At 66.6% G+C, this 56,820-nt stretch carries 53 protein-coding genes (1 of these 53 only partly in view); 29 read left to right on the top strand and 24 right to left on the bottom strand.

Annotation, left to right across the window (positions count from 1 at the left end; genetic code table 11):
* Nucleotides 1-1,857 carry the 3' portion of a penicillin-binding protein 1C gene (pbpC, locus tag TSH20_RS09450; RefSeq protein WP_247871289.1) on the top strand. Its footprint begins 228 nt before the window's first position, so only the last 1,857 of its 2,085 coding nucleotides appear in the window; the start codon falls outside the window, past its left edge; the stop codon is at nt 1,855-1,857.
* A 3-nt stretch (nt 1,858-1,860) separates the two neighbouring features.
* Here pbpC and TSH20_RS09445 read toward each other — a convergent pair whose 3' ends face one another.
* The gene (locus TSH20_RS09445) at nt 1,861-2,133 is read right to left on the bottom strand and encodes a hypothetical protein (protein ID WP_247871290.1); all 273 of its coding nucleotides are present in this window, start codon (nt 2,131-2,133) and stop codon (nt 1,861-1,863) included.
* Between the two features lie 150 nt (nt 2,134-2,283).
* On the opposite strand from TSH20_RS09445, the gene TSH20_RS09440 reads away from it, so the two are divergent.
* Together TSH20_RS09440 and TSH20_RS09435 are read left to right on the top strand one after the other, a co-directional pair.
* Nucleotides 2,284-2,646 carry a hypothetical protein gene (locus TSH20_RS09440; protein WP_146205377.1) on the top strand — a complete coding sequence of 121 codons (363 nt, stop codon included), beginning with the start codon at nt 2,284-2,286 and terminating at the stop codon, nt 2,644-2,646.
* A gap of 70 nt (nt 2,647-2,716) precedes the next feature.
* Complete coding sequence (locus TSH20_RS09435; RefSeq protein ID WP_109074482.1) at nt 2,717-4,315, top strand: multicopper oxidase domain-containing protein; 1,599 nt, start codon at nt 2,717-2,719, stop codon at nt 4,313-4,315.
* 84 nt (nt 4,316-4,399) lie between these two features.
* On the opposite strand, the gene TSH20_RS09430 is transcribed toward TSH20_RS09435, so the two are convergent.
* From TSH20_RS09430 to map, 4 genes are read right to left on the bottom strand one after another with little or no spacing between them, the layout of a single operon-like run.
* Nucleotides 4,400-4,852, bottom strand: coding sequence for a cupin domain-containing protein (locus TSH20_RS09430; RefSeq protein ID WP_109074481.1), 453 nt, complete (start codon nt 4,850-4,852; stop codon nt 4,400-4,402).
* On the bottom strand, nt 4,845-5,438 hold the full coding sequence (locus TSH20_RS09425; RefSeq protein ID WP_109074480.1) for a Uma2 family endonuclease: 594 nt from the start codon (nt 5,436-5,438) through the stop codon (nt 4,845-4,847). Before TSH20_RS09425 ends, TSH20_RS09430 begins: the two co-directional genes overlap by 8 nt.
* 38 nt (nt 5,439-5,476) lie before the next feature.
* Nucleotides 5,477-6,079, bottom strand: a complete 603-nt coding sequence (locus TSH20_RS09420) for an NUDIX hydrolase (protein WP_109074479.1) — start codon at nt 6,077-6,079, stop codon at nt 5,477-5,479.
* Nucleotides 6,076-6,885 carry a type I methionyl aminopeptidase gene (map, locus tag TSH20_RS09415; protein WP_109074478.1) on the bottom strand — a complete coding sequence of 270 codons (810 nt, stop codon included), beginning with the start codon at nt 6,883-6,885 and terminating at the stop codon, nt 6,076-6,078. Before map ends, TSH20_RS09420 begins: the two co-directional genes overlap by 4 nt.
* 187 nt (nt 6,886-7,072) lie before the next feature.
* Between map and radA the strand changes: the two genes are divergently transcribed.
* The 4 genes from radA (at nt 7,073) to TSH20_RS09395 (ending at nt 11,593) form a co-directional block, all read left to right on the top strand.
* Nucleotides 7,073-8,521: a DNA repair protein RadA gene (gene radA, locus TSH20_RS09410; RefSeq protein ID WP_109074477.1), complete on the top strand. Its 1,449-nt coding sequence runs from the start codon at nt 7,073-7,075 to the stop codon at nt 8,519-8,521.
* A gap of 44 nt (nt 8,522-8,565) precedes the next feature.
* Nucleotides 8,566-9,255 carry a CvpA family protein gene (locus TSH20_RS09405; RefSeq protein ID WP_109074476.1) on the top strand — a complete coding sequence of 230 codons (690 nt, stop codon included), beginning with the start codon at nt 8,566-8,568 and terminating at the stop codon, nt 9,253-9,255.
* A 103-nt stretch (nt 9,256-9,358) separates the two neighbouring features.
* The gene (purF, locus tag TSH20_RS09400) at nt 9,359-10,807 is read left to right on the top strand and encodes an amidophosphoribosyltransferase (protein ID WP_136705443.1); all 1,449 of its coding nucleotides are present in this window, start codon (nt 9,359-9,361) and stop codon (nt 10,805-10,807) included.
* Nucleotides 10,808-10,885: 78 nt separating this feature from the next.
* The gene (locus TSH20_RS09395) at nt 10,886-11,593 is read left to right on the top strand and encodes an SDR family NAD(P)-dependent oxidoreductase (RefSeq protein WP_109074474.1); all 708 of its coding nucleotides are present in this window, start codon (nt 10,886-10,888) and stop codon (nt 11,591-11,593) included.
* A 173-nt stretch (nt 11,594-11,766) separates the two neighbouring features.
* Here TSH20_RS09395 and mutS read toward each other — a convergent pair whose 3' ends face one another.
* Complete coding sequence (mutS, locus tag TSH20_RS09390; protein WP_109074599.1) at nt 11,767-14,415, bottom strand: DNA mismatch repair protein MutS; 2,649 nt, start codon at nt 14,413-14,415, stop codon at nt 11,767-11,769.
* 246 nt (nt 14,416-14,661) lie between these two features.
* On the opposite strand from mutS, the gene TSH20_RS09385 reads away from it, so the two are divergent.
* Nucleotides 14,662-15,168: a hypothetical protein gene (locus tag TSH20_RS09385; RefSeq protein ID WP_109074473.1), complete on the top strand. Its 507-nt coding sequence runs from the start codon at nt 14,662-14,664 to the stop codon at nt 15,166-15,168.
* A 184-nt stretch (nt 15,169-15,352) separates the two neighbouring features.
* Here TSH20_RS09385 and TSH20_RS09375 read toward each other — a convergent pair whose 3' ends face one another.
* Nucleotides 15,353-15,703, bottom strand: a complete 351-nt coding sequence (locus tag TSH20_RS09375) for a hypothetical protein (RefSeq protein ID WP_109074472.1) — start codon at nt 15,701-15,703, stop codon at nt 15,353-15,355.
* Between the two features lie 230 nt (nt 15,704-15,933).
* Here TSH20_RS09375 and TSH20_RS09370 point away from each other — a divergent pair, with 230 nt between their 5' ends.
* Entirely contained in the window at nt 15,934-18,774 is a 2,841-nt protein-coding gene (locus tag TSH20_RS09370) for a [protein-PII] uridylyltransferase (RefSeq protein ID WP_109074471.1), read from the top strand.
* A gap of 171 nt (nt 18,775-18,945) precedes the next feature.
* On the opposite strand, the gene ccoG is transcribed toward TSH20_RS09370, so the two are convergent.
* Entirely contained in the window at nt 18,946-20,478 is a 1,533-nt protein-coding gene (gene ccoG, locus TSH20_RS09365; protein WP_109074470.1) for a cytochrome c oxidase accessory protein CcoG, read from the bottom strand.
* A gap of 149 nt (nt 20,479-20,627) precedes the next feature.
* Entirely contained in the window at nt 20,628-21,206 is a 579-nt protein-coding gene (locus TSH20_RS09360; protein WP_109074469.1) for an HD domain-containing protein, read from the bottom strand.
* Between the two features lie 70 nt (nt 21,207-21,276).
* Here TSH20_RS09360 and TSH20_RS09355 point away from each other — a divergent pair, with 70 nt between their 5' ends.
* The 8 genes from TSH20_RS09355 (at nt 21,277) to TSH20_RS09320 (ending at nt 31,470) form a co-directional block, all read left to right on the top strand.
* Nucleotides 21,277-22,467 carry a VWA domain-containing protein gene (locus TSH20_RS09355; protein WP_109074468.1) on the top strand — a complete coding sequence of 397 codons (1,191 nt, stop codon included), beginning with the start codon at nt 21,277-21,279 and terminating at the stop codon, nt 22,465-22,467.
* A 328-nt stretch (nt 22,468-22,795) separates the two neighbouring features.
* Nucleotides 22,796-24,496 (top strand): sensor histidine kinase, encoded by a 1,701-nt coding sequence (locus TSH20_RS09350; RefSeq protein WP_158281975.1) that lies wholly within the window; start codon nt 22,796-22,798, stop codon nt 24,494-24,496.
* 418 nt (nt 24,497-24,914) lie between these two features.
* Nucleotides 24,915-25,655 (top strand): hypothetical protein, encoded by a 741-nt coding sequence (locus TSH20_RS09345; protein ID WP_109074466.1) that lies wholly within the window; start codon nt 24,915-24,917, stop codon nt 25,653-25,655.
* Between the two features lie 184 nt (nt 25,656-25,839).
* Nucleotides 25,840-27,948, top strand: a complete 2,109-nt coding sequence (locus TSH20_RS09340; RefSeq protein ID WP_109074465.1) for a multicopper oxidase family protein — start codon at nt 25,840-25,842, stop codon at nt 27,946-27,948.
* Between the two features lie 139 nt (nt 27,949-28,087).
* On the top strand, nt 28,088-29,533 hold the full coding sequence (locus tag TSH20_RS09335) for an NADP-dependent isocitrate dehydrogenase (RefSeq protein WP_109074464.1): 1,446 nt from the start codon (nt 28,088-28,090) through the stop codon (nt 29,531-29,533).
* A 42-nt stretch (nt 29,534-29,575) separates the two neighbouring features.
* A complete protein-coding gene (locus TSH20_RS09330) occupies nt 29,576-30,127 on the top strand; it encodes an RNA polymerase sigma factor (protein ID WP_109074463.1) in 552 nt (183 codons plus the stop codon).
* Nucleotides 30,127-30,927, top strand: coding sequence for an anti-sigma factor (locus TSH20_RS09325; protein WP_109074462.1), 801 nt, complete (start codon nt 30,127-30,129; stop codon nt 30,925-30,927). Before TSH20_RS09330 ends, TSH20_RS09325 begins: the two co-directional genes overlap by 1 nt.
* A gap of 174 nt (nt 30,928-31,101) precedes the next feature.
* Entirely contained in the window at nt 31,102-31,470 is a 369-nt protein-coding gene (locus TSH20_RS09320; protein WP_109074461.1) for a GcrA family cell cycle regulator, read from the top strand.
* Between the two features lie 93 nt (nt 31,471-31,563).
* On the opposite strand, the gene TSH20_RS09315 is transcribed toward TSH20_RS09320, so the two are convergent.
* From TSH20_RS09315 to rpsF, 9 genes are all read right to left on the bottom strand, one after another.
* Entirely contained in the window at nt 31,564-32,007 is a 444-nt protein-coding gene (locus TSH20_RS09315; protein ID WP_247871594.1) for an NfeD family protein, read from the bottom strand.
* Nucleotides 32,008-32,011: 4 nt separating this feature from the next.
* Nucleotides 32,012-32,968, bottom strand: coding sequence for an SPFH domain-containing protein (locus TSH20_RS09310; protein ID WP_109074459.1), 957 nt, complete (start codon nt 32,966-32,968; stop codon nt 32,012-32,014).
* A gap of 105 nt (nt 32,969-33,073) precedes the next feature.
* Nucleotides 33,074-33,454 (bottom strand): oxidoreductase, encoded by a 381-nt coding sequence (locus TSH20_RS09305; RefSeq protein ID WP_109074458.1) that lies wholly within the window; start codon nt 33,452-33,454, stop codon nt 33,074-33,076.
* Between the two features lie 148 nt (nt 33,455-33,602).
* The gene (locus TSH20_RS09300) at nt 33,603-34,826 is read right to left on the bottom strand and encodes an NADP-dependent isocitrate dehydrogenase (protein WP_109074457.1); all 1,224 of its coding nucleotides are present in this window, start codon (nt 34,824-34,826) and stop codon (nt 33,603-33,605) included.
* 325 nt (nt 34,827-35,151) lie between these two features.
* The gene (locus TSH20_RS09295; RefSeq protein WP_247871595.1) at nt 35,152-36,420 is read right to left on the bottom strand and encodes a cyclopropane-fatty-acyl-phospholipid synthase family protein; all 1,269 of its coding nucleotides are present in this window, start codon (nt 36,418-36,420) and stop codon (nt 35,152-35,154) included.
* 254 nt (nt 36,421-36,674) lie between these two features.
* A complete protein-coding gene (rplI, locus tag TSH20_RS09290) occupies nt 36,675-37,238 on the bottom strand; it encodes a 50S ribosomal protein L9 (protein WP_109074456.1) in 564 nt (187 codons plus the stop codon).
* Complete coding sequence (locus TSH20_RS09285) at nt 37,238-38,197, bottom strand: DUF2232 domain-containing protein (protein WP_109074455.1); 960 nt, start codon at nt 38,195-38,197, stop codon at nt 37,238-37,240. The genes rplI and TSH20_RS09285 overlap by 1 nt, the downstream gene beginning before the upstream one ends.
* Before the next feature lie 49 nt (nt 38,198-38,246).
* Nucleotides 38,247-38,516 carry a 30S ribosomal protein S18 gene (gene rpsR, locus TSH20_RS09280; RefSeq protein WP_012974291.1) on the bottom strand — a complete coding sequence of 90 codons (270 nt, stop codon included), beginning with the start codon at nt 38,514-38,516 and terminating at the stop codon, nt 38,247-38,249.
* Nucleotides 38,517-38,957 (bottom strand): 30S ribosomal protein S6, encoded by a 441-nt coding sequence (gene rpsF / locus TSH20_RS09275; protein ID WP_085089177.1) that lies wholly within the window; start codon nt 38,955-38,957, stop codon nt 38,517-38,519.
* Between the two features lie 418 nt (nt 38,958-39,375).
* On the opposite strand from rpsF, the gene TSH20_RS09270 reads away from it, so the two are divergent.
* From TSH20_RS09270 to TSH20_RS09240, 7 genes are all read left to right on the top strand, one after another.
* A complete protein-coding gene (locus TSH20_RS09270; protein WP_247871596.1) occupies nt 39,376-40,362 on the top strand; it encodes an acyltransferase in 987 nt (328 codons plus the stop codon).
* Nucleotides 40,363-40,628: 266 nt separating this feature from the next.
* Nucleotides 40,629-41,570 carry an ACP S-malonyltransferase gene (gene fabD / locus TSH20_RS09265; RefSeq protein ID WP_109074454.1) on the top strand — a complete coding sequence of 314 codons (942 nt, stop codon included), beginning with the start codon at nt 40,629-40,631 and terminating at the stop codon, nt 41,568-41,570.
* A gap of 41 nt (nt 41,571-41,611) precedes the next feature.
* A complete protein-coding gene (gene fabG / locus TSH20_RS09260; protein ID WP_109074453.1) occupies nt 41,612-42,349 on the top strand; it encodes a 3-oxoacyl-[acyl-carrier-protein] reductase in 738 nt (245 codons plus the stop codon).
* Between the two features lie 188 nt (nt 42,350-42,537).
* Nucleotides 42,538-42,777 carry an acyl carrier protein gene (locus TSH20_RS09255; RefSeq protein WP_014247969.1) on the top strand — a complete coding sequence of 80 codons (240 nt, stop codon included), beginning with the start codon at nt 42,538-42,540 and terminating at the stop codon, nt 42,775-42,777.
* Between the two features lie 127 nt (nt 42,778-42,904).
* Nucleotides 42,905-44,167, top strand: coding sequence for a beta-ketoacyl-ACP synthase II (gene fabF, locus TSH20_RS09250; protein WP_109074452.1), 1,263 nt, complete (start codon nt 42,905-42,907; stop codon nt 44,165-44,167).
* Between the two features lie 48 nt (nt 44,168-44,215).
* Nucleotides 44,216-45,223 carry an endolytic transglycosylase MltG gene (mltG, locus tag TSH20_RS09245; protein WP_109074451.1) on the top strand — a complete coding sequence of 336 codons (1,008 nt, stop codon included), beginning with the start codon at nt 44,216-44,218 and terminating at the stop codon, nt 45,221-45,223.
* Between the two features lie 123 nt (nt 45,224-45,346).
* Nucleotides 45,347-45,637: a DUF2934 domain-containing protein gene (locus TSH20_RS09240; protein ID WP_109074450.1), complete on the top strand. Its 291-nt coding sequence runs from the start codon at nt 45,347-45,349 to the stop codon at nt 45,635-45,637.
* A 26-nt stretch (nt 45,638-45,663) separates the two neighbouring features.
* Here TSH20_RS09240 and TSH20_RS09235 read toward each other — a convergent pair whose 3' ends face one another.
* Nucleotides 45,664-45,903, bottom strand: a complete 240-nt coding sequence (locus TSH20_RS09235) for a hypothetical protein (RefSeq protein WP_109074449.1) — start codon at nt 45,901-45,903, stop codon at nt 45,664-45,666.
* Nucleotides 45,904-46,602: 699 nt separating this feature from the next.
* On the opposite strand from TSH20_RS09235, the gene recG reads away from it, so the two are divergent.
* A complete protein-coding gene (gene recG, locus TSH20_RS09230; protein ID WP_109074448.1) occupies nt 46,603-48,684 on the top strand; it encodes an ATP-dependent DNA helicase RecG in 2,082 nt (693 codons plus the stop codon).
* Here recG and TSH20_RS09225 read toward each other — a convergent pair.
* Together TSH20_RS09225 and TSH20_RS09220 are read right to left on the bottom strand one after the other, a co-directional pair.
* Nucleotides 48,636-49,472: a DUF502 domain-containing protein gene (locus tag TSH20_RS09225; protein WP_247871597.1), complete on the bottom strand. Its 837-nt coding sequence runs from the start codon at nt 49,470-49,472 to the stop codon at nt 48,636-48,638. The two genes, recG and TSH20_RS09225, sit on opposite strands and share 49 nt — an antisense overlap.
* A gap of 82 nt (nt 49,473-49,554) precedes the next feature.
* Nucleotides 49,555-49,956 (bottom strand): hypothetical protein, encoded by a 402-nt coding sequence (locus tag TSH20_RS09220; protein ID WP_109074447.1) that lies wholly within the window; start codon nt 49,954-49,956, stop codon nt 49,555-49,557.
* A gap of 188 nt (nt 49,957-50,144) precedes the next feature.
* On the opposite strand from TSH20_RS09220, the gene TSH20_RS09215 reads away from it, so the two are divergent.
* Nucleotides 50,145-50,906, top strand: a complete 762-nt coding sequence (locus tag TSH20_RS09215) for a Crp/Fnr family transcriptional regulator (RefSeq protein WP_247871598.1) — start codon at nt 50,145-50,147, stop codon at nt 50,904-50,906.
* Nucleotides 50,907-51,017: 111 nt separating this feature from the next.
* On the opposite strand, the gene TSH20_RS09210 is transcribed toward TSH20_RS09215, so the two are convergent.
* Nucleotides 51,018-51,215, bottom strand: coding sequence for a hypothetical protein (locus TSH20_RS09210; RefSeq protein ID WP_109074445.1), 198 nt, complete (start codon nt 51,213-51,215; stop codon nt 51,018-51,020).
* A 42-nt stretch (nt 51,216-51,257) separates the two neighbouring features.
* On the bottom strand, nt 51,258-51,452 hold the full coding sequence (locus TSH20_RS09205; protein WP_247871599.1) for a hypothetical protein: 195 nt from the start codon (nt 51,450-51,452) through the stop codon (nt 51,258-51,260).
* Between the two features lie 239 nt (nt 51,453-51,691).
* On the opposite strand from TSH20_RS09205, the gene hisE reads away from it, so the two are divergent.
* Nucleotides 51,692-52,153, top strand: coding sequence for a phosphoribosyl-ATP diphosphatase (hisE, locus tag TSH20_RS09200; RefSeq protein ID WP_247871600.1), 462 nt, complete (start codon nt 51,692-51,694; stop codon nt 52,151-52,153).
* Here the strand turns inward: hisE and TSH20_RS09195 are convergent.
* Complete coding sequence (locus tag TSH20_RS09195; protein ID WP_109074443.1) at nt 52,150-53,844, bottom strand: histidine kinase dimerization/phosphoacceptor domain -containing protein; 1,695 nt, start codon at nt 53,842-53,844, stop codon at nt 52,150-52,152. The two genes, hisE and TSH20_RS09195, sit on opposite strands and share 4 nt — an antisense overlap.
* 481 nt (nt 53,845-54,325) lie before the next feature.
* On the opposite strand from TSH20_RS09195, the gene TSH20_RS09190 reads away from it, so the two are divergent.
* Together TSH20_RS09190 and TSH20_RS09185 are read left to right on the top strand one after the other, a co-directional pair.
* Nucleotides 54,326-56,086 (top strand): DUF3369 domain-containing protein, encoded by a 1,761-nt coding sequence (locus tag TSH20_RS09190; RefSeq protein ID WP_247871601.1) that lies wholly within the window; start codon nt 54,326-54,328, stop codon nt 56,084-56,086.
* 102 nt (nt 56,087-56,188) lie between these two features.
* On the top strand, nt 56,189-56,740 hold the full coding sequence (locus tag TSH20_RS09185; RefSeq protein ID WP_109074441.1) for a SiaB family protein kinase: 552 nt from the start codon (nt 56,189-56,191) through the stop codon (nt 56,738-56,740).
* The last annotated feature ends 80 nt before the right edge of the window (nt 56,741-56,820 follow it).

Below are 56,820 nucleotides of genomic sequence, written 5' to 3'. Positions count from 1 at the left end.
TCGCCCCTGTTCGTCGAGCTTCTGCTGGCCTATGAGGACCGGCGCTTCGAAAGCCATGCAGGCGTCGATCCGCTGGCGGTGCTGCGGGCGGCGGCGCAGAATCTGGGAGCGGGGCGGGTGGTCTCCGGCGCCTCCACCCTCACCATGCAGGTCGCCCGCCTGCTGGAGCCGCGCCCGCGCACCTTCGGCGCCAAGCTGATCGAGGCGGCACGGGCGGCGCAGCTGGAATGGCGCTACAGCAAGCGCGACATCCTCGGCATGTACCTGACGCTCGCCCCCTATGGCGGCAACATCGAGGGGATCCGTGCCGCCTCGCTGATGCTGCTGGGCAAGGCGCCGGTGGAACTGGACGCGGCGGAGGCGGCGCTGCTGGTCTCACTGCCGCAATCGCCCTCCCGCCTGCGGCCCGACCGCTATCCGGAACGGGCGCAGGCGGCGCGCGACAAAGTGCTGGACCGGGTGGCGGAGGCCGGCGCGCTGCCGCCCAAGGCGGTGGCGGAGGCGAAGACCCTGCCGGTACCCTCGGCCCGCCTGTCGCTGCCGGCGTCCGCCCCGCATCTGGCCGACCGGCTGCGCAGTGCCAATCCCGGCCATCCGGTGATCGCCACCACCATCGACGGCACGCTGCAGCACGCAATCGAGGCGATGGCCCGCCGGGCGGCGGAGACGCTGAACCCGCAGGCCGGGCTGGCGGTACTGGTGGTGGACAACCGCGACCGCTCGGTCCTGGCCTATCTCGGCAGTCCCGACGCGCTGGACGAGACGCGGCAGGGACCGATCGACATGGTGCGGGCGGTGCGCTCGCCGGGGTCGGCGCTGAAGCCCTTCATCTATGGGCTGGGCTTCGACGACGGCATCATCCACCCGCTGACCCAGATCGCCGACGTCTCCACCCGCTTCGGCGACTGGGCGCCGCGCAATTTCGACCGCAGCTTCACCGGCGACCTGACGGTGATGGAGGCGTTGCAGCGCTCGCTGAACGTGCCGGCGGTGCTGGTGCTCGACCGCGTCGGGCCGCTGCGCTTCGCCGAGGCGCTGCGCAAGGCCGGCGTCCGGCTGGTGCTGCCCCGCGGCACGGCGCTGCCCGGACTGCCGGTTGCGCTCGGCGGGGCATCGATCAGCCTGTGGGATATGACGACCCTTTACAGCGGGCTGGCGCGCGACGGGTTGGTGGCCCCGCTGCGCACCACGGCGGAGCAGCAGGACGGGTCGGAGCAGCGGCTGCTGTCGGCCACCGCGGCGCAGCAGGTGCGGGCGATTCTGGAAGGCTCCCCGCCGCCGCCGGGGGTGGTGCAGGCGCAGGAGTTGCGCGGCAGCGGGCCGGTGGCGCTGAAGACCGGCACCAGCTATGGCTTCCGCGACGCCTGGGCCTTCGGCGTCACCGGGCGCTACACGGTGGGGGTGTGGGTCGGCCGGCCGGACGGCACGCCCAGCCCCGACCATTACGGCCGAAACACCGCCGCCCCGCTGCTGTTCGAGGTGTTCGACCGGCTGCCGGCCGAGCGCGGCCGTCCCGCCGGGCCGGTGCGCAACGATGCGCCGCCGGAACTGCTGCGGCGCCTGCGGCCGGGCGAGGTGGAGTTGGCCGGCTCACGCCAGACCGACCGGCTGCGCCTGACCTTCCCGGTCAGCGACATGGTGCTGGAGGCGCTGGGGCCGGACGGCAGGGGCGAGCCGATGACCCTGACCGCCAGCGGTGGGCGGCGCCCGCTGTCCTGGCTGATCGACGGCCGGCGCATCGCCCAGTCGCCCATCGCGCGCGAGGTGCTGTGGCGGCCGGCGGGGCCGGGGGTGGTGCGGGTGACCGTGCTGGACGCCGACGGCCGCAGCGACAGCGCGACCGTCGAGATTCGCTGAACGCTAAGAGGCGCGGCGCAGGCCGAACGGCGCGTCGTCGCGCTGGCTCCACACCCGCGTGCGGACCCGCATCTGCTTCTGGCAATCCACCGAGCAATAGAGCGGCGCCGGTCCCCGCGTGGACGGACGGACGAAGGGGCGGCCGCAGCAGGCGCAATGCAGTTGGCGGGTCGCGGATTGTGGGAAATTGGCCGGACGGGCGGAGGCGGACATCTGGAAGGGTTCGGGCTGGTTTCGGGTGACCGCCAATATAGGGGTGGTGTGTTGCAGTTCCATGCTCGGGAAAACGCCTAAGACCGAATGGGTAGAGGGCTTGTCCTGCGGTGGGAGGTGGTTGACCGGTTCGGCCCTCGGGCCTATCTGAAAAGGCTGACAACAAGCGGGAGCGGTGCGGTGCCGATGCGCGTCGCCGACTGGATGCGAAGGTTGAGCGGTGTCGCGGGGGCGATGGTCCTCGTGATGTTCGGCCTGCTGCTGTGGTCGGGTGCCGCCGCCGCCGCGTGCCCGCATGAGCGGCCGGGTTCACCCGCCACTGTCGCGTCGCGCACTATGTCCCACGCGATGGACGCGACCAGGGTGGACCATGGCCGGCAGGCACCAGGCCGACCGCACCATGCGGTGCAGCCCTGCTGCGCCGGAATGGCCTGCGCCGCCGTGCCGGTCGGATTGCCGGGTGCCGAGCTGGCGTCGCCGTGCCGGTCGGCGGGGCCCAAGTTGGGCTGGGCCGCCGGGCCGTTGCGCGAGGGGCTGGGCCTGCGCCCCGATCTGCCGCCACCCCGGCTGGGATGATGGTCTTGCGCCGCAGGTCCTGAACGGCGCCGTCATCCGTCCCATCTCCCCCGATCATCCGGAGTCCGTCATGGCTCTCGCGCTTTCCCGCCGCCGTCTGCTGTCCACGGCGGTGGCCGGCGGCTGTGCCGCCCTGTTGCCGTCCTTTTCCCGCTCCGTCCTGGCAGCCGCTCCCATTCCCGGCCCGGCTTCCGGCGATGCCGTCCGCCTGACCGTCGAGCGCCGCACCCTGGAGGTGAACGGCAAGGCCGCCAGCATGTTCGGCATCCGCCAGCCCGACGGCACGCATGGGCTGACCCTCGATCCCGGCCGGCGCTTTCTGGTCGACCTCACGAACAGGGCCGGGGAGGACGCCGTCATCCACTGGCATGGCCAGACGCCGCCCTATGTCCAGGACGGCGTCGCCGACGTGAACCGGCCGACGATCCGCGACGGCCTGACGGTGCGCTACGACTTCGCGCCGCGCACCGGCACCCACTGGATGCACTCCCACCATGGGATGCAGGAGCAACGGCTGATGGCCGCCCCCCTGGTGGTCCGCAGCGACGAGGATCTCCGCGCCGACGAGCAGGAGGTGGTCATCCTGCTGCACGACTTCACCTTCCGCGACCCGGCCGAGATTCTGGCGTCGCTGGGCGGGCCGTCCGGCGGGATGGGGCATGGCGGGCATGGTGCCACGAGCATGGGGCAGGGGGCCATGAACCACGGCTCCATGAATCATGGCCAAATGAACCACAATCAGATGAACCAGGGCCAGATGAGCCAGGGCCAGATGAACCACGGTGCCATGGGGCACGCGTCCACGCCTCAGGCCAACGGGCATGACATGATCGGCATGTCCGGCGGCATGGCGATGGACCTGAACGACATCGATTACGACGCCTATCTCGCCAACGACCGCACCCTTGCCGATCCGCAGGTGGTGCGGGTGGAACGCGGCGGGCGGGTGCGGCTGCGCGTCATCAACGGCGCCACCTCCACCGCCTTCCATCTAGACCTCGGGCGGCTGACCGGGCAGGTGATCGCCGCCGACGGCAACCCGGTGCAACCGGTGGAGGGCAGCCGTTTCGGCCTGTCGATGGGGCAGCGGCTCGACATCCGCATGACCTTGCCCGCCGACGGCGGCGCCTTCCCGATCCTGGCTCTGCGCGAAGGGGCGGTGCAGCGCACCGGCATCATCCTCGCCACCCCCGGCGCGGCGGTGGAGAAGGTCGCGGAGACGGGGCAGGCGGAGACCGACGCGCTGGACCTGTCGCTGGAGCGCCAGTTGGTCGCGATGACGCCACTGGCGGCGCGGACGGCCGACCAGACGCGGCGGATGCAGCTGACCGGGTCGATGATGCCCTATGTCTGGAGCCTGGACGGCAGGACCTTCGGCCAGCACCGTCCGCTGCTGGTCCGCCAGGGCCAGCGGGTGGAGCTGACCTTTGAAAACGCCTCGATGATGGCGCATCCCATGCACCTGCACGGCCACCATTTCCAGGTGGTGGCGATCGACGGCCGGCCGGTGGCGGGGGCGGTGCGCGACACCGTTCTGGTGCCGATGATGGCCAGCGTGACCATCGCCTTCGACGCCGACAACCCCGGCCGTTGGCCGCTGCACTGCCACAACCTGCTGCACATGACGACGGGGATGATGACTGAGGTGGTCTATGAGGGGTTCGTTTGAGGAGGGCTGACGTACCGCATTGAACCGCGAGCGCAACCCTCTCCCGGTCTGAAAGCCGGGGGAGGGCGGGCGGTCAGCAGCCCCTCACAGCTCCTCCGCCGGCTCCCACCCGTCCGGCGCCATCCTGAACCCGGCGAACTCAAAGGCCGGCGCCACGGTGCAGCTCACCAGCGACCAGCCGTCCGGTCCGTCTGCCAGGCTCCGCGCCGCCTGCCACGCCCCGACCGGCACCACCGCCTGCGGCCGTTCGCCAGCGGCGATGTCCATCCCCAGCCGTCGGCGCTCGACCGTCCCGCCTTCTTCGAAAATCGAAAGCTCCAGCGGCGCCCCGCCATGCCAGAGCCAGATCTCCACGGCATCCACGGTATGCCAGTGCGACCGCTCCCCCGCCCGCAGCAGGAAATAGATCGCCGTCACCGCCCCGCGCTCGCCATCCGCCGGCGCCCGATAGGTCTCGACGTAACAGCCCCCTTCCGGATGCGGCTGCAACCCCAGCAATTCGATCAGCCGCTCGGCGGACAAGGCGTGTTCAGGCATCGTCGGTGTCGCCCAAATGGATGGTCAGGTCGAAGGTCACCCGCGTGTCCTCATAGATCGTGGACAGCGGCAACGTCATCTCCAGCGCGGCGATCGTAAGCACGCCCTCCCGCCCGGAGATCAACTCATGGGTCCAGCCGTCGTCCGCCCGGCGGAAGCTTTCCACCACAGCCACGCGCTGATGGACCAGCACATATTGGGTCAGGGAGGGCAGGGTGCGGTAAGCTGCGCTTTTGGTTGTGTGGTCGTAGCTCGACGTGCTGTCCGACAGCACCTCGACGATCACCGTCGGCTCGGTTGCCAGCCGGTCGCGGTCGTCCAGCGCAGTACAGGTGACGAAGACGTCCGGATAGAACACCGACTCGTCGGCCAGGATCCGCATCGTCTCCTGGAACACCCGGCAGGTTGAGCCGCGCAGCGCCGCGCGCAGGGCGGCGTAGATGTTGCCGGAGATCTGGTTGTGGGCGACCGTCCCACCGACCATGGCGACGATCTCGCCCTGGAGGAATTCGTGGCGGCTTTCCTGCCGCTCCTCCCAGGCGAGAAACTCGTCCAGCGTCATCCGGCGCTGTTTGCGCAGGGCCATGGCCGCCCTCCCGGTCAGTAATAGGTTGCCCTGTCTTTCTACACCGACCGCATCCGCGCCGCCATGCCCAGCCCCTCGCGCAGTTCCGGCATCAGCATCGCCCCCAGCATGGCGATCACCGGCAGCACCGCATAATCGCCGCGCGCCGCCGCGTCGATCAGCTCGCGCGCGCTGTGCAGCTCGATCCGCATGTCCTCCAGGTCGCCTCCAGAAATACTGGCTTCGGGCTCCGCCACCTTGCGGGCGCCCTTGGCGTGGAACATGTGGCAGGTGCTGCCCTTGGAGTTGGCCCCGACGACGAAGCCGCCCAGCGCCGTCCAGTCGTCGGCGGCATAGCCGGTCTCTTCCAGCAGTTCGCGCTTGGCGGCCTCCAGCGGCTCCTCGCCTGGGTCGATGGCGCCGGCCGGGAAAGTCAGGCTGACCCGCCGCGCCCCGTGCTTGTAGGTGCGCAGCATCACGACCTTGCCGTCCTCGGTCTCGACATACATCAAGGCGAAGTCGGGCTGGTCCAGCTGATAGAAATTCTCCACCGTCCGCCCGTCCGGCAGCCGCACCGTCTCCGCCCGCACCTTCAGGTACGGGCTGGCGTCCAGCAGCTCGCGGCTGCCCACCACCTCCCACGGCTTCAGTTCGTCGCTCATGCGGCGTTTCCATAGGGAGGCTGGGTGAAGCCGGCGGGGGAGAGGGTGAAGATCTCGCAGCCGTCCTCCGTGATGCCGATCTGGTGCTCGAACTGCGCTGACAGCGAGCGGTCGCGGGTGACCGTGGTCCAGCCGTCGGAGAGGATCTTCACCTCCGGCCGGCCGGCGTTGATCATCGGCTCCACCGTGAAGATCATGCCGGGGCGCAGTTCCACGCCGGTGCCGGGCTTGCCGAAATGATCGACATGCGGGGCGCCGTGGAAGACCTGCCCGATGCCGTGCCCGCCGAAATCGCGCACGACGGAGCAGCGCGCCGCCTCCGCCATCGTCTGGATGGCATGGCCGATGTCGCCCAGATGATTGCCCGGCTTGGCCTGGGCGATGCCGGCCATCATGCAGCGGTACGTCAGATCGACCAGCTTGCGCGCCTTCACGCCAATCTTCTCGCCGACGAAGAACATGCGGCTGCTGTCGCCGTACCAGCCATCGAGGATCACGGTGACGTCGATGTTGACGATGTCGCCCTCGACCAGCGTCTTGTCGTCGCTGGGGATGCCGTGGTTGACGATGTGGTTGGGCGAGATGCAGCTGCTGGCCGGATAGCCCTGATAGCCCAGCGTCGCCGGAATCCCGCCGCGGTCACGCTGGAACTCCTCGATCAGCTTGTCGAGTCGCCCGGTGCTGACGCCCGGCACCACGAAGGGTACGATGTAGTCCAGTGTCTCGGCAGCCAGCCGGCAGGCCTTGCGCACCGCCTCGAACCCTTCCGGACCGTGCAGCACGATCCGCCGTCCATCCTTGTCCATCAAACCGTCATCCGTCACGTAATTCCTCGGACATCTTTCAACCGCTGCGCTCATCCGCAGACGGCGCAACAAGCTATCACGCCGGGGGTCTGAAAAAAGCCCCTGCATTCCACCCCTGCAAACGTAGGATTCGGCGGAACGGCTTGCTATATGTGGCGGGCCCTATCCCCATCGGACTACCAGACCTTTGGCGAAGCCCACCACCCGATATGTCTGTCAGGCCTGCGGCGCCTCCTTCCCGAAATGGGCAGGCAAGTGCGACGCCTGCGGCGAATGGAACAGCCTCGTCGAGGAGGCGGCGCCCGACAGCGCGCCCAAGGGGCTGGGCACCGCGCGCGGCCGCCGCATCGACTTCGTCGGCCTGCATGGCTCCAGCGAGGCGCCGCCGCGCCGCATGACCGGCATCGCCGAGTTCGACCGCGTCTGCGGCGGCGGGCTGGTTCCCGGCTCGGCCATCCTGATCGGCGGCGACCCCGGCATCGGCAAATCGACCCTTCTGCTCCAGGCGATGGCCCGGCTGTCGCAGGATCACCGCTGCGCCTATGTCTCGGGCGAGGAGGCGGTCGATCAGGTCCGCCTGCGCGCCCAGCGCCTCGGCTGCGCCACCGCCCCCGTCGATCTGGCCTCGGCCACCAGCGTGCGCGACATCGTCGCCTCGCTGGACGACGCCAAGGGTCCGGAGGTGATCGTCATCGATTCGATCCAGACCATGTATATGGACAATCTGGACAGCGCCCCCGGCACCGTCGCCCAGGTCCGCGCCAGCGCGCAGGAGCTGATCCGCGTCGCCAAGCGGCGCGGAGTCGTGCTGCTTCTGGTCGGCCATGTCACCAAGGAAGGCATGATCGCCGGTCCCCGCGTGCTGGAGCACATGGTCGACACCGTCCTCTATTTCGAAGGCGAACGCGGCCACCAGTTCCGCATCCTGCGCGCTGTGAAGAACCGCTTCGGCCCGACCGACGAGATCGGCGTGTTCGAGATGGGCGACGCCGGTCTCGGCGAGGTCGCCAACCCGTCCGCCCTGTTCCTGGCCGAACGCCGGGGCGACGTGTCCGGCGCCGCCGTCTTCGCCGGGATGGAGGGCACCCGCCCCGTCCTGGTGGAGGTGCAGGCGCTGGTCGCCCCGTCGCCGCTCGGCACGCCGCGCCGCGCCGTGGTCGGCTGGGACTCGGCCCGTCTCGCCATGGTGCTGGCGGTGCTGGAGGCGCGCTGCGGCGTGCAGATCGGCGCCAACGACGTCTATCTGAACGTCGCCGGCGGCCTGCGCATCACCGAACCCGCCGCCGACCTCGCCGTCGCCGCCGCGCTGGTCTCCTCTCTGACCGGGGAGCCGGTTCCCGCCGACGCCGTGGTGTTCGGCGAGATCGGCTTGTCGGGCGAGGTCCGCGCCGTCGGCCAGAGCGACACGCGCCTGAAGGAGGCGGCGAAGCTCGGCTTCTCCTCCGCCATCTTCCCGGCGCGGCGCACCGGCAAGAAGGGCAGCCGCGGCGACAACGGCCTGAAGACCATCGAACTCCAGCAGTTGGGCGAGCTGATGCCGCTGTTCCAGCCGCAGGGCTCCTCCGGCCGGCCGCCTTCGCGTCGCCCTCACGACGACAACGACACGCGCCGCTGGCGCGATGACGAATACATCTGACCGCACCCCCGTCATCAATCGGTACAGGCAATCGGCACAGGGACATGGACAATCTTCCCGTCAATCCGGTCGACATCGTCGTCATCGCCGTCGTGCTTCTGGCCGCGCTTCTGGCCTTCAGCCGGGGTCTGGTGGCCGAGGTGGTGTCGGTCGCCGCCTGGGCCGGCGCCGCGATCGTCACGCTCTACGCGCTGCCCCATGTCCTTCCCTACGCGCAGATCTATATCCGGTTCGAGATGCTGGCCTACGCCGCCTCGGCGGTGGCGGTGTTCATCGTCGCGCTGATCGTGCTGTCGCTGCTGGGGCGCAGCCTGTCGCGTGGGGTGCAGGCCTCGGCCCTGTCGGCGCTCGACCGCACGCTGGGTTTTGCCTTTGGGCTGGTGAAGGGCGGGGTGCTGGTGTCCATCGCCTACCTGTTCTTCGTCTGGCTGGTGCCGAATCAGGCCGAACAGCCGGTGTGGCTGCAGCAGGCGAAGACCCGCCCCTTCCTGGCCGCGGGCGCCGAGACCCTCTATGCCTTCGTGCCGGAGACTCTGCGCCGGGAAGGTCTCGGCCAGATGGACATGGCGCGCGACCGTGCGCGTCAGGCGATTGAGGCCAAGCAGGCGCTCGACCGCCTGTCGACACCGGTGCCCAGCCCCGCGAAGACCGGGGGTGCGCAGGCGCCCGATACCGGTTATAAGGACCGCGACCGCGCCGACCTTGAAAGGCTGATGCAGAACAACGCCCGCTGAGCTTGACCGCTCGGTTTCGGCGCTATCGACGTTTGTGGACCGTTTTTTCGTTGCATGTGCTGACGCGCGCCCTCGGCGCCTCTTGGACGAAGGACTTCTGGTGATGCTGACGACGCATCCGTTCGACGACGACAAGCTGCGCGAAGAGTGCGGCGTGTTCGGCATCTACGGCAACCCGCAGGCGGGCGCCATCACGGCGCTGGGCCTGCACGCCCTGCAGCACCGCGGGCAGGAGGCGGCGGGCATCGTCAGCTTCGACGGCGGGCGCTTCCATCTCCAGCACACGCTGGGCCTTGTCGGCGACCATTTCAGCTCCGAGGCGATCATCGCCAAGCTGAAGGGCGGCAGCGCCATCGGCCATGTGCGCTACGCCACCACCGGCGACACCTCGATCCGCAACGTCCAGCCGCTCTATGCCGATTTCGAGTTCGGCGGCTTCGCGCTGGCCCACAACGGCAACCTGACCAACGCGCAGGCCCTGCGCCGCCAGCTGGTCCGCCGCGGCTGCCTGTTCCAGTCCTCCACCGACACCGAGGTGATCGTCCACCTGATGGCGACCGCCCGCGGCGGCTCGCCGGTCGATCGCCTGATCGAGGCGGTGCGGCAGGTCGAGGGCGCCTTCTCCCTGGTGGCGCTGACCTCCAAGGAGGTGATCGGCGTGCGTGACGCGCTCGGCGTCCGTCCGCTGGTGCTGGGCAAGCTGGGCGACACCCATCTGCTGGCGAGCGAGACCTGCGCCTTCGACATCGTCGGCGCCGAATATGTCCGCGACGTCGAGCCGGGCGAGATGATCGTCATCGACGGCAGCGGCGTCCACAGCCTGCGCCCGTTCCAGCCGCAGCAGCGCCGCCTGTGCATCTTCGAATACATCTACTTCGCCCGTCCCGACAGCGTGATGGAGGGCACCTCCGTCTATCAGGCCCGCCAGCGCATCGGCCGTGAGCTGGCCCGCGAGGCCGGCGTGCCCGCCGACGTGATCGTGCCGGTGCCCGACAGCGGCGTGCCTGCGGCGCTGGGCTACGCCCAGGAAGCCGGCGTGCCCTTCGACCTCGGCATCATCCGCAACCACTATGTCGGCCGCACCTTCATCGAGCCGACCGACCAGATCCGTCACCTCGGTGTGAAGCTGAAGCACAACGCCAACCGCGCGATGATCGAGGGCAAGCGCGTCGTGCTGGTGGACGACAGCATCGTTCGCGGCACCACCTCGAAGAAGATCGTCGAGATGGTGCGCGCCGCCGGTGCCGCCGAGGTGCACATGCGCATCTCCAGCCCGCCGACCTCGCACCCCTGCTTCTACGGCATCGACACGCCGGAGCAGGGCAAGCTGCTGGCCCACCGCATGACGGTGGAGCAGATGCGCGAGTTCATCCAGGCCGACAGCCTCGCCTTCATCTCGCTCGACGGCCTCTATCGGGCGATGGGCGAGGAGAAGCGCGACCCGGCCAATCTCGGCTATTGCGACGCCTGCTTCACCGGCGACTACCCGATCCCACTGACCGACGCGCTGGAAAATCCGCCGGTCGAGGCGAACGTCGCCGTCCGCGCCTGACGATCATCCCTCTCCCGGCCACGGGGGAGGGATTTTCATATGTGAACGAACAATAATCCCAGGAAACGAGTCGTCCCCATGTCCCGTCTCTCCGGCCGCATCGCCCTCGTCACCGGTGCATCGCGCGGCATCGGCGCCGCCGTCGCCAAGCGCTTCGCCGCCGAAGGCGCCCATCTGGTCCTGGTCGCCCGCACCGTCGGCGGGCTGGAGGAGACCGACGACGCCATCCAGAAGATCTCCGGCCAGTCGGCGACCCTGGTGCCGATGGATCTCCGCGATTACGACAAGATCGACCAGCTCGGCCACGCGCTCTACCAGCGTTTCGGCAAACTGGACGTCGTCGTCGGCAATGCCGGTGCCCTGGAGGCGCTCGGCCCGGTCGCCCAGTATGATCCGAAGCTGTGGGCGCGGGTGATGGACCTGAACGTGACGGCGAATTTCCGCCTGATCCGTTCGATGGACCCGCTGCTGCGCGCGTCGGGCACCGGCCGCGCCATCTTCGTCACCTCGGCCGCCGCCAAGGCGCCGCACCATTACTGGATGCCCTACGGTGCCAGCAAGGCGGCGCTGGAGATGATCGTGAAGACCTACGCGATGGAGGTCTCCGGCTCGACCCTGCGCGTCAACCTGATCGACCCCGGCGTGGTGGCGAGCAAGCTGCGCACCCAGGCGTTTCCGGGCGAGGACCCGACGAAGGTCGCCCAGCCCGACGATGTGACCGAGCGCTTCGTGGAACTGGCCGAGGCCGGCTGCGAGCGGCACGGGGAGCTGGTGCTGGCGCAGTGAAGTGCGGCGGGAGATGAGGCGATTGCCCCCTCCCTAACCCTCCCCCGCGTTCCGCGGGAGAGGGGACTGCCGCCGCTCCTTTGCTAAACTCCCGCAAAGCTCCAACCCCCTCTCCCGCGAAGCGGGGGAGGGATGGGGAGGGGGCACCCGACGCACCCACTCCCCAAAAAACCTCACCCCTTCACCATCCCCCTTAGCCGATACAGCTCCTCCAACGCCTGCCGCGGCGTCAGACTGTCCGGATCGATCCCCGCCAAAGCCTCTTCCACCGCCGACGGCCCCACAGGCGCGACCTCCGCCTCCACCTTCGGCGCCGGCCGCTTCAGCGCTGCGCTGAACAGCGGCAGATCCTCGGCCAGTCGGTGGATCGTCGCGTTCTGGTCACCCGACTCCAGCAGCTTCAGCACCTCGTCCGCCCGCCCGACCACCGCGGGCGGCAGCCCGGCCAGCTTGGCGACGTGGATGCCATAGCTGCGATCCGCCGCCCCCGCCGTCACCTCGTGCAGGAACACCACGTCGCCCTGCCATTCCTTGATCCGCATGGTGTGGCAGGACAGCGCCGGCAGCTTCGACGCCAGCATGGTCAATTCATGATAGTGCGTGGCGAACAGCGCCCGGCAGCGGTTCACGTCGTGCAGATGCTCGACGCAGGCCCAGGCGATCGACAACCCGTCGAAGGTCGCCGTGCCGCGCCCGATTTCGTCGAGGATCACCAGCGCCCGGGAGCCCGACTGGTTCAGGATCGCCGCCGTCTCCACCATCTCGACCATGAAGGTGGAGCGCCCGCGCGCCAGATCGTCGGCGGCGCCGACACGGCTGTACAGCCGATCCACCACCCCGATATGCGCCTGTTCCGCCGGCACGAAGCTGCCCATCTGCGCCAGCACCGCGATCAGCGCGTTCTGCCGCAGGAAGGTCGATTTACCGGCCATGTTCGGACCGGTCAGCAGCCAAAGCCGGTTGTCCGGCGCGAGGTCGCAGTCGTTGGCCACGAACGGCCCGCCATGGGCGGCGTCCAGAACCGCCTCCACCACCGGATGCCGCCCGCCCTTGATGGTGAAGCCCAGGCTGTCATCCACTAGCGGCCGGCTGTAGCGCCGTTCCTCCGCCAGTTCGGCCAGCGAGGTGGCGACGTCCAGCGCAGCCAGGGCGTGCGCCGCCTGGGCAATGGCGTCGGCCTTGGCAGCCACCGCCTCCACCAGCCCGCCGAACAGCTCCAGCTCCACCGCCAGCGCCCGGTCGGCCGCCTCTGAAATCCGCCGCTCCAAATCCGACAGCTCGACCGTGCCGAAGCGCACGGCGTTCGCCATGGTCTGCCGGTGCATGAAGACCTCGCGGGCCCGGTCCGACATCAGCTTGTCGGCATGGGCGGCGGTGACCTCGATGTGATAGCCCAGCACGTTGTTGTGCTTGACCTTCAGCGACGGCACCCTGGCGATCTCGGCATATTTCGTCTGCAATCCCGCGATCAGCCGCCGGCTCTCGTCGCGCAGCGTCACCAGCTCGTCCAGCGCATAGCTGTAGTCGCGGGCAATGAAACCGCCGTCGCGCGCCAGCAGCGGCAGCTCCGGCGCCAGGGCCTGGGTCAGCTGGTCGACCAGTTCCGAATGCGCGCCCAGCCGCTTGTCGAGCGCCGCCAACCCGTCCGGCAGCGGCATGGCGCCGGCCAATAGTTCCCGGATCAGCCCGGCCTGCCGCAGCCCGTCGCGGATCGCCGCCAGATCGCGCGGTCCCCCACGCCCCAGCGTCAGCCGCGACAGCGCGCGTTCCAGATCCGGGCAGCTCCGCAACGCCTGCCGCAGTTCGCCGCGCAGCCGCTCCTCGGCCAGCGCGAACTCCACCATGTCCAGCCGGCGGCCGATGGCGGCGGGATCGGTCAGCGGGGCGGCCAGATGGGCGCAGAGCAGCCGGGCGCCGGCCCCTGTCACCGTGCGGTCGATGGTGGCGAGCAGGCTGCCGCGCCGCTCCCCGCTCAGCGTCCGCGTCAGTTCGAGATTGCGCGCGGTGGAGGCGTCGATCTCCATCACCGCCCCCGGTCCCAGCCGGCGCGGCGGCGACAGGCGCGGCACGCGCCCCTTCTGCGTCAGCTCGACATAGCCGACCAGCGCGCCGGCCGCCGCGACCTCCGCCCGGCTGAAATTGCCGAAGGCGTCGAGCGTGCCGACTCCATACTGGGTCAGCAGGCGCTGCTTGCCGTTCTCGCTGTCGAATCGCGGGTTGGGCTGCACGGTCAGCCGCGACTTCCATTCGCCCCACAGCTCGAACAGCTCCGGCGTCTGGCTCAGCTTCTCGGAGATCAGCACTTCCTGCGGATCGAGCCGTCCCAGCGCCGCGCCCAGGGATGTCCCTTGCCCAGAGCGCTCCACCGGCTGCACCACCAGCTCGCCGGTCGACATCTCCAGCCAGGCCAGCCCCAGCCCGCCCGCCGTCTCCGCCACCGCCGCCAGCCAGTTGGAGGAGCGGGCGTCGAGCAGGCTGTCCTCGGTCAGGGTGCCGGGGGTGACGATGCGGATGACGCCGCGCTTCACCACCGACTTCGACCCGCGCTTCTTCGCCTCGGCCGGGTCTTCCATCTGTTCGCAGATGGCGACGCGGAAGCCCTGGCGGATCAGGCGCTGCAGGTAATTCTCGTGGGAATGCACCGGCACGCCGCACATCGGGATGTCTTCGCCCAGATGCAGGCCGCGCTTGGTCAGCGCGATGTCCAGCGCCGCCGCGGCATTGACCGCATCCTCGAAGAACATCTCGTAGAAGTCGCCCATCCGGTAGAACAACAGGCAATCGGGATGCGCCTGCTTGATCTCCAGATACTGCGCCATCATCGGGGTGGCGTCGGGCGGGATGACGATTTCTGCGGTGTCGGACACGGGAACCACGGGGCCTTGGAGGAGTGTTGTATCAGGAGCGCACCGTAGCACGGGATATGCGGCCGCGGGATAGGCGGGATGGCGGAGCATGGGACAATCAGACGCGCACGAACGACGCAGGGTCCGTCCCTGTTGCGGTTGACGGGCGCGCGCCGCCGGTCGCTACAATAGGGCAGGCTGAAAAATAGGGAGACGGCCATCATGACGCAAATGACCGAGGAAACCGTACCCGCCGAGGTGCGGGAGGTCGTTGCCCTCTTCTCCACCCGCGCCGGTTTCGACCGTGCGGTGGAGGCGCTGCTGGCGGCCGGCTTCGACCGCGCCGACCTGTCGGTCCTCGCCAGCCACGCCTCGCTGGACGCCGCCGATCCGAAGGGCAAGCCGCGGGACGAGGCGCTGACCGGTCTGGTGGGCGAGCTGAAATACGCCTTCCCCCTGACCACCGCCGGCCTGATCGCCATCGTCGGCGGCCCCATCGAGGCCGCGCTGGCGGCCCTCGTCGCGGCCGGTGTCGGCGGCGCCGCCATCAAGGACTATCTGGACGAACTGACCAGCCACCCAAAGCCCGACGAGTTCACCCGCGCGCTGGAGGCTGGCGGCGTCATCCTGTGGGTGCGAATCGACACGCCGGACCAGGAGGCGCAAGCCGCCGCGCTGCTGGAGCGCGAGGGCGGGGTGAATGTGCATGTGAGCGTGCGGGAGGGGTGAGATAGGGTTCTGCGGGCCGTCAAAGCCCTCTCCCGCCCCGGGAGAGGGAGGGGACCCGCCAGAGGCGGGGAGGGTGAGGGGGACTCCAAGAATCCCGATCCGCATGGCTTCGTGCCTAACCCCTCACCCTTCCCATGCTCCGCATGGGCCCCTTCCCTCTCCCGGGGCGGGAGAGGGACACCCCTCACGCCGCCCGAGCCCGCTCCACCCCGCGCCGCTCCACCATCCGCAGCCCGTGCACCCGGTACTGCGCCTGGACGATCGACGCCCATCCCATCCGGATCAGCGACAGCTTCACCGTGTCCGACACGTCGTCGCCGGTGACGAGGTCGGTCACCTGCCACATCAGCGTGTCGTCCACCGACCGCGGGAACATCGCCGCGACCCGCAGCAGCCGAGCCATCAGCGCCGCCGTAGTCTGCCGCCCCAGCCCGCGTTCGGCCAGCGTCAGCGCGTCGTTCAGCGCCGCCAACTCCCGCCGCCCCTTCAAGGTAGGCTCTCCCGCCGCGCGCCCCGTGATCGTCCGGCCGGTCATGGCCCATCTCCCGCAATACGCTCCGTATGGGACCAGTCTGGCCCCGCAACACGGGTACCGCTGTGACGGCCGTCACAACCGCAGGCACAAGCACCGCCCGGCGCACTGGTTTTCCAGTGCGGGCGTGCTACCTGAAGGCTTTACCGCTATAGTGCGACCGTTGCGGCCGGTCCGGATCGCCTGAACGCCGCTGTTGAAGCCGCCCCAGAAGCCGAGGTTCCCCCCGACCGATGCTGTCCGCCCGCTCCAAGGCGCCGACCCCGCCAGAGTCGCCCGCGCCCGCCATCCCGAACAAGCGCGCCATCATCTCCCGTCGCAAGCTGGCGGGGGAGCTGGAGGATCTGGTCGCCGAACACGGCACCGGCGACAAGCTGCGGCCGGCGCTGATCGCCTGCCTGCGCAAGGCGCTGGCCGACGGCCGGGCGGAGGTGCGGCAGCGCTTCGACGCCGGCGGATCGGGCGAGCAGTGCGTGCGGGAGAACTGCTATCTCGCCGACCGGCTGGTCGGCACGCTGGCCGACTTCACCGTCCGCTTCATCTTCCCCACCGCCAATCCGACCTCCGGCGAGGTGTTCGACGTGGCGGCCACCGGCGGCTATGGCCGTGGCGAGCTGGCGCCGTTTTCCGACATCGACCTTCTGTTCCTGCTGCCCTACAAGCGCACGCCGCGGGTGGAGCAGGTGGTCGAATACATGCTCTACATCCTGTGGGATCTCGGGCTGAAGGTCGGCCATGCCGTGCGCAGCGTCGACGACTGCATCCGCCAGTCCAAGGCCGACGTCACCATCCGCACCGCCATCCTCGAATCGCGCTATCTCTGGGGTCCGGGCAAGCTGTTCGCCGAGTTGCGCAAGCGCTACGACAAGGAGGTGGTCGCCGGAACCGGCCCCGAATTCGTCGAGGCCAAGCTGGCGGAGCGCGACAACCGCCACCAGAAGATGGGCGACAGCCGCTATGTGCTGGAACCCAACCTGAAGGACGGCAAGGGCGGCCTGCGCGATCTCCAGACCCTGTTCTGGATCGCCAAGTATCTCTACCGCGTCGAGGGCGTCGACGAGCTGGTCGGCAAGAAGGTGCTGACGCCGGAGGAGGCGCAGCGCTTCGCCAAGGCGCAGAACTTCCTGTGGACCGCGCGCTGCCACCTGCATTACCTGACCGGCCGTCTGGAAGACCGCCTGACCTTCGACGTCCAGACCAGCATCGGCGCCGCCATGGGCTACACCGACCATGCCGGCACCAAGGGCGTCGAGCGCTTCATGAAGCATTACTTCCTGGTCGCCAAGGATGTCGGCGACTTGACGCGCATCTTCTGCGCCGCGCTGGAAGCCGAGTCGAAGCGTCCGCTCAAGTTCAACCTGCTGCGTCTGGCCTCCGTCGCCCGGCGCAAGGACGTGGACGGCTTCATCGTCGACGGCGAGCGGCTGAACGCCCGCAGCGACAAGCAGTTCAAGGAACAGCCGATCGACATGATCCGCCTGTTCCACACCGCGCAGATGAACGACATCGACATCCACCCGGCGGCGTTGCGCTCCATCACCCGTTCGCTGACCGCCATCGGCCCGAAGCTGCGCAACGATCCGGAGGCCAACCGCCTCTTCCTCGACATCCTGACCGGTCCCAAGGACCCGGAAATCACGCTGCGCCGCATGAACGAGGCCGGGGTGATGGCCCGCTTCATCCCCGACTTCGGCCGGGTCGTCGCGCAGATGCAGTATGACATGTACCATGTCTACACGGTGGACGAGCACACGCTGTTCGCGCTCGGCATCCTGCACAAGATCGCGTCCCACGAGCATGCCGACGAGCTGCCGCTGTCCACCGAGGTGATCCACAAGGTCGTCTCGAAGCGCGCGCTCTACGTCGCCGTGCTGCTGCACGACATCGCCAAGGGCCGCGGCGGCGACCATTCGGTGCTGGGCGCCCGCGTGGCGGAAAAGCTCTGCCCGCGTCTCGGCCTGACAGCGGAGGAAACGGAAACCGTAGCGTGGCTGGTGCGCTGGCACCTCGCCATGTCGCACACCGCCTTCAAGCGCGATCTGGAGGACGACAAGACCGTCCGCGACTTCGTGGCCCTGGTCCAGTCGCCGGAACGCCTGCGCCTGTTGCTGGTGCTGACGGTCGCCGACATCCGCGCCGTCGGCCCGCAGCGCTGGAACAACTGGAAGGCCACGCTTCTCCGCGAACTCTACAACCGCTCCGAAGAATTGATGTCCGGCGGCATGACCGTCGAGGGGCGCGGCCGGCGCATCCAGTCGGCCCAGGCTGCGCTCCGCGCCGAACTGACCGACTTCGACGACGAGGCGTTCGAGCGTCACAAGAGCCTCGGCTATCCCGGCTACTGGCTGGCCTTCGATACCGACACCCTGGCCCATCAGGCCCGCCTCGTCCGCGAGGCGGAGCGGGAGCAGCGCCCGCTGACGGTGGAGACCCGCGTCGACCGCGGCCGGGCGGTGACGGAGGTGACGATCTACGCCACCGATCACAGCGGCCTGTTCTCCCGCCTTGCCGGGGCGCTGGCCGCCTGCGGCGCCGACATCGTCGACGCCCGCATCTTCACCATGACCAACGGCATGGCGCTCGACGTCTTCTCGGTCCAGGACGCCGCCGGCGGCGGTGCGTTCGAGAGCGGGGACAAGCTCGCCCGGCTGTCGGTGATGATCGAGAAGGTGCTGTCGGGCCAGCTGAAGCCGCTGAACGACCTGTCGACCCGCCGCACCACCCAGGCCAGCCGCACGCGCGTCTTCCATGTGCCGCCGCGCGTGCTGATCGACAACAACGCCTCCACCACCCACACGGTGATCGAGGTCAACGGCCGCGACCGTCCCGGCCTGCTCTACGACCTGACCCGCGCGTTGTCGAACCTGACCCTGCAGATCAGCTCGGCCAAGGTCTCCACCTTCGGCGAGAAGGCCATCGACGTCTTCTATGTGAAGGACGTCTTCGGCCTGAAGGTAACCCATGAGGGCAAGCTGGCGAAGATCAAGGAACGCCTGCTGAGCGCCCTCGACGACCCCACCGGCGACGCCCCCCCGCCCGCGACGGTGAAGCGGGCCAGGACGAAGGTGACGTAAAGGCCCTCTCCCGCCCCGGGAGAGGGAGGGGACCCGCCGAAGGCGGGGAGGGTGAGGGGCAATGTGGACATGGATTTCCGATCCTCGCCACACCCCTCACCCTCCCAAGCTTCGCTTGGGTCCCTCCCTCTCCCGGGGCGGGAGAGGGATATGCTTGCTACGCCCCACCCCTCAAGGCGCTATGAACACGCTGGCGTGCTTGCCGACTTCGCCGCTCGTCTGATCCTTGGCGATCACCGCCACGTCGGTCGAGCCCGACTTCACCGCCGACGCCGGCACCTTCACGAACACCCGGTAGGTCGCCACCGTGTCGGCATCGGCCTTCAGCGTCAGGCTGCTGCCGCTGCCGGCCGCCCTATCATCAGTGTCGGGTTCGCCCGCCACCGACAGATGCGCGTCGCGCAAGCCGTCGAACGTCACGACATAGCTGCGGGCGATGTGCGTCTTGTTCAGCACCTTGATGGTGTAGGCGTTCTGCACCGACCCGTCGGACAGCGTCACGAACAGCGGCGCCCGGTCGCGCAGCACGCTGACGTCCAGCGTCGGCCGCAGCATCAGCGCGATGCCCATGGCACACAGCACCACCAGCATGATCAGCGAGTAGATCACCGTGCGCGGCCGGACCAGCTTCACCCGCTCCGGCTTGCCGTCGATCTTGGCGATCTGGTTGGACTGGGTGTCGAAGCGGACGAGGTCGATCGGCCGGCCGATCTGCCGCATCACGTCGTTGCAGGCATCGACGCACAGGCCGCAGCCGATGCAGGAGATCTGCTGGCCTTCGCGGATGTCGGTGCCGGTCGGGCAGACATGGACGCACTGCTTGCAATCGATGCAGTCGCCCAGCCCCGCCGCCTGACGTTCCTCCCAGCTCTGCGACTTGCGCAGCGGCCCGCGGCCTTCGCCGCGCCAGTCCTCGTAGGTGACCAGGAAGGTGTCCTCGTCCACCATCGCCGACTGGAAGCTGCGCCACGGGCAGACATAGATGCAGATCTGCTCGCGCGCCCAGCCGGCGAAGAAATAGGTCGTGAAGGTGAACAGCGCGATGAAGGTGGCGACGCCGCTGGTGATGTTGCCGTGCAGCAGGTCGCTCATCAGAGTCGGCGCGTCGTTGAAATAGAATACCCACGCCCCGCCGGTCAGCAGCGAGATGCCGACCCACGCCGCATGCTTGGCCGTCTTGCGGGCGAACTTCGCACCGGTCATCGGCGCCTTGTCCAGGCGGATGCGGGCGGTGCGCGGCCCTTCGATCTTGCGCTCCACCCACATGAACAGGTCGGTCCACACCGTCTGCGGGCAGGCATAGCCGCACCAGATGCGCCCGGCCAGCGTGGTGGCGAAGAAGATGCCGAAGGCGCCCAGGATCAGCAGGCCGGTCAGGTAATAGACCTCCTGCGGCCAGATCTCGATCCACAGGAAGTAGGCGCGGCGCCCGACCATGTCGATCAGCACCGCCTGATCCGGAATCCCCGGCCCGCGTTCCCAGCGGATCCATGGCGTGATGTAGTAGATCGCCAGCAGGACGATCAACGCCGCCCATTTGATCTGCCGGAACCGGCCCTTCACGTCGGCGGCATAAACCTTCGGCCGGTTGACGAACCAGTGGCGTCCCGGTTCCTCATGCGGCTCGGCGTGGGAAGAGGCGGCCGGTTTGGCCGCGGGGGCGGGGCGACGGGTGAGGGTGGAGTCTTCTTGCGGAATGGACATTGCGAGTTTCCTCGGCGCGTGTTTCCTCGGCCGTCAGCGGCACGGGCGGCATTCCCTTCTCCATAAGACTTCCGTCATGAAGCCGCATTGCGCGAAATCAATCCGGTCCCGATTCCGCTCCCTCCGGTCCGTCCTACCCCCTCATTTCCTCACGCAGCCTGTCCGCGCAGCTCCGCCAGCCCGTCGTGATAGGCGCGGTCGAACAGAGCCTCCAGCCGGGCATCGACGCCGCGCAGGCCCGCGACCACCGCATAGGCCCATTCGAAATACTCGACCTTGCGCGACAGCGGCCAGTCGGCGGGCGGGCTGTGCGCCATGGAGCGCAGGTTCGACACCTTGTCGGCCAGCTTCACCAGCTTCGCCCGCGTCGAGGCATGGGGCGCGGCGTCGATCTGGTGCTGCTTGCGCTCGGCCTTCGACATGCGCTTGTCGTCGGTGGTCTCGGCGACGACCTGCACCACCTCGGCGCCGAACAGCTGCTCGATCTCCTCATAGCTGGCGTCGGTGTCCTCCAGCGTGTCGTGCAGCAGCGCGGCGATCACCACGACCGGGTCCTTGCCCTCCGTCGCCTGCGCCACCAGCAGGGCCACCTCCGACAGGTGGTTGACGTAGGGTTCGGCCCGCACGCCCTTGCGGCGCTGGTCGATGTGCTTGTGCGCGGCGAAATCCAGCGCCCGCGCGAAATCGAGGAGGGGCGCGCTGGACGGGGAAGCGTTAGGCAGGCTCATGCTGTTCTCTCGGCTGGGGCATTGCATTATCCTGCGCCCCTGGGGAACTCCCAAGCGAAGGACCGCGCCCATGTTCACGTCTTTCTTCTTCGATCTGCGCAAGGCCGGCGTCCCCGTCTCGCTGACGGAGTACCTGACGCTCATGGAGGCCATGAAGCAGGGCACCGCGTCCTTCCGCGTCGAGGACTTCTATTATCTCAGTCGTGCATGCTTGGTTAAGGACGAACGCAACCTCGACCGTTTCGACCGCGTCTTCGGCGCCACCTTCAAGGGCCTGACCGACGACACCCCGGCCGCCGACGAGGTCCCCGTCGCCGATCTGCCGGAGGCATGGCTGCGCAAGCTGGCCGAACGCTTCCTGACCGACGAGGAGAAGGCGCAGGTCCAGGCGCTCGGCGGCTGGGACAAGCTGATGGAGACACTGGCCCAGCGTCTGGCCGAGCAGAAGGGCCGGCACCAGGGCGGATCGAAATGGATCGGCACCGCCGGCACCTCGCCCTTCGGCGCCTACGGCTACAACCCGGAGGGCGTGCGCATCGGCCAGCACGAGAGCCGCCACCGCCGCGCCGTCAAGGTGTGGGACCGCCGCGAGTTCAAGAATCTGGACGACCGGGTGGAGATCGGCACCCGCAACATCAAGGTGGCCCTGCGCCGCCTGCGCAAATTCGCGAGAAGCGGTGCCGCCAGCGAACTGGACCTTCCCGGCACCATCCGCGCCACCGCCAACAACGCCGGCTGGCTCGACCTGAAGATGGTTCCGGAGCGTCACAACACGATCAAGGTGCTGCTGTTCCTCGACATCGGCGGCTCGATGGACGACCACATCCGCCTCGTGGAGGAGCTGTTCTCCGCCGCGCGCAGCGAATTCAAGCACCTGGAGCACTTCTACTTCCACAACTGCGTCTACGAGGGCGTCTGGCGCGACAACGCCCGCCGCCACACCGAGCGCCTGTCCACCTGGGACGTCCTGCACACCTATCCCGCCGACTACAAGCTGGTCTTCGTCGGCGACGCCGCCATGAGCCCCTACGAGATCGTCTACCCCGGCGGCAGCGTCGAGCACTGGAACGAGGAAGCGGGGCAGGTGTGGATGCAGCGCCTGCTGTCGGTCTACGCCAAGGCGGTCTGGCTGAACCCGACCCCGCCGCAATACTGGGACTACACGGAAAGCACCCGCCTGCTCCAGCGCCTGATGGGAGGCCGCATGTTCCCACTGACGCTGGAGGGGCTGGACGGGGCTATGCGGGAGTTGGGGAGGTGAGCAAACCCAGGTGGTCGATGGTGTGCCGATGACGGACGGACTGGTTGAGGCGCTGTTTTCCTGAAAAACCTTCCATTGCAATCTAAATATTTGGCTGAACAACCATTCCGGCCAATCGGGTTGCATCGCCGGAACTGCGTCCTTGAGGAAATTCAGTGATATTCAACGCCCGTATCGGTGGAAGGTTGTAAAAGCCAATCTCGGAAGCTGACTGCGGCGTAATGCGGTATTTACGTAATTTTATTTCTAGAAATATTAATATGTGAAGGGTTGTGCAGTCGAGAATTCCTGCGCTACCTCTCAATGTCATATGACGGAGGTCCGAATCTTGATCGACACGGACTTAACAGCATTTTTCACGACCAAATCAGCCCGACACAATATCAGCCGCTACCTGCTCCGTATCGTAGTTACCGCGTTGACCGCGATGGCTCTGATTGCCGTGGGTTTGGTGGTCTGGAGCATGACCGCTCAGCGGAAGTTCGCCGAAGCGGAGATGTCTCTAACCGTGAAAGCCATCGCCACCGCTCTCGATCAGCAGTTGCTCATCACCACGTCTGCGTTGGAGGGGCTTGCAGCAGCGATGGCGGTCGATGGGGATCCGGAGCGGCTTTACCAAATTTCTCAGGCCGTCAAAGATAAACACCCCTATTGGTCCCATGTAACGCTTCGAAACGCCGATGGAAGTGTGGTTTTCAGTACTGCATTTCCGTATGGAACATCGGTAAAGGCAGCTGATATCACTTCGGAGATTACCAGGGCCATTGATACCGGCCGACCGCAGATATCTCGTCTGTTGTACGGGCCAATTGCGGGTGCGCATGTCGCTGCGGTTCTTGTTCCGGCTCAAGCAAAAGACGGCAAGCGTTACGCTCTCGTTGCTGTGGTCACCGCGTCGAAATGGGAAACTCTCCTGCAAAATCAGATGATACCCGATGGCTGGGTCGCTGGGATCGTCGACCAGAACGGTGTCGTCGTCGCCCGCACACGCGCAGCCACGCAGTCTGTTGGAAAGCCGGCCCCTGCGTGGGTGCAGGAAGCCATCGTAACGGCTTCTTCCGGACATGCGACCGGACCGGCCTTGGAGGGGGAGCCGCTGTCACTTGTTTTTTCACGCTCCACGATCGCGGACTGGGCTGTAGCGTTCGCTGCACCGGATTCCCTGTTCGAGGTGCCACGGCGCCATTCGATGTGGGTTGCGATCATTGCCAGCGCTCTGGCGCTCGGCGGTGCCTCGCTGCTGGTGTTGCGTTACGCTCGTCGCCTTTCCCGATCAATTACCGAATTGGTTCAGGTGGCGGAAGCGATGCGAACGCCGGGAGAGGGACTGCCACCGCCGCCGCCAAATGATTTTGAGGAACTCTCAACTGTCTACAATACAATGCAAAGCACCAATTCTCTTCTAAGGCGGGCAGAAGAGCATCGAATAATGTCAATGCGTGAACTTCAGCATCGCGTAAAGAATGATCTTCAATCCATATCCAGCCTTCTTGTTCTTGAGGGCAGTCAGGCAAAGAACGAAGAGACATTTCGGATTATTGACGAAATGCATGGGCGGATTGAAGCGCTTCGTCTCGTTCATGCGCGCCTTTATCAAGCCAATCAAGTTTCCACGGTAGATTTGGGTGGATATTTGCGGGACCTCTGTACAAACGCGGTCAGCATTCATGGGGTTGGAGGGATGGTGACGGTTAAGTTTATTATTACGGAAGTATATGTAGATCATAACACTGCTGTTTCGCTAGGGCTCATTGCCAATGAATTCATCACGAACAGCACCAAGCACGCATTTCCAAAGGGAATTGGAGAAATTGTGCTGGAACTGGACACGCCTTGGCCTGAGAAAATTCACATGAGATTGGCGGACGACGGGGTTGGTCTTCCATTGGAGCGGACACGGAACTCGGGTATCCGCTTGATCGAAATGCTTGCTCAACAGGTCGACGCGGAACTGGCATGGACGACCGGAAATGGAACGAGCTTGAGCCTGTCCTTCCAAATTCCGTGTATGGCTGTTAATGGCCCGTAACGGCCTGTTATGATTGATGGAAATAAGATTTTATCCGCATCAATCCGCAAGAGGGCACCCGCGCTTGGCAGAAGTCCGAGGTTGCCGCACCCTGGGCCATTGGCGGAAAAGCCCGCACTACGCTGCCCCAAGCGTACGACTTTCAACGGCTTTCCGCATTCTAATCCCTATGCGGGCGATCCGGCCAAGCGTTCCCCTTTCGCATCAGATCGGCAATGAACCCAAGGGCGGAGGTGTTTGCAGGATCGGCGTTCGGCATTCCATCAAATCAGTGTGTAGCATTGCCGTATGCCTTTGAACTGACACTCGACCGCCTCGGAGTTTACCAGCTTACCCAAAATATGATTTTTATCCTATAAATTCTTCCCTTTTCCGGGTGAAATAGGAGCGTCCACCCACCCGATCCCGGAGACGCCCCATGCCCGATTGCCTGCCCCCCACCAGCCGCCCCGCCGACAGCTTCCCGCTCTGGGCCGAGGAACCGCCGGTGCCGCCCGAGGGCTCCCTCGTCCCCGGTTCGCGCTTTCATGAGGAACAGTGGATCATGGCCGCCGGCATGCTGGCGCGCGGGGCCTCCTTCATGCAGGTCGCCCGCGCCATGGGATGCAGCCGTACCACGCTGTGGCGGGCCTATTACGGGTCGAAGGCGTTCCGCCATCGCGTCTGGTGGGAGAGGCAGGCGCTGAACCGCGAATCGGATCTCCGGCTCGCCTCGCTGCGCGCCCAGGTGACGGAGCAGATCGAACGGCTGGTTTCCGCCGGTGATCCCTCCACCGTGCGCTGGCTGGCCGAGCGGCTCGGCCTGTTCAAGGAGTTCGACGTCCAGCCCGGCAAGGACGGCAGGGAGAACACCCTCGCCGCCGCTCCCTCCGCCAAATCTCCGGACCTCCCGCCCGCCGATCCGCAGCCGGCACCCCCGGCCGCTTCGGCCGACCTTGCCGACACGGCCGAACCGTTCGACGACGACTCCGTCCCTGGCGCGTTGCGCGAGCGCACGCCGCCCAACCCGGCGGAGGTCGCCGCGATTCTCGCCCGGCCGGAATCCGAAGGGCCGAAGGGCGTCTATCCCTGGACCTACAACCCCGACGATGCCTTCCCCAACCTCGGCTCGGCGCTGGAACGGCGGGGCGGGCAGGGCGCCTTCACCCGCCGCCGGTGAGCGGATGCAACGATGGAACGCTGCCCGGAAAACGGTTCACAGCGGTTCAAACGTTCCATTCACCGCCGTCGGTCCCCCCGCCCAGGCAGTCCGGCTCCATATGGAAAGACGTGTATAACGGTTGAAAAGATCAATTATCAGGAATCATATCGGCTCCCATAAGTCTTTTCAGAGGGAGTAATTCATGAGGCATGCATATTTGATCGGCCTGCTGCTGCCCCTCGCGCTGGGTACGGCGCCGTCCGCCATGGCGGCAACCGCGGCGGCGAAGGACTCTCCGGAACCGGCCGGCGAGGCGTTCGGCAACCCGCCGGTCCTGACCAACTCCGAATCGCCGCGCGTCGGTTCGCTGCTGATGCGCCAGCCGCAGGCGACCGCCCGTCCGCACGCCGGCCAGTCGCGCAATTACGACCTGTTCGTCTCCTTCACCGACGGCTACATCCGCAACCCGGCCCAGGGCCGACCGGACGCGGTGCGGCTGCGCAGCTATCGCGGCACCAACGTCGACCCCGCCCATCCCTATGTCGCGCCGACCATCGAAGCGACGCCGGGCGACACCGTCCGCATCAAGCTGCACAACCAGCTGCCGGACGATCCGAACTGCGCCAATCAGGCTGCGGCGGACATCAACACGCCGCACTGCTTCAACGGCACCAACCTGCACAGCCACGGTGTCTGGGTCAGCCCGACCGGCAACAGCGACAATGTGCTGGTGTCGATCAATCCGGGCGTCGATTTCGAATATGAATACAACATCCCGGCCGACCATCCGGCCGGCACCTTCTGGTACCACCCGCACCGCCACGGCTCGACCGCCCTGCAGGTCGGCAGCGGCATGGCCGGCGCGCTGATCATCCGCGGCGACCGCCCGCCGACCCCGGAGGCCAACGGCGACCTCGACACCCTGTTGAAGAGCCCCAAGGGCGTGCCGATGACCGAGCGGGTCCTGCTGTTCGAGCAGATTCCCTACGCCTGCACCAAGGACGGCCAGCTGAAGACCAAGTCCGACGGCTCGATCGACTGGAGCTGCGCGCCGGGCGAGGTGGGCGAGGTCGTGTCCTACCAGCAGTTCGGGCCGGGCACCTGGGAACAGTCCGGGCGCTTCACCACCGTCAACGGTCGCGTGCGCCCGATGTTCGCCAATGCCAAGACCGGTCAGGCCGAACGCTGGCGCCTGATCCATGGCGGCGTCCGCTCTCCCATCACGGTGGAGTTCCGCAAGCTGGACCCCACCGACTTCCTCCAGCGGGAGAAGACCCTGTCGGCCGCCGACCAGGACCGCTTCGCCAAGGAACGCTGCACCGGACAACCGGTGCCCTACATCCTGGCGGCCTCCGACGGCCTGACCATGGCAGAGGGGCAGGTGCGCACCAGCGTGCCGATGCAGCCGGGCTATCGTGACGACCTGCTGGTCAATTTCCCCGAACCCGGCATCTACTGCGTCGTCAACAAGCCGTCGGCGGCCAACGCCAGCCCGGACCAGACCGCCACCTCCACCGGCGTGCTCGGCTTCGTCCGGGTGAAGGGCGACCGCGTGGTCAAGGACCCGGTGAAGGAAACCATCCGCCAGCTGTCGGTCAACGCGACGAAATACGCGCCGTCGGTCGCCAAGGAGGTCATCGACGGCTTGACCGCCCGCTGCTTCGGCAAGACCATGGTCGACACCCCCTATTGCCCGCGCTTTGCCAAGTTCACCGCCCACCGGCCGATCACCGAACATGAGGTGATGAATCAGCCCAAGCAGGAACTGACCTTCTTCATCAACCTGCCGCCGGAAGGGGGCAAGCGCACCAATCCGCTGTTCCAGGTCGCCGACAGCTTCCAGGTGGTCGAGAACCCCGACGGCACCTATGGTCCGAAGGGCGCCGCCGCCTACCAGCCGAGCGTGGTCAACCGGCCGGTGGTTCTGGGCACCGCCCAGCAGTGGGAACTGGCCTCCTACTTCGTCAGCCACCCCTTCCACATCCACGTCAATCCGTTCGAGATCATCTCGATCATCGGTCCCGACGGGCGCGACGTCAGCGAGCCCGGCTCGGGCGATCCCGACTATGCCGGCATGAAGGGCGTGTGGAAGGACACCATCTGGGTGAAGAGCGACAACAGCAGCGCGCTCACCACCGACCAGCCGCCGAAGGGCGTCTACAAGGTGACCGTCCGCACCCGCTATGAGCGCTTCATCGGCGAGTATGTGCTGCACTGCCACATCCTCGACCACGAGGACCAGGGCATGATGCAGAATGTCAGCATCGGCGTGCCGGATGGCCGCGGCGGCGTCGCCGGGGCGCATCACTGACCGGTCGCGCACTCCCTCCTTCCGTCAGGCCGGGGGGCGGGAGTGCGCTCCGCCCGTTGCTGCGATCCGTCGCTGCCTCCAACCATTGAAAAAGGCCCCTGTTTGCGTCTACGGTCGCGCGTCCCCTTGGAGTGAGTGCATGCGCGATATCACCCCCGTCACGGTCGCACGCGGCGACGGCATCGGCCCAGAGATCACGGACGCGGTGCTATATGTGATGAACGCGGCCGGCGCGCGGCTGAAGGTGGAAGAGGTTCCGGCAGGCGAGGCCGTCTACAAACGGGGCCATCCCGGCGGGCTGGATGCCGCCGGCTGGGGGTCGATCCGCCGCACGCGGGTCTTCCTCAAGGGGCCGATCACCATGCCCCAGGGATATGGCAACAAGTCGCTGAACGTGGTCGCCCGCACCACGCTCGGCCTGTTCGCCAATGTCCGTCCCTGCGTGTCCTACCACCCCTATGTGCGGACCCGGCACCCGCGCATGGACGTGGTCATCATCCGCGAGAACGAGGAAGACCTCTACGCCGGCATCGAGCATCGCCAGACCGACGACGTGATCCAGTCGGTCAAGCTGATCTCGCGGCCGGGGTCGGAGCGAATCGTCCGCTACGCCTTCGACTTCGCCCGCTCCAACCACCGGCAAAAGGTGACGGCCTTCGTCAAGGACAACGTCATGAAGATGACGGACGGGCTGTTCCTGAAAATCTTCTACGAGATCGCGGCCGACTATCCGGAGATCAAGGCCGATCACATGATCGTCGACATCGGCGCCGCCCGTCTGGCCGACCAGCCGGAGCGCTTCGACGTCATCGTCACCCTGAACCTCTATGGCGACATCGTTTCCGACATCGCCGCCCAGTTGACCGGCTCGGTCGGGCTCGCCGGTTCCGCCAACATCGGCGAGACCTGCGCCATGTTCGAGGCGATCCACGGCTCCGCCCCGATGATCGCCGGGCAGGGCATCGCCAACCCGTCGGGCCTGCTGATGGCCGCGGTGATGATGCTGGTCCATATCGGCCAGGGCGACATCGCCGCGCGCATTCACAATGCCTGGCTCAAGACCATCGAGGACGGCATCCACACCGCCGACATCTACGCCCGCGGGCTGGGCCGGGTGCGTGCCGGCACCGCCGCCTTCGCCGAGGCGGTGGTGGAGCGGCTGGGCCAGACCCCGGTCACCATGCCGCCGGTCGGCTATTCGACCGCGCGTCCTGCCTATGACGGCATCAACCGGCTGGCCCCGCGCGTGCGCGCGCTGAAGGAACTGGTCGGCGTCGACGTCTTCCTGCAATGGTCCGGCGGGCTGCCGGACGATCTGGCGGAGCTGGTTCTGCCGCTCTCGACCGACGCGCTGAAGCTGACCAGCATCTCCAACCGCTCGCAGCGGGTTTGGCCGGACGGCAACGCCGACGTCTTCTGCACCGACCATTGGCGCTGCCGCTTCCTGTCGCAGCACGGCCCGGTGCAGCATGGCGCCATCGTGGAACTGCTTGGCCGCTTGGCGGAAGCGGGGATCGACTTCACCCAGACCGAGAATCTCAGCAATTTCGACGGCAAGGCCGGCTTCTCATCGCCCGGTCAGTGATCCCATGGCCGCAGCGGGAATAAACCGGCAGGGCAGGGCGTCATGACAGGTGACGACGCCCTGCCCGGACCCGACATGACCCCGCCAGACATCGACGACCGCGCCATCGCCGCGCATGTGCCGCGGCTCCGGCGCTATGCGACCGCCCTGGTGGGCAACCGGTTCGACGCCGACGACCTCGTGCAGGACTGCGTGGAGAAGGCGCTGGCCAACCGTCATGCCTTGCGTGACCCGTCGAAGCTCGGCGGCTGGCTGATGACGATCCTGCACAACCTGCACATCTCCGGCCAGCGCGGCCGGCGCCGGCGCGGCGCGGAGGTGCCGGTGGAGGATCTGGCCGACGATCTGGCGCTAAGCGCCCCGCCGGCCGACCGCGGGGCGGTGCGCGACTTCGTCCGCGCCTTCGCCCAGCTGTCCGACGAGCACCGCACCATCCTGCTGCTGACGGGAATGGAGGGGCTGTCCTACCGCGAGGTGGCGGAGGTTCTGGAACTGCCGATCGGGACGGTGATGTCGCGGCTGGCCCGGGCGCGCGAGAAATTGAGGGTCCTGCTGGACGGTGGAACCCAGCAGGTCGTCAGGAGGATCAAGTGATGAGCGGCACCAGCAATCCCGTGACCGAGGCCGAGCTTCATGCCTGGCTGGACGGAGAGTTGCCGGAGGAACGGCTGGCCGACGTCGAGCGCCACCTTGCCGACAATCCCGAGATCGCCCAGCGCTTCGAACGCTACCGTGTCCAGCGCTCGCTGCTGGGCCAGAGCTTCAGCCCGCTGATCGACCAGCCGCTGCCCGACCGCCTGACCCCGCCCTTCACCGCGCGCGACCATGCCGCTCCGGTCTCGCAACGCCGGGGCAGGGGATTTTGGTGGGGCACGGCGATCGCCGCCTCCCTCCTGATGTTCGTCGCCGGCGGCGCCGGCGGCTGGCTGCTGCGCGACCGCGTCGGCTGGCGGGCCGAGCCGCTGACCGCCGCCTTCATCGCCGATGCCGTCGCCGCCCATCGCGTCTTCTCCGTCGAAGTCCGCCATCCGGTCGAGATTGGTGTCGACGAGGAGGCCCATCTGGTGAACTGGCTGTCCAAGCGGCTGGGCAAGAACATGCGTTGCCCAAAAGTCACAAGAGGGGGCTACCAGCTGATCGGCGGGCGGCTTTTGGCCGATTCCGCTGGACCTGTGGCAATGTACATGTACGAGGATGCGGCCGGGCGTCGCATCACGTTGTATATCCGCCCCTCTCCCAATACCTCCGGTTCAGCGTTCCGCTTCGCCCAGGATGGCGGTGTGCGCGCTTTGTATTGGCAGGACAATGGGTTGGCTCTGGCCGTCGCCGGAGAAGCCGATCGGGATACCCTGTCCGGCGTCGCCGAAGAGGTCTATGGCGCGCTGAACTCGTGAGTCTACCCACGGACTTATCAACAGGAATGTTGCCGCGCCCCCCTATCGTCTGCGGCCGTCATCTGGTAGCTTCTTCACCGGCTGGCACAAAATGTTGCGGCTTATGGAAAACGGCACTAGACCGTGACCTGTTTGCCACAGCATAACCGGACACCGGATCGGGAGTACTCGGGGATGAGTTGGACGGACGAGCGGATTCAACAGCTCAAGGATCTCTGGTCCCAGGGTTTGAGCGCGAGCGAGATCGCCGACATTCTGGGAGACATCACCCGCAACGCGGTCATCGGCAAGGCCCATCGCCTGGGCTTGTCGGGCCGGCCGTCGCCCATCAAGAAGAAGCCGACGCGCGGCGCCACCATCCTTGCTCTGACGGAGCGGATGTGCAAATGGCCGGTCGGCGATCCGAAGCACCAGGATTTCCATTTCTGCGGCAAGAACGCCTTGCCTGGCATGCCCTATTGCGCGGAACACGCCGCGTTGGCCTACCAGCCCGCCTCTGGCGGCAAGAAGCGTGAGGAAGACCGGAACGTCGGCGCCGCCTGACCGGTCGACAAGCCATTCAAAAAAGCCCGCTCTCGGGGGAGAGGCGGGCTTTTTTGTTGGCAACATCCCGCGATCGGCCACGCTGGGAAGGTCTTACCGTCCCTCTGCCGCATCGCGAAGCACCAGCACCATACCCTTGTGTCCGGCGATCAGCATCGCCGCACCTGCCGGTCGATCGGGACCCTCGACCGACCACAAGGTATCGCCGACGAACACCCGTCCATGTCCATTAACGATCGGCTCGCTCAGCGTCACCGCGCGTCCGACCAGCTGCCCGGCGCGGTCATTGATCCGCTCCGCATTGCCCTCCACCGATGCGTTGCGGCGACGGGCAAGGATGATGGCGACCGAGACCGCCGCGCCTGCGGCGACGGTGAAGAATCCGGCCTCGTTGACCAGCCCCCAGTCGTGCCACAGCGCCGTCACCAGCCCGGTCAGCAGCGCCGCTCCACCGAACCAAACCAGGAAAATGCCGGGGATCACCAGTTCCGCCGCGATCAGCACGGCACCCAGCGCTCCCCACAACAAAGGCGACATTCGCTCACTCCCCGTCCGACGCGGTCGTGGTGGGCGGCACCGACCAGGGATTGCGCGGAGCGGGTGAGGGCGAGGAGGGCGGCCGGGGCGGGGTGGCATCGCGCACCAGATCGCCCAACCCCGCCAGCGCACCGGCGACGCCAGCCAGTTCCACCGGCAGTATCATGGTCTTCTGGTTGGGGGACGCGGCAAAGGCCTTCAAGGCCTCCATGTATTTCTGGCCGAGGAAATAACCCAGCGTCTGGTTCGACCCTTGGGCCACCGCCTCCGACACCAGACGGGTGGCCTTGGCCTCCGCCTCCGCCAGGCGCTCGCGTGCTTCGGCCTCCAGCTTGGCGGCTTCCAGCTTGCCCTGGGCGATGCGGATCTGGCTTTCCTTCTCGGCGTCGGCCTCCAGGATCTGGGCGCGGCGGAGGCGCTCGGCCTTCAACTGCCGGCCCATCGCCTGGACGATGTCTTCGGGCGGGGTGATGTCGCGCAGCTCGATGCGGGTCACCCGCACGCCCCAGGAGGCCGTGGCCTCGTCCACCGCGCGCAGAAGGCTGGCGTTGATCGCCTCGCGCTGGCTCAGCAGCTCGTCCAGGTCCATGGAGCCCATCACCGTGCGGATGGTGGTCATCGCCAGTGTCTGGGTCGCCCGCTGCAGGTCGTTGACCTCATAGGTCGACTTCATCGGGTCCATCACCTGGAAATACAGGACGCCGTCGGCGGTCACCGCGGCATTGTCCTTGGTGATGACGCTCTGCGACGGCACATCCACCACCGTCTCGCGCATGTCCACCTTGGCCCGCACAGAACTGATGATCGGAAAGATCACGTTGAAGCCGGGATGCAGCGTTTCCTGATAACGGCCCAACCGCTCGACGATGAAGTTGAAGCCCTGGGGGACGATGCGGACGCTGGTGATCGCCAGGATGACGACCAGCACGAACGCTGCGATAACCAGAATTCCGAGTTCCATCGATGGCCGCTCCTGACATGGGCGGACGCCGCGCCGGGCGTCCTCCGCCCATCATGAGGCAATTCGCGGAGGCTGCAAATCCCGCCTCCGCCGCGATGATCCGTCTCAATAATCCTGGGTGTCGTGCTTCAGCCGGACCAGTTCGCCATTCAGCAGCGACAGCATCAGCTGCACGACCATCTCGTGGACGATCACCGTATGGTGGTTGCCGGTCTCCTGCATCGCCTTGCGCAGCGCATCGCGCACGGCCGGCACGCCGGTGACGTCGATCAGCACATCCAACTGCTCGCCCAACTGCGCCAGCTCGTGGAAATTGGTGGTGGTCTTCACACCGCGATGGTGCGCAAGCCGCATACCCGGCGCCTCGGGATCGAGGTCCGCCACACCCAGCAACTCGACGAATGGGGCGGCCAGCAACTTGCGCAGCAGCGGCGTTCCGGTCTCGCCGGCGCCCACGACGGCGACACGGAACAGATTGTTGGGCATCGGGTTCGGTCCTTTCACGAATTGGGCACGAAAAAAGCGGGGAGCCGAAACTCCCCGCCCGAACCCTAGCTGAGCCGCCGTCCGGTTTGACCCGGACGCGGCGTCGCACCCTGTGAAGTATAAGCGCTGGACAGAGACGGCGCCGGCCTTACGACCAGGCGGCCATCTTCTTTTCCAGGTTGTCCGACAGCTTGTGCAGGAACTGCTTGGTGGTCAGCCACGGCTGCTGCGGGCCGATCAGGATGGCGAGATCCTTGGTCATGAAGCCGGACTCGACGGTCTCGACGCAGACGCGCTCCAGCGTCTGGGCAAACTTGATCACGTCCGGGGTGTTGTCGAACTTGCCGCGGTAGGCCAGACCCTGGGTCCAGGCATAGATCGAGGCGATCGGGTTGGTCGAGGTCTCCTTGCCCTTCTGGTGCTCGCGATAGTGGCGGGTCACCGTACCGTGGGCGGCCTCGGCCTCGACGGTCTTGCCGTCCGGCGTGACCAGGACCGAGGTCATCAGGCCGAGCGAGCCGAAGCCCTGCGCCACGACGTCCGACTCAACGTCGCCGTCGTAGTTCTTGCAGGCCCACACGAAGCCGCCTTCCCACTTCAGGGCCGAGGCGACCATGTCGTCGATCAGGCGGTGTTCGTAGACCAGGCCCTTGGCCTTGAACTGGTCGGCGTAGGTCTCGTCGAAGACCTTCTGGAAGATGTCCTTGAAGCGGCCGTCATAGGCCTTCAGGATCGTGTTCTTCGTCGACAGATAGACCGAGTAGCCGCGCTCCAGGCCGTACATGAAGCTGGAGTGGGCGAAGCCCTCGATCGAATCGTCGAGGTTGTACATGCCCATTGCCACGCCGGCGCTCGGGTAATCGAACACCTCGTGCTCGATCTGCTGGCTGCCGTCGGCCGCTTCCCACTTGATCGTCATCTTGCCCGGGCCGGGAACGACGAAGTCGGTGGCCTTGTACTGGTCGCCGAAGGCGTGACGGCCGATGATGATCGGCTTGGTCCAGCCCGGGACGTAGCGCGGAACGTTGGAGCAGACGATCGGCTCGCGGAAGACGGTGCCGCCCAGGATGTTGCGGATCGTGCCGTTCGGCGACTTCCACATCTTCTTGAGGTTGAACTCCTTCACCCGAGCTTCGTCCGGGGTGATGGTCGCGCACTTCACGCCGACGCCATACTGCTTGATGGCGTTCGCGGACTCGACGGTGACCTTGTCGTCGGTCTTGTCGCGGTTCTCGATGCCGAGGTCGTAGTACTTCAGGTCGATGTCGAGGTAGGGCAGGATCAGCTTGTCTTTGATGAACTGCCAGATGATGCGCGTCATCTCGTCGCCGTCGAGTTCGACGACCGGATTGGCTACCTTGATCTTGGTCATGGGTGCGAGATCTCCCCGAACGGGTAAGGGCGTTGTCATTCCTTGGGAGCCGGGCGCGTCGTCCAGCGGGCGCTTGTTGCCGGGGAGCATGCCGCTTGGGTGGCTCCCCGGTACCCCGGGCGGAAATCAATCGCGGTTATATAGCATCGCCCCGTGACGGAAAGGAAGGCACGGCGGTGGCTTAGGCGTCGATGTCGCATGATTCCGCTTGCAACGCAGCCCCGCAGCCGGCCATGATGGTCAATTGGTATTACCGGTTGGCCGGATCGAGCCGTTTTGGCGGCGGAATGCCGTCCAAGAACTGCAAATCCGGCCCTTTGTGCGGTCAGGCCGCCGACTCCGGGGTGCGAGACGGCCGCAACTCCGCCGATTGGCCGGCCGATGCGCCGGCAATGTCCCGTTCCGCATTCAGCATGTAGTCGCGTGTCAGCGGCACGGCGCCCAGCGAGCGGGCGACCTGCACTTGGAACACCATATGGCCCTGCAGGCGGAAAGCCAGTTCGGCGCCGACCAGATAGAACTCCCACATCCGGCAGAAGCGCTCGTCATACAGTGCCTTCGCCTCCTCCCAATGGGCGGTGAAGCGGGCCCGCCAGTGGCGCAAGGTCTCGGCGTAATGCAGGCGCAGAACCTCCAGGTCGGTGGCCAGCAGGCCGGACCGCTCGATGACCGGCAGCACCTCCGACAGGGCAGGGGAATAGCCGCCGGGGAATATGTATTTCCGGATCCAGGGGTTGGTGCTTGCCGGTCCGTCCAGCCGACCGATGGAATGGATCAGCGCCACGCCCTCGTCGTTCAGCATGTCGCGCACCGCGTCGAAGTAGTTGCGGTATTGCGGCACCCCGACATGCTCGAACATGCCGACCGAGACGACGCGGTCGAAGGCCCCGCGATGGGCGGCGGCGAACTCGCGATAGTCGCGCAGTTCGAAGGTGACCCGGTCGGACAGCCCTGCCTCTTCCGCCCGCTGGCGCGCCACGGCGAGCTGTTCCGACGACAGGGTGATGCCGGTCACCCGCGCTCCGGTGTGCCGCGCCAGATAGAGCGCCATGCCGCCCCAGCCGCAGCCGATGTCGAGCACCCGCATGCCGGGCACGATCAGCAGCTTGGCGGCGATGTGCCGCTTCTTGGCCTCCTGAGCCTCGTCCAGCGACAGACCGGGCTCCGCGAAATAGGCGCAGGAATACTGCATGTCCCGGTCGAGGAACAGCTGGTAGAACTGGCGTGACAGGTTGTAATGGTGCTCCACATTCTGGCGGGAACGCCGCATCGGGTTGTATTGCTGCACGCGACGCAGCAGCGGCGACAGCGACTCCAGGGCGCGGCCCAGCGCCCCCTGCACCTCGGCACCGCTCATCAGCATCGACAGCAAATCGTAGATGCCGCCGCCTTCGATCGAAAAACGGCCGTTCATATAGGCTTCGCCGAACCGCAGGCGCGGATTGATGAGCAGGTCGCGCTCCACGGCGCGGTCGTGAAGGCGGAGGGTCAGGTTTGGTGACCCGGATCCGATCCGATGGTGCTTCCCATCGGCCGTAATGAGATTGAGGGTTCCGTCGCCCTTGGCGGCGGCAAGCAGACGAACCAGCAGCATGCCGAACTCCTTCCGCGGTGCCGTTCCAAGCATGGCGCGCAGGAAGGGGTGCGACAATTCGTCAATCGGTCAGAACTGCTACCCAATTGGGTATTGCGGACGTATGCACACAGTCATGTCTGTCGTTGCTGCCGCCTGCCCAGAACGCGGAAAACCGCCCGGCCCCGAATGGGGCGGGCGGTTTCCGGACGAGCGGTACGACGTGCCGCCAAAATCCCAAAGGCGTCTTCGGGACTTCAGCCGCAGAAGAGCGATCAGCCCTCCTCTTCCTCGGTCGCGGTCTCTTCGACGTAGGTCTCTTCTTCCTCGTCCTCGTCGCGCAGGTCGGCGGCAGTGATCATGCCACCACGCTGGGCCTGCAGCTCGGCCTCTTCGGCCGAACGGGCGACGTTGACCGTGACCGTGATCGACACTTCCGGATGCAGGACGACGCGCAGCTTGAACAGACCCAGGGTCTTGATCGGGGTGTCGATCTGGACCTGCTTGCGGTCGGTCTTGTAGCCGGCGGCGGTCAGCGCGTCGGAGACGTCGCGGGTGGTCACGGAACCGTACAGGACGCCGGTCTCGGCGGCCTGACGGATCACGACGACCGACACGTTGTCCATCTTGGTCGCAACCTGCTCGGCGTCCTTGCGGCGCTCCAGGTTCACGGCCTCAAGGTGGGCCTTCTGCTTCTCGAAGACGGCCAGGTTCGCCTTGGTGGCGCGCATGGCCTTCTTCTGCGGCAGCAGATAGTTGCGGGCGAAGCCGGGACGCACATTCACGACCTGACCCATCTGGCCGAGCTTCTCGACCCGCTCCAGCAGAATAACTTCCATCACTCGTCCTCCTGACCGGGGGCCGCGGGGGAAAACCGGCGGCGCAGCCCGATCCATTGCTCGATCATGCCCAGGCCGACCAAAAGCAGGATCGGCCACCCGAAGAGAAACAGCATCATGTAAAAGCCAACCAGGATCAGCGTGCGCGCCGATTTGCTGCTGGCGAATACATGGACCACCGAAAGTCCGGCAAAGGCGAAGGGTACCGCCAGGATCAGAGCCAGATTGACCGCCAGGAACCCGAAGGTTCCCGGTACGGCCGAGGCCGCCGCGACCGCGACCGCGAACAGCGGCGCCAGCCAATGCGGCAATTCCAGCTCGGCCAGACGCATGGCAGGGCGCCGGTTGCGGCCGAACCGCATCAGCGCCCCCTGCGCCAGCACCGCGTTGACGATCGTCATGACAAGCCATGAGACCGCAACCAGCCCCGGCAGGACGGCCGCTACCCAGAATTCCTCGGGATCCGGAACCGGCTGGCCCTGCGAACGGAACGCCGGCTCGACGACTCGGGCCAGGGTCTGCCGCATCAGCCCTTCCAACCCACCGGGCTGGTCGAGCGTCAGGATCACCGCGGCGAGCAGCGCCGCCACGCCCATCCCGGTCAGGCCCATCAGGACCCGGCCGGGCGGATACCATTCCAGGGATCCATCCTCCCGCGTGCGCGCCAGCAGCGACTGCCGCACCACCAGGATTGCCGGGGCGGCCCCGGTCACCAGGTAGGACAGCGCCACCAGCATACTGCCGGAGGTGCCCAGCATCACCGCGGCGGCACCGGCCAGACCGGCCAGCATCACCGCCGGCGCCCCCAGCCACAGCCCCGTCAGGAACAGCGGCAGGGGGGCCAGATAGCCCAGGATCAGCGCACCCATCCCGCCGAACGTCACCGACAGGTAGAAGAATGCGCTTGCCAGACCGCCGCCGACGGCGACCACCAGCGGTACGGCCGGACCCAAGGCCATGGAAACCCCTTGAAGAACCTTCACCGAAACAGTTCGGCCGTTGCCGGGCTTACTTCACCACGTAGGGGAGAAGGGCCAGGAAACGGGCGCGCTTGATGGCGCGGGCCAGTTCACGCTGCTTCTTCGTCGAGACCGCGGTGATGCGGCTCGGGACGATCTTCCCGCGCTCGGAGATGAAGCGGGACAGCAGCTTGACGTCCTTGTAGTCGATCGCCGGAGCATTCGCGCCCGAGAACGGGCAGGTCTTGCGGCGACGGAAGAACGGGCGGCGTGCGCCGCCGGTGCGGGCCGGAGCGCCCGTGGTCTGCTTGTCGGACATTTACGCGGTCTCCCCTTCGGCGGCGGCAACGTTTTCCTGGCGGCGCGGCGGACGCGGGCCACGGTCGTCGAAGCGACGCGGACCACGGTCGCCACGATCGCCGCGCTCACCACGCTCGTTGCGGCTCTGCATCATCGCCGACGGGTTGGCATCGAGGGCGTCGACACGCACGGTCATGAAGCGCAGCACGTCTTCGCTGATGCTCATGTTCCGCTCCATCTCGGCGACGGCGGCGGCCGGCGCGTCGATGTTGAAGAGGGTGTAGTGACCCTTGCGGTTCTTCTTGATCTTGTAGGTGAGGGTCTTCAGACCCCAATATTCGCTCTTGGCGATCGTGCCGCCGTTGTCGCGAACGATCTGGGCGAACTGCTCAGAGAGCTGCTCGGCCTGGGCGGCCGAAATGTCCTGGCGCGCGATCAGCACGCACTCGTAAAGTGCCATTGCACTCCCCATGGCTGTTCATGGTCCGGCGCTGCGCCCCATCCCTCATGGATCGGATCAGCTGCCCGGGCCTAGCCGACGGCGGACCGCCGGCAAGGAGTTATGAAGCGGCGCAGTATGCACAGGCCGGCGGTGGTAGCAAGCGGAAATCCGGGCCGGGCTGCGCCACCTTTCGGAAAAATCTATTCGCGTTATAGAGAGCTGCCCGGATGACCCCCGCCGCGCTGCTCTGGGCATGGGTTGGGCGGGGCGGAGCAGGGGTGGCTATCGCGCGGGATAAGCTCCGGCGCATTTGACCGAAGTGCATTGGATCGCTCCAGGCGCCATGTTCAGCCTGCCGTTTACGGCGGAGCTTGCGGTGTGTCGCTCGACCACGCGCTCCGTCCGCGGCGCTGACAGCCCGGTGCCTGGAGTAGCCATGCGCAAGAACATGTTGCCGTATCATGTCGTGGAACTGAGGGGGCTGGCCTGCATCCTGCTGGTCGCGTACCACGTGGTCGGTATTCCCGGGGCCGGCATGCAGGTGGCGGAGGGGTCGGTCTACCGCTACGCCACCGACAGCTTCGAACTGATCCGCATGCCGCTCTTCACCTTCATTTCAGGGCTCGTCTACGCCTTGAACCCGGCCAGGGGCGACCGGCTGAGCACCTTCTTCGTCAAGAAGCTGCGCCGGCTGGGCTTTCCGTTCCTGGTGGTGTCCACTCTCTTCTATCTGCTGCAGACGCATGCACCGGGTGCGAACGGAACAGCGGCCCCCGATTCGATGTGGCGGATCTACGTCTTTTCCTATGCCCACTTCTGGTATCTGCAGGCGCTGTTCCTGATCTTCACGGGCGTCGCGCTGCTCGACGCGCTGCACGCGATGGACCGGCCAGGGGGCTTTGTGCTCGCCATGGCGGCTGCGGTGGTCATGTGCCTGACGGTCCATGTCGACTCGAACGTCTTGTCGGTGAACGAGGCCTGCTTCCTGTTGCCGCACTTCCTGCTGGGGGTGGGGGTGACCCGCTTCCGCGCCATGGTTTCCCGGTCGGCGATGGTTGGCGGCGCCGCTGCCGCGCTCGCCATCGGCGTTGCCCTGCATCAGGCGTCGCTGTGGGGCTATCTGCCCCATTTCGGCTGGAACAGCGGTGTCGCGCTGCTGTGCGGGATGGGTGGAGCGGTGACGCTGCTGCATGCCATGCCGTCGGGCCGGGTTTTCCGGATGGTGGGAGCCTCCTCCTACGCCATCTACCTGCATCACGCCCTGTTCGCCGCCGGCGCGCGGGTGGTGCTGCACCGGCTGGACGCCGGGGATGGCGTGATTTTCTGCGTGGCGCTGATCGCCGGCCTGATCGGCCCGATGGTGCTGGAGGCGTTGGCACAGATCAGGCCCTGGACCAGGGTGGCGCTGGTGGGCAAGGCATGACCGCGGCGCTTTGATTTGCGCCGCAGCATAAGGCGCAAGACCCGCAAGACCCGATTTGCGGCACGTCTGGGTCAGCCCACGAACAACCCCTTCCGCACGGCGGTTTTTCGTGGGCCTTCTGCGTCAATACGTGGCCTTTTATCGCACCATTGTCGCTTTGGTCATCGCGCGTCGCTTGACTTGCTCAAAAGTGAGGGTATGACTGTCGCCCAATCCATGGTGCCGCCGCAGGGGCGGGGCGCATTCATCCAGGGTTTCACCGAAGCATGACCAGGGCGTTCGTCTTTCCGGGGCAGGGCAGCCAGGCTGTCGGCATGGGCCGCGAACTCGCCGAAGCGTTCGAAGTCGCTCGTCACACCTTCGAAGAGGTGGACGACGCGCTGAACCAGCGGCTGTCGCGACTGATGGTCGAAGGCCCGGAGGCCGACCTTACCCTGACCGAGAACGCGCAGCCCGCCCTGATGGCGGTCAGCGTCGCGGTGATGCGGGTTCTGGCGAGCGAGGGCGGGGTCGACCTGTCCAAGCATGCCACCTTCGTCGCCGGCCACTCGTTGGGCGAATATTCGGCGCTCTGCGCCGCCGGTGCCTTTTCGCTGGGCGACACAGCGCGCCTGCTGAAGCTGCGCGGGCAGGCGATGCAGAAGGCGGTTCCGGTCGGCAAGGGCGCCATGGCGGCCCTGCTGGGCGCCGACCTGGATCAGGCGCAGGCCATTGCCGCCGACGCCGCCCAGGGCGAAGTGTGCAGCATCGCCAACGACAACTCTGTCGGGCAGGTGGTGATTTCCGGCAGCGCCGACGCCATCGACCGTGCCATTGCCCTGGCGGCGGAACGCGGGCTGAAGCGCTCGGTGCGCCTGCCGGTGTCTGCTCCCTTCCATTGCTCGCTGATGCAGCCGGCCGCCGATGCGATGGCGGAGGCTCTGGCGAACGTCACGATCTCCGCTCCGGTGGTTCCGGTGGTGGCGAACGTCACCGCCTCGGCGGTTTCGGACCCCAACGCCATCCGCCGCCTGCTGGTCGAACAGGTGACCGGCATGGTCCGCTGGCGCGAATGCGTGCTCTATATGAAGGAGCAGGGTGTCGAGCGGCTGGTCGAGGTCGGGTCGGGCAAGGTGCTCGCCGGGCTGACCAAGCGCATCGACAAGGATCTGGCGGCGGTCTCGGTCGGAACGCCGGCCGATGTCGAGTCGTTCCTGAAGACCCTGTGACCACATCAGCCCCGTGATACATCAGCCTCGTGAGGCCATCCATGTTTGACCTGACCGGCAAGTCGGCCCTCGTCACCGGCGCGTCCGGCGGCATCGGCGCGTCGATCGCCCGTGCGCTGCATGCCCAGGGCGCCGCCGTCGCGCTGTCCGGCACCCGCGTCGCCCCGCTGGAGGCCCTGGCCGCCGAGTTGGGCGAGCGCGCCTTTGTCGTGCCCGGCAATCTGTCGGAGGCCGCGGCGACCGAGCAGCTGTTCAAGGACGCCGAGGCGGCCCTGGGCAAGATCGACATCCTCGTCAACAATGCCGGCCTGACCCGCGACCAGATCGCGATGCGCCTGAAGGACGAGGACTGGCAGTCGGTCATCGACGTGAACCTGACGGCGGCCTTCCGCCTGTCGCGGGCCGCCATGCGCGGCATGATGAAGCGCCGCTGGGGCCGCATCGTCAATATCACGTCGGTCGTCGGCGTCACCGGCAATCCGGGGCAGGCCAACTATGCCGCGTCCAAGGCCGGCCTGATCGGCATGTCCAAGTCGCTGGCCGCCGAGCTGGCCTCGCGCAACATCACCGTCAACTGCGTCGCGCCGGGGTTCATCACCACGGCCATGACCGACGCCCTGAACGACGAGCAGAAGCAGAAGCTGCTCCCCGCCATTCCGGCCGGCCGCATGGGCCAGCCGGACGAGATCGCCGCCGGGGTCGTGTACCTCGCGAGCGAGGAGGCCGCCTACGTCACCGGCCAGACGCTGCACATCAACGGCGGCATGGCCATGATCTGATGAGGATCCGACGGGGCGGCATCGTCACGTGTGAAGAACGGCGCCAACCGGGCTCCCTCGCGGGTGCTGGTCAAGGCTGCTGAAATGTGTTATCGGACGGGGCTTTTCGCGGCAGGACGGCACGTTCTTCGCGTGTTGCTCCGACCGGATTATCCCGAGCGGTTTCAAGGATTGGAAGGTCTTAAAAGATGAGCGACATCGCCGAGCGCGTGAAGAAGATCGTTGTGGACCACCTGGGTGTCGAGGAGTCGAAGGTGGTGGAGAACGCCTCCTTCATCGACGATCTGGGCGCCGACAGCCTCGACACCGTCGAGCTGGTCATGGCCTTCGAGGAAGAGTTCGGTGTCGAGATCCCGGACGACGCCGCGGAGAAGATCCTGTCGGTGAAGGATGCCATCGACTTCATCAAGGCCAACGCCGCCGCCTGATCGGGCCGCGGGCATTGAGCCCCCGAGGGCCAGGCGAACCGCAATTGCGATACCAGCAGCGCGGGGCCTGGCCGTCGACGACCAGATCGTCGACAGTTTATTCGAGGAAAGGTCAAGGAACAGCCTCATGAGACGTGTCGTCGTCACCGGACTCGGTATGGTCACGCCGCTCGGCGTCGGCCACACGCTGAACTGGGAGCGGCTGATTTCCGGAACGTCGGGAATCCGCGGCATCACGGGGTTCGATGCTTCGGACCTGGCCTCCAAAGTCGCCGGGCAGCTCCCGCGCGGAACGGGTGAAGGCGAGTTCAACGCCGACTCCTTCGTTTCGCCGAAGGATCAGCGCAAGATGGATGATTTCATCATCTTCGCCATCGCCGCGGCGCAGGAAGCAATCAAGGATTCGGGTTGGATTCCCCAGACCGATGAAGAGCGCGAGCGGACCGGCGTCATGGTCGGTTCGGGCATCGGCGGCCTTCCGGGCATCGCCGACGGCGCCGTGACCCTGCATGAAAAGGGTCCGCGCCGCCTGTCGCCCTTCTTCATCCCCGGCTGCCTGATCAATCTGGCCTCCGGCCACATTTCGATCCAGCACGGCTTCAAGGGCCCCAACCACGCGGTCGTCACCGCCTGCTCGACAGGCGCGCACGCCATCGGCGATGCCGCCCGTCTGATCATGTGGGATGATGCCGACATCATGGTCGCCGGCGGCACGGAAGCGGCGGTCAGCCGTCTCGGTGTCGGCGGTTTCGCCGCCATGCGCGCGCTGTCCACCAACTTCAACGACACGCCCGAAAAGGCCTCGCGTCCCTATGACAAGGACCGCGACGGCTTCGTTATCGGCGAGGGTGCCGGTGTCGTCGTGCTGGAAGAGTTGGAGCACGCCAAGAAGCGCGGCGCCACCATCTATGCCGAGGTCGTCGGTTACGGCCTGTCGGGCGACGCCTACCACATCTCCGCCCCGGCGGAAGACGGCAATGGCGGTTTCCGCGCCATGAAGGGTGCGCTGAAGCGCGCCGGCCTGAACCCGTCCGACATCGATTACGTCAACGCCCACGGCACCTCGACGCCGCTCGGCGACGAGATCGAGCTGGGTGCGGTGAAGCGCCTGTTCGGCGACGCCATGAACAATCTGGCGATGTCCTCCACCAAGTCGGCCATCGGCCACCTGCTGGGGGCCGCCGGTGCGGTCGAGGCGATCTACTCGATCAAGGCGATCAACCACGGCATCGTGCCGCCCACGCTGAATCTCGACAACCCGTCGGAAAGCTGCATGGGCGTCAATCTGGTGCCGAAGGTCGCGCAGGAGCGCCGCGTGCGTGCGGCGCTGTCGAACTCCTTCGGGTTCGGCGGCACCAACGCCTCGCTGGTGTTCAAGGAATTCGCGTAAGCGAAGCTCCCACCGACGTTGCGGTCTGCAGTCTTCAAGAGGTGAGCGATGGGCTGGGGTCTCCGGATTTTCGCGGGGACGCTGGCCCTCGCGGTCGGTGCGGCGGGCGGAATCGGCGTCTGGGGTTACCAGCGCTATTCGGCCCCCGGCCCATTGGAGCAGGCTGAGACGGTCGTCATCCCGCGCGGCAGCGGGCTTGAGGCCATTGCCATCACGCTGGGCGACTCCGGCGTGATCGGTTCGCCGCTGGTGTTCGTCGCCGCGGCCAAGCTGTCCGGCACCTTCCGTGAGTTGAAGGCCGGCGAATACCAGTTCCCCGCAGGAATCAGCATCGAAGGTGTCCTGGAGCAGATGCGCCAGGGCCGCACCGTCGTGCATCGCCTTACCGTGCCGGAAGGGCTGACCTCGGCCCAAGTGGTGGCGCTTCTGGAACGGGAAACCATGCTGACCGGCAACCTCGCGAAGCCGCCGAAGGAAGGCTCGCTTCTGCCGGAGACCTACCACTACGCCTATGGCGACAGCCGCAGCACCCTGATCGAGCGGATGCAGACGGCGATGACCCAGACCTTGGCGGAGGCGTGGAAGACCCGCGACCAGAACCTTCCCTTCGAGACGCCGCAGCAGGCGCTGACCCTCGCGTCCATCGTCGAGAAGGAGACTGGCATCGCTGCCGAGCGGCCCAGGGTGGCGGGGGTTTTCGTCAACCGGCTGGAGGCCGGTATGAAGCTGCAGTCGGACCCGACGGTGATCTACGCGCTGTCCGATGGCAGTGGAGAACTCGGCCGGGCGCTGACCCGCAACGACTGGAAGTTCGAATCGCCCTACAACACCTATGTGGCGACCGGCCTGCCGCCGGGTCCCATCGCCAATCCGGGCAAGGCGTCGATCCAGGCGGTGATGAAGCCGGAACGGCACGAGTTCCTGTATTTCGTCGCCGACGGCACCGGCGGCCATGTCTTCGCCAAGTCGCTGAGCGACCACAACCGCAACGTCGCCAAATGGCGCGAAGTTCAGCAGAGCCGGCAGCCCGACCACGGCGAAACGTCATCGGAATGACGGCCGGGGAGTGCGGCGGTCTGCGGCGGAGGGCCGATAACGAACCGCTTGGTTGCGTGTATGTCGCGAATTGTGCAGTCTTCGCATCGCAGCAAGCCCAACCACCATCCCCGGGGAGATGTGATGAGCGTGGATGTCGAACAGCGCATCCGTGACCGCGCCTATGCGATCTGGCTGGACGAGGGCCGTCCCCACGGCCGTGACGCCGACCACTGGTTCCAGGCCGAGCGCGCGATTCTGGCCGAAGCGGCGGCCGTTGCCGACGTCGCCCCGGTCGTTGCGGTGGTGAAGGCCCCGCGCAAGACCACCAATGCGAAGCCGCGGGCAGCGGTGAAGTCCATCGGACCGGAAGCCACGACTTCCGAGCCCCCCAAGGCGCGCAAGCCACGCAGCCGCAAGCCGGCTTCCGTCTGACCGGAGTTCGACGGAGCCCGCCGGGGTCAGGCGGCGTTGGAGGCCTGCGGCAATTCCAGGTTCGAGACGACCATCACCCCGGCGGTCGTGCCGTAGTTCTTGCGGGCGGCGCGCAATGCCTCCAGCGCCTCGATCAGGCTTTCCTCGGCGAAGCCCGGGGCCAGTCCGGCCAGTTCCCGCTCCGTCAAGTCGATGAAGGCGTCCAGCAGGCGCGCATGGATGCGGCTGGCCAAGCGGACTTCATCGGCGACCTTCTGTGCGGGCATGGGTAGCTCCCTTGGTGTCGTGTGGGTCTAATGATCGGTAGAGCGTCTTCTCGGGATCGGATGGTCCCGCGAGGCCGATTAGGCGTCGAATAGGGTTAAAAGAACTTTAAATGCGAGATAACTCCGGCAGGAATTAAGAATTACCACTTCGGATTCTGTCGAACCGACGATTGCCTGCCGTTTTTGTGACCGGATCACGCTTCCCTTCTAACCGCCATCAAAGAACTTCAGTGACCGGCCCTGTTCGACGGCTCCGGGGCTCCGGAATGTGCCGTGGTCCGGCATGTCATCGATGGACACCGCCAAAGGGGGGCGGCAGTTCATGAAGTGGATTTCATGGATGAGTCAGGTTGGGGACAGGGCGGCCGGGCTATTGTCCTTCTTGTGACGCGGTCGGGCCAGCCCCCCTGATATACCGGCCCGTCACGAGAGCGTCTTCTTATCTGGTGTCTCTTCCCGATGGTCCCCTGCCATCGGATATGACCGTCCGGTTCTCCCGTTTGCCTCCGGACGGTACCTATCGGCGGAGCGCGTCCGTGGCCAAATCCAAGGCCGACGTTGCCCCCCACCATAGGCCCCTGGCCTCGGGTGCGCTCCGCCGTCCCTTCTTTTCTCAGATGCCGTTCAGTGGCCTTGACGTGGCTGGGTCCACCCGGCTTTCTGGAAGCCGTCGAAGGCTTTCCCGGTAGCGTCCCGCCCGTGCGTCCCGCCATCCTGTTTCCGCTGTTCAAACCGGTCACGGCACTCCCCGGCCTCGGCCCCCGTCTGGGCAAGCTGGTGGAGAAGCTTGCCGGCGCCCACGTCGTCGACCTGCTGTGGCATCTGCCCTGCGGCGTCGTCGACCGCCGCTTCTCGCCGAAGATCGCGCAGGCGCCACACGGGCGCATCGCCACCCTGACCGTGCGCATCGATTCGCACGCTCCGCCGGTGAACCCGCGCCATCCCTACAAGATCCGCTGCACCGACGAGACCGGCGTGTTGGAGCTGGTCTATTTCCATGTCCGTGGCGACTGGCTGTCGAAGCAGATCCCGGCCGGCACCACCATGGTGGTCTCCGGCAAGGTGGAGTGGTTCAACGACACCGCCCAGATCACCCATCCCGACGCCGTCGTCCCGGTCGATGCCAAGGATGAGCTGGAACTGGTGGAGCCGGTCTATCCGATGACCGCCGGCCTGCTGGCCAAGACCTTGCGCAAGGCGGTGCGCGCTGCGCTCAACGACATTCCGGCGCTCGACGAATGGCAGGACCCGGCATGGCTCGCCCGTCGGCAATGGCCGACCTGGGCCGAGGCGCTGAAGCGCGCCCACACGCCGGAGGACGAGGGCGATCTTGCCGCCACCGCACCGATCCGCTGCCGCCTCGCTTATGACGAGCTGCTGGCGAACCAGCTGGCGCTGATGCTGGTGCGGGCGAGCCAGCGGCGCTTGGCCGGGCGGTCTACCGAGGGTGACGGCAGGCTCCGCCAAGCGGCGCTCGCGGCGCTGCCCTTCTCGCTGACCGGTTCGCAGGCGGCGTCTCTGGAAGACATCTACGCCGACATGGCTGCGGAGCGGCGGATGCTGCGGCTCCTCCAGGGGGACGTCGGCAGCGGCAAGACCGTGGTCGCGCTGATGGCGATGCTGAACGCGGTGGAGACCGGCGCCCAGGCCGCGCTGATGGCCCCCACCGAGATCCTGGCCCGCCAGCATGCCGAAAGCCTCGCGCCGCTGTGCAAGGCCGCCGGCGTGGAGATCGGCCTGCTGACCGGCCGCGACAAGGGCAAGGCACGTCAGGCCGTGCTCGACCGGCTGGCGTCGGGCGAGCTGCCGCTGCTGGTCGGCACCCACGCCCTGTTCCAGGAGGATGTCGCCTTCAAGGATCTGGCGTTGGCGGTGATCGACGAACAGCACCGCTTCGGCGTCCATCAGCGCCTGCAGCTGTCGGCCAAGGGCCGGGCGGTGGATGTGCTGGTGATGACCGCCACTCCGATTCCGCGCACGCTGACGCTGACCGCCTATGGCGACATGGACGTGTCGCGCCTGACCGAGAAGCCGGCCGGCCGCAAACCGGTGCAGACCGTCACCATCGCGCTCGACCGGCTGGAGGAGGTGGTCCACGGCATCCAGCGCAAGGTGTCGGAAGGCGCGCGGGTCTATTGGGTCTGCCCGCTGGTCGACGAATCGGAACAGAGTGACCTCGCCGCCGCCACCGAGCGCCACGCCTTCCTGCGCGCCACCTTCGGCGATCGGGTCGGGCTGGTCCATGGCAAGATGCGCGGGCCGGACAAGGACGCGGTGATGGCCGCCTTCGCCGAGGGCAGCCTGGACGTGCTGGTCGCCACCACGGTGATCGAGGTGGGTGTCAATGTGCCCGAGGCGACCGTGATGGTGATCGAGCATGCCGAGCGCTTCGGCCTCGCCCAGCTCCATCAGTTGCGCGGCCGGGTCGGGCGCGGCGAGAAGCCGTCGAGCTGTCTGTTGATGTTCGATTCGAACCTGACGGAGACGGCCCGGGCGCGGCTGAAGACCCTGCGCGACACCGAGGATGGCTTCGTCATCGCCGAAGAGGATCTGCGCCTGCGCGGCGCTGGCGAGGTGCTGGGCACGCGCCAGTCGGGGCTGCCCGGCTTCCGGATGGCCGACCTCGCCGTGCATGGCGACCTGCTGGCGGTCGCACGGGACGATGCCCGGCTGGTGGTGGACCGCGACCCCGACCTCGCCAGCCCGCGCGGGCAGGCGTTGCGGACCCTGCTCTACCTGTTCGAGCGCGACGCGGCGGCCAAGACCTTGCGGTCGGGGTGATCGTCGCCGCCTTCCTGGTTGGGGCCATCCTGGTCGGGGCCGGCCGGCGGCTCCACCAGCGTCGGGCGCCGCTCGGGCGGGACGACGATGCCGCCGGACATCACCAGCTTCAGCCCGTCTTCGACGCTCATGTTTAGCACGGTCACCTCGCGTCGCGGCACCATCGCCAGATAGCCGGCGGTGGGCGGCGCGCAGGGGATGAAGACGTTGACGAAATCGTCGGCCACGCCCGACAGCTGCAATTGCACCTCCGGATGGGCGGCGCCGGTTATGAAGCCCAGCGACCACACGCCGGGGCGCGGATACTGGATCGCCACCACCTCGCGGAAGGCATTGGATTTCTTGGCCAGCACCGTCTCGAAGATCTGCTTCACCCCGCCATAGACGGAGCGGACGACCGGCATGCGCCCGACCACCCCCTCGCCGACGCCAAGAACCAGACGGCCGACATAGCCGGCGGTGAAGGCGCCGATCAGGGTGACGGCGACGATGACCACCAGCACGCCGATGCCGGGAATCGAGAAGGGCAGGTAGTTTTCCGGATTGTAGGTGCTGGGAATCAGCGGCCGGATATAGCCGTCGATCAGCGAGACGAACCACCAGGCGATATAGACGGTGATGGCGATGGGGGCGGTCACCAGAATGCCGGCCAGGAAATAGGCGCGCAGCCTCCCCATAAACCCGATGCCCTCGCGGCGGTGCCGCGCCGGCTCTGCCGACTGGGCCTTCGTCTGGGCTTTCACCTGACCCTTGCCGGGGACCTTCGGTTCAGTCTGATCTCCGCTCACGCCCGCCCATCCGCCGATCGTCTGTCCGCGCCATAGTGGGGCAAGCGCGGTCCTCTCTCAACTGCCGTTTGGCGGTGATGGGTCAGCCGACCAGCGATCCGGCGATCACGCACAAGAGGGTGACGGCCCCGGCGATGGCGGCGCCGTCGACATGGTTGGGGAAGGCGCGCCAGAACTCTTCGCGCGACATCGGTTCCGGCGCGTCGAATTCGTCCATCGACAGGCCGGCGGCCATGCCGCCGCAGGTGCGGTCGGCGATGGCGCCGGACAGATGGGCCATGGCGACGGCCAGATAGCAGAACTTCACGAAATCCAGCAGGAAGCCCAGCGTGCTGTTCGCCTCGCCCAGCGGGCTGGCGGTGAAGCCGGTGGCAGCGACCGTGCTCGCCATGGCGATGGCCGCGGCGAAGGGGATCAGGGCGACCGCCAGCAGCCGTTGCGAATCGACACGGCGGGCAGTGGGCACGGTGAACGGGCTGGTCATGATCGGCGCTCCGGCAACGATGAACGGGGTGCGGTTGGGGGACGGGTCGGCGAGGCGTCGTTCCCTTCTGCGCGTTCGGCGTTAACGGAGGGTTGACACCGGCCATTGGTCACAGCGCCTTCCACCTTTGCGCAGGTCACGCTATCCTTTGGCGCAACAAACAGTCCGGGGCGGCTCCGGAACTTCCCGTGCCGAAGGCTGAAATGACCAAATCCGACAGTCTGCCCGATGCGCTGCCCGACACCCCGGCCGATACTCCGGTCGCCGGGCTGGACCGCATCGAGTTGCTGCGTCCGCTTTCCACCGATCAGCGTGCCGCGGTGGCACGCCAATGCCGCTGGCGCCGCTTCGCTCCGGATGAGCAGCTGATCGACCACTGGGCCGAGACCCGTGACGTCGGGTTCGTGGTGGAGGGGCGGGTGCGGGTGCTCAGCCACTCGGCCGGCGGGCGCGAGATCAGCTTCAGCGATATCGATGCCGGAGAACAGGTGGGAGAGATGTCGGCGCTGGACGGCCGGCCGCGCTCCGCATCGGTGGTGGCGTTGGAGGAGGGGGCACTGATCGCCTTCCTGCCGGCGAAGCCCTTCCAGACCCTGGTGACCGCCCATCCGGAACTGGCGATGGCGATGATGCTGCGCCTGTGCGACAAGCTGCGTGGCGCCACCGACCGCATCATGGAACTGTCGACGCTCGGCGCCAATAACCGGGTGCATGCTGAACTGCTGCGCCTTGCCCGGCGCGCATCGCGGCAGGGCTCGTCCGCGGTCATTACGCCGATCCCCGTCCATTCCGACATTGCCGCACGCGTCAGCACCACCCGCGAGACCGTGGCTCGCGTCTTGAGCGACCTGACTCGCGACGGGATGCTGGAGCGCCGCTCCGACGCGCTGGTGGTGCGCGACCTTCCGCGGCTGGAGTTGCTGGTCGAGGATGTCCGCGGCGGCGCCTGAGGCAGGCCGAAAGCGGACCCGTGAAAAAGAAAAGGCCGCGGCCGCCCGAATGGTTGGGCTGTGCCGCGGTCGCCTTTCAAACCCTCAGATTTTCTTATTCTTGCGCTGTGATCAGCGATGCAGAGACTGGAACAGGATCACCGCCGGGGTGGACTTCACCCATTCCGTCAGGAACGCACCGACCGGACGCAGCAGGATGGCGGCCGGGGTGGCTTCCAGCCAGTCGGCAACGAAATCGCGGACCGGATGCAGGGTCCGGCTGTCGCCATGGACGCCATGGTCGCCGTGATGAAGGCTGAGGATGCTCATGATCGACTCCGTTGATTTGGTGTTGCGCGGGGTGGCCGGGCGTCAGCGCTTCAGCAGGCTCAGGACGAAGCCGGCCGGGGTGGCGGCGGCCCATTCGCGCAGGAAGGCGCCGATCGGGCCAAGGACCAGATAGGCCGGGGTGGCTTCGAACCAGGCCACCGGGAATTCGGCGACGGCATGCAGGGCGTCGTTCGAAGTGTGGTTGTCGGTGCCGGGCTGGAAAGTGGTGGTGGCCATTGTCGTCTCCATCGGGCTGTTGAGGAGACTATATACTGGTATACCCAATGCCAAATACGCTGCCTTTGCATTGCTGGCTGCTGCAAAAATTACAGCTATACAGAGATTTCCTTCAGCCAATGGTCGAATACCAAATCAATCCGTATCACTGATTATTGCCGGTCGCCGGAAGCGCTCCGATTGTCCGGTGGCGCCGGTGAAATGTTTAGTCGACCAACCAACGTCTTGACAGCGCCGGTTTGAAAAACGATTTCAGGGACATGGTTCAATACATCGGTCCCGATCCGCTCCGCAGCCTGCACGAGGCCGTGCAAACCCTGCGGCGCGAGCCTTCCTCCGTCCCTGAAGCCTCGCGCACGGCAAAGCTGCTGGCGCAGGGCCGAGCCCGCATGGCACGGAAGGTGGGGGAGGAGGCGATCGAGGTGGCGATAGAGGCGATGCGCGGCGACCGCGGCGCACTGGTGATGGAGGCGGCCGACCTCTTGTATAATCTGGTCGTGCTGTTGGCCGACTTCGACATCGCCCCCGACGAGATCCTGGCTGAACTGCGGCGGCGCGAACTGGCTTTCGGCATCGCGGAAAAGCTTCCGAAATCCGAAGAACCGCCGAACGGTCCTGCAAGTTCCCCGGCCAATGGCTCCGCCGACGGTGTGGCGTCCAATGGCCAGAAGCCGGGTTCCGCAAAACGCTGCAAACGCTAAACGGCGTCGCTCTCCTGCGGGAAGACCAGATCGAACCGTGTGCCGGCGCCCCTGGTGAAATGATACTCGCCGCGTATTTGCCGGGCGAAGGCCCGGATCAGGTCCATGCCCATCGACCGTCGGCCGGGGGTGGAGGGATCCTCCGGCTCGGGGGCGCCGGTGCCGTCGTCCTGGATCGTCAGATGCAGCGATCCGTTCTCGGCCGTCACCACGATGTCGATGGTGCCGGTACAGCGGCCGGTGAAGGCGTGTTTGAAGGCGTTCGACACCACTTCATTCAGGATCAGGGCGAAGGGCACCACCCGGTTGAGGTCGAGGCTGAGCGGTTCCACCCGATGCCTGATGGTGATGGTCCTGCCCGGGCGGCTGTGGAAGCTGTTCAAATGGCCGGCCAGCGCTTCGATGAAGCTGTCGAGCGCGACCGCCGATACGCCGGTGGCGCGGTAGATCTGCTCGTGGATCAGTCCCATCGTGTTGATGCGGGTCAGCGCCTCGCTGAAGGGCGCCTCCAGTTCCGGTGCGCGCTGCGCCTGAAGTTCCAGCAGACTGAGGATCACCTGCAGATTGTTTTTCACCCGGTGATGGATGTCGCGCAGCAACACCTCCTTGTCGGCCAAGGCCTGGTCGAGGTGCCGGGTGCGTTCGGTGATCCGGTCCTCCAGCGCCTCGTTTGAGCGGCGCAATGCCTCCTGCGCCTCGGCGGCCTGACGTGAGCGGTGCAGCGCGATGCCGCCCAGCAGGACAAGCAATCCCAGTGCCGGGGTCGCGAACAGTGCGTAGGGCATCACCCGGTCGCGCCAAGCCCTCTCGATGGAGCCGACGTCGGTGCCGTAGACCACATAGATCGGCAGGTCGGGTACCTTGCGACGGGCCATCAGCCGATCGACCCCGTCGGAGGGCGTCACCGCGCGGAAAACGCCGTTCCTGTCGGGGATCGAGATCAGTTCCGGCAACCGTCCGATGTCGGCGCGGTCGGGAGGGGCGTTCTGCGGGGTACGGACCAGCACCTCGCCATCTTCGCGCATGAGCAGGATGACGTCGCTCGACCCTCGCAGGACCGAACGGTAGAAGTCGGCGAAATAGCTGGGCAGGAGAGAGATCTGCGCCACCCCCTGGAACTGGTGGTTTGACAGTTCCATCCGGCGGCTGAGGGTGAAGAAAATCTCGGAGTTGATCTTGCCAGTCAGCCGCGGACCGATGTGGATGGCGCTGCCGGGGTTCAGAAGAGCGCGGAAATATTCGCGGTCGCTCGCGTTCAGCGGGCGCATCGGCCATTCGAAGCTGCTGACGCGGACGCGTCCGCTCTCGTCGGTGATCCAATAGGATTGCACCTCCGGCGTCTGGGCCGCCATCGCTTTCAGGCGTTCGTGCAGCAGGGGAGAACTGTCGATCCGGTCCCATCCCAGGTCATCGACCATCCACTCCATGTGCGACAGGGTGGTGGCATGGATGCCGAGCGTCTTGGCTGCATGCTCCTCCAGCACGCGCGCAATCGCGGCGCTGCGGTTCTCCGCCTCGTCGATCACCTGGCTGCGGTATTGATAGGCCGCAAACACCAGCAGGGCGGCCGTAAGGGCGAGGGCCACCGCCAGCAGCGCCAGAATTGCCGGTGAAGCGGCCTTGCGTCCACCACGGATGGTGCCCGGGGGTCCTGCGGCATGTGCATCCTGTTCGAAGCCGGCAGGGGTCATCGGGGGGAGGTCGTCCGTTTGCGGAGGGGTATGGCAGGGCTCAAGAATAGCGCAAAGGTCAACGCTCGTCACTCAACAACCATGTCGCGATAAAACTGCATACAAATTCTCTGGATGATCGACATCTTCCGTATCGCTTCGATCCTGGGCGTCGATCGAGGGCCCGAATCCGATGCCCCTGAAAATGAGCATCCCGGTGAATCGAAAAGGCGAGAATGCCATGGCGGCACCGGCCGGGCAGGGACGCTGTGGTCGTCGACGCTTTGCACTCTTACTTTCCGGACACTGCGCTATGCACTGTCGTAATAAATCATTGCACAACATTGGCTCTGCCGTACATGACTCTTCGTTCATATGCGACAAATTGAAACGAATGCTGGCAATCCGCCTTATCGGTCTTGGAAGCTTCACCGTACGGTGGTTCCATTGCAGCAGGCATAGGCGATCACGCATAGTGTGACGGGGGCGGCGGATGGCGGGGATGGACGGGGGGCTGGACGACGAACTGCTGTTCGGCCCGGAGGACGGCGCCGCGACGGTGGCAAGTTCTCAACGGCCGTCCGGTACGCCCTGGCCCGTCCTGGTGGTGGACGACGATCCCCAGGTTCACGCCATGACCGCGGTGCTGCTGCGCGACTTCGACTTCGACGGACGCCCGTTCGAGGTGGTGAGCGCCCTGTCGGCGGAAGAGGCGAAGGCGGTCCTCGCCCAGCGGCCCGACCTGCCCATCGCCCTCCTCGACGTGGTGATGGAGACGGAGGATGCCGGCCTGAAGCTGGTCCGCCACATCAGGGAGGAATTGGGCAACCGCCGCATGCGGATCATCCTGCGCACCGGCCAGCCGGGTCAGGCGCCGGAGCGGGACGTCATCGTCGGCTACGACATCAACGACTACAAGGCGAAGAGCGAGCTGACCGCGCAGCGTCTGTTCACCACGCTGGTCAGCGGGCTGCGCGCCTGGCGCGACATCGTGACGATCGAGCGCAACAGGCAGGGGCTGGAACGGATTCTCAGCGCCTCCGCCCCGCTGTTCGAGATGCGGCCGATGCGCGCCTTCGTCGAACGGCTGGTGGAGCAGATCGCCCGCGTCGTCGATCACGGCAGCACGCCGGCGGTTCTGGCCTGCCGTCCGGTCGACCGCGCCGACGGCAGCCGGACGGTCGCCGTGGTGGCGGGATTGGGGGGCTTTTCCGGCTGCATCGGGCTGCCGGTGGCCGATGTCCTGTCGATCGGCGCGGCGGCGGAAGTGGCGGACGCCCTGCTGACCCAGCGCAACCTCTATCACGACGGCCATTGCGTCCTGGTCTTCCGCACGCGCGAGCATGGGGTGACCGTCTTCTGGCTTGAACGGGCGGAGCCCTACACCGCGGACGAGCACCGCCTGCTGGAGCTGTTCTGCAACCGTGTCGCCATCGGCTTCGACAACGTCTGCCTGTATGAGGAACTGGTGGCGCTGAACCACTCGCTGGAGCAGCGGGTGGAGGAGCGCACGCTGGAACTGGCCGCCAATCAGAAGGCGCTGATCCTGGCCAAGGAACGGGTGGAGCGGGCGCTGGAGCGCGAACTGCTCGCCCGCGACCGGCAGCGCCAGTTCCTGGGCATGGTCAGCCACGAATTCCGCACGCCGCTCGCCATCATCGACAGCGCGGCGCAGCTGCTGGCGATGCGGGCCGGGCAGGTGGAGCCGGAGATGCTGGAACGGCTGGCGGTGATCCGGAGCAGCGTGCAGCGTCTGACCGGCCTGATCGACGCCCATCTGACCGACGAGCGGCTACAGACCAACGCCCTTGTGCCGGAGCGGGCCGAGGTCGACTTGGCCGACCTGATCGCCAACGTCGTCCGGCCTTTCCGCGTCGCCTATCCCGACCGTGAATTCCAGATGACCCTGGCCGGTTTGCCGCGGCGGGCGGAGGTCGACGCCAACCTGATCGCGCTGGTCCTGACCAATCTCGTCAACAACGCCGTCAAATATTCCGGTCCGGGCGAAGCGATCCATCTTCACGGCGATACCGACGGCGCCATGGCGGTGATCGAGGTGACCGACCATGGCCGCGGCATTCCCGAACCGGAGCTTCCCCGCCTGTTCGACCGCTTCTTCCGCGGGTCGGGCGCGTCCGGCGTGCCGGGCACCGGCATCGGTCTGCACACGGTGCAGCAGATCGTTCATCTGCATGGCGGCGCCGTCGCGGTCGACAGCACGCTGGGAAAGGGATCGACCTTCCGGGTCGTGCTTCCCGTGTGATGCAGCCTGATGTCGCGCCTGCCCGAAAGACTATGGCCCTTTTCCAAGGGAAATGACATAGTCGGCTAACTCCCGGCACCTGTGGAACCTCAGGCCACAACCATGCTCGCTCAACAATATGCGTCGATTAAACGCGATCTCGACGAGCGGGGGATCGTGTTCTCTTTCAGCGGATACTTGTCGGAAGGGATACTTTATTCCCTCGGCGAAGCGCTGCGTGAGAAAATGGCGCTGGAGGAGGCCGATGGCCCCACCATCCGCCGCGTCTTCTCGGTCTTCGTCGAGCAGATGCAGAACATCATCCGCTATTCCGCGGAAAAGATGTCGGGCAGCGCCGGCCGCGCGGTGGAACTCAGTGCCGGCATGGTCACTATCGGGATGGAGGGCGGCAAGGTCTTCATCGTCTGCGGCAACACCGTGCGCAACAGCGAGGTTCCTCGCCTGAAGGAGCGGCTGGACCATCTGAAGAGTCTGGATCGCGACGGCATCAAGACCTATTACCGCGAACAGCTTCGAGAGGAGCCGGACGATGGCAGCCGTGGCGCGACCCTGGGGCTGATCGAGATCGCACGGCGGGCCAGCGACCCCATCGACTATGATTTCGATGCGATGGACGCGGACCGCAGCTTCTTCTGCCTCAAGGTCCGCGTGTGAGACACCCTGTGTCAACCCTGTGGAACGAGGTTGAGCGCTCTGGAGGCGGTATGCTGTTCAGGGTTGTAGGGTTTGGCGTC

Source organism: Azospirillum sp. TSH20 (assembly GCF_003115935.1).
GTDB lineage: Bacteria > Pseudomonadota > Alphaproteobacteria > Azospirillales > Azospirillaceae > Azospirillum.
This window is presented reverse-complemented; position numbering and strand designations above follow the sequence as displayed.

Bases quoted from the DNA above. Each gene is read 5' to 3' on its own strand.
- purF (WP_136705443.1), top strand. From the start codon at position 9,359: ATGCTGACGACGCATCCGTTCGACGACGACAAGCTGCGCGAAGAGTGC.
- TSH20_RS09305 (WP_109074458.1), bottom strand. From the start codon at position 33,454: ATGCCCAACAATCTGTTCCGTGTCGCCGTCGTGGGCGCCGGCGAGACC.
- TSH20_RS09295 (WP_247871595.1), bottom strand. From the start codon at position 36,420: ATGCTGCTGGTTCGTCTGCTTGCCGCCGCCAAGGGCGACGGAACCCTC.
- TSH20_RS09270 (WP_247871596.1), top strand. From the start codon at position 39,376: ATGCGCAAGAACATGTTGCCGTATCATGTCGTGGAACTGAGGGGGCTG.
- TSH20_RS09240 (WP_109074450.1), top strand. From the start codon at position 45,347: ATGAGCGTGGATGTCGAACAGCGCATCCGTGACCGCGCCTATGCGATC.
- mltG (WP_109074451.1), top strand. From the start codon at position 44,216: ATGGGCTGGGGTCTCCGGATTTTCGCGGGGACGCTGGCCCTCGCGGTC.
- TSH20_RS09405 (WP_109074476.1), top strand. From the start codon at position 8,566: ATGGACAATCTTCCCGTCAATCCGGTCGACATCGTCGTCATCGCCGTC.
- TSH20_RS09235 (WP_109074449.1), bottom strand. From the start codon at position 45,903: ATGCCCGCACAGAAGGTCGCCGATGAAGTCCGCTTGGCCAGCCGCATC.
- TSH20_RS09355 (WP_109074468.1), top strand. From the start codon at position 21,277: ATGTTCACGTCTTTCTTCTTCGATCTGCGCAAGGCCGGCGTCCCCGTC.
- TSH20_RS09420 (WP_109074479.1), bottom strand. From the start codon at position 6,079: ATGAGCGACGAACTGAAGCCGTGGGAGGTGGTGGGCAGCCGCGAGCTG.
- TSH20_RS09255 (WP_014247969.1), top strand. From the start codon at position 42,538: ATGAGCGACATCGCCGAGCGCGTGAAGAAGATCGTTGTGGACCACCTG.
- fabD (WP_109074454.1), top strand. From the start codon at position 40,629: ATGACCAGGGCGTTCGTCTTTCCGGGGCAGGGCAGCCAGGCTGTCGGC.
- TSH20_RS09300 (WP_109074457.1), bottom strand. From the start codon at position 34,826: ATGACCAAGATCAAGGTAGCCAATCCGGTCGTCGAACTCGACGGCGAC.
- TSH20_RS09430 (WP_109074481.1), bottom strand. From the start codon at position 4,852: ATGCCTGAACACGCCTTGTCCGCCGAGCGGCTGATCGAATTGCTGGGG.
- map (WP_109074478.1), bottom strand. From the start codon at position 6,885: ATGGACAAGGATGGACGGCGGATCGTGCTGCACGGTCCGGAAGGGTTC.
- TSH20_RS09210 (WP_109074445.1), bottom strand. From the start codon at position 51,215: ATGAGCATCCTCAGCCTTCATCACGGCGACCATGGCGTCCATGGCGAC.
- TSH20_RS09395 (WP_109074474.1), top strand. From the start codon at position 10,886: ATGTCCCGTCTCTCCGGCCGCATCGCCCTCGTCACCGGTGCATCGCGC.
- TSH20_RS09435 (WP_109074482.1), top strand. From the start codon at position 2,717: ATGGCTCTCGCGCTTTCCCGCCGCCGTCTGCTGTCCACGGCGGTGGCC.
- TSH20_RS09340 (WP_109074465.1), top strand. From the start codon at position 25,840: ATGAGGCATGCATATTTGATCGGCCTGCTGCTGCCCCTCGCGCTGGGT.
- TSH20_RS09190 (WP_247871601.1), top strand. From the start codon at position 54,326: ATGGACGGGGGGCTGGACGACGAACTGCTGTTCGGCCCGGAGGACGGC.
- TSH20_RS09335 (WP_109074464.1), top strand. From the start codon at position 28,088: ATGCGCGATATCACCCCCGTCACGGTCGCACGCGGCGACGGCATCGGC.
- rplI (WP_109074456.1), bottom strand. From the start codon at position 37,238: ATGGAAGTTATTCTGCTGGAGCGGGTCGAGAAGCTCGGCCAGATGGGT.
- TSH20_RS09205 (WP_247871599.1), bottom strand. From the start codon at position 51,452: ATGGCCACCACCACTTTCCAGCCCGGCACCGACAACCACACTTCGAAC.
- ccoG (WP_109074470.1), bottom strand. From the start codon at position 20,478: ATGTCCATTCCGCAAGAAGACTCCACCCTCACCCGTCGCCCCGCCCCC.
- TSH20_RS09220 (WP_109074447.1), bottom strand. From the start codon at position 49,956: ATGACCAGCCCGTTCACCGTGCCCACTGCCCGCCGTGTCGATTCGCAA.
- TSH20_RS09195 (WP_109074443.1), bottom strand. From the start codon at position 53,844: ATGACCCCTGCCGGCTTCGAACAGGATGCACATGCCGCAGGACCCCCG.
- TSH20_RS09315 (WP_247871594.1), bottom strand. From the start codon at position 32,007: ATGTCGCCTTTGTTGTGGGGAGCGCTGGGTGCCGTGCTGATCGCGGCG.
- TSH20_RS09425 (WP_109074480.1), bottom strand. From the start codon at position 5,438: ATGGCCCTGCGCAAACAGCGCCGGATGACGCTGGACGAGTTTCTCGCC.
- TSH20_RS09375 (WP_109074472.1), bottom strand. From the start codon at position 15,703: ATGACCGGCCGGACGATCACGGGGCGCGCGGCGGGAGAGCCTACCTTG.
- TSH20_RS09310 (WP_109074459.1), bottom strand. From the start codon at position 32,968: ATGGAACTCGGAATTCTGGTTATCGCAGCGTTCGTGCTGGTCGTCATC.
- TSH20_RS09370 (WP_109074471.1), top strand. From the start codon at position 15,934: ATGCTGTCCGCCCGCTCCAAGGCGCCGACCCCGCCAGAGTCGCCCGCG.
- TSH20_RS09385 (WP_109074473.1), top strand. From the start codon at position 14,662: ATGACGCAAATGACCGAGGAAACCGTACCCGCCGAGGTGCGGGAGGTC.
- TSH20_RS09330 (WP_109074463.1), top strand. From the start codon at position 29,576: ATGACAGGTGACGACGCCCTGCCCGGACCCGACATGACCCCGCCAGAC.
- rpsR (WP_012974291.1), bottom strand. From the start codon at position 38,516: ATGTCCGACAAGCAGACCACGGGCGCTCCGGCCCGCACCGGCGGCGCA.
- fabG (WP_109074453.1), top strand. From the start codon at position 41,612: ATGTTTGACCTGACCGGCAAGTCGGCCCTCGTCACCGGCGCGTCCGGC.
- TSH20_RS09185 (WP_109074441.1), top strand. From the start codon at position 56,189: ATGCTCGCTCAACAATATGCGTCGATTAAACGCGATCTCGACGAGCGG.
- TSH20_RS09325 (WP_109074462.1), top strand. From the start codon at position 30,127: ATGAGCGGCACCAGCAATCCCGTGACCGAGGCCGAGCTTCATGCCTGG.
- mutS (WP_109074599.1), bottom strand. From the start codon at position 14,415: ATGATGGCGCAGTATCTGGAGATCAAGCAGGCGCATCCCGATTGCCTG.
- TSH20_RS09345 (WP_109074466.1), top strand. From the start codon at position 24,915: ATGCCCGATTGCCTGCCCCCCACCAGCCGCCCCGCCGACAGCTTCCCG.
- TSH20_RS09320 (WP_109074461.1), top strand. From the start codon at position 31,102: ATGAGTTGGACGGACGAGCGGATTCAACAGCTCAAGGATCTCTGGTCC.
- TSH20_RS09285 (WP_109074455.1), bottom strand. From the start codon at position 38,197: ATGGCCTTGGGTCCGGCCGTACCGCTGGTGGTCGCCGTCGGCGGCGGT.
- TSH20_RS09445 (WP_247871290.1), bottom strand. From the start codon at position 2,133: ATGGAACTGCAACACACCACCCCTATATTGGCGGTCACCCGAAACCAG.
- rpsF (WP_085089177.1), bottom strand. From the start codon at position 38,957: ATGGCACTTTACGAGTGCGTGCTGATCGCGCGCCAGGACATTTCGGCC.
- TSH20_RS09360 (WP_109074469.1), bottom strand. From the start codon at position 21,206: ATGAGCCTGCCTAACGCTTCCCCGTCCAGCGCGCCCCTCCTCGATTTC.
- fabF (WP_109074452.1), top strand. From the start codon at position 42,905: ATGAGACGTGTCGTCGTCACCGGACTCGGTATGGTCACGCCGCTCGGC.